Origin of the sequence: Streptomyces sp. NPDC056128 (genome assembly GCF_042263835.1) — a bacterium.
Classification (GTDB): domain Bacteria; phylum Actinomycetota; class Actinomycetes; order Streptomycetales; family Streptomycetaceae; genus Streptomyces.
In genome coordinates this window covers 1-56796 of sequence record NZ_JBHJVQ010000015.1, presented here as the reverse complement: position 1 = coordinate 56796, position 56796 = coordinate 1, and the positions used below count along the sequence as shown (strand labels likewise).

48 protein-coding genes and 1 pseudogene (1 of these 49 only partly in view) are annotated in these 56796 nt (G+C 73.4%); 22 read left to right on the top strand and 27 right to left on the bottom strand.

Annotated features, from left to right (window positions below):
• The 4 genes from ACFC1X_RS25170 to ACFC1X_RS25155 all read left to right on the top strand — a co-directional run.
• Positions 1–127, top strand: partial view of a nitroreductase/quinone reductase family protein gene (locus ACFC1X_RS25170; RefSeq protein WP_376357183.1) — the 3' portion only. Its footprint begins 296 nt before the window's first position; 127 of the gene's 423 nt are visible here — the last part of the coding sequence; its start codon lies off the left edge, out of view; its stop codon occupies positions 125–127.
• A 105-nt stretch (positions 128–232) separates the two neighbouring features.
• A complete protein-coding gene (locus ACFC1X_RS25165; RefSeq protein ID WP_376357181.1) occupies positions 233–3211 on the top strand; it encodes a BTAD domain-containing putative transcriptional regulator in 2979 nt (992 codons plus the stop codon).
• Positions 3212–3410: 199 nt separating this feature from the next.
• Entirely contained in the window at positions 3411–3596 is a 186-nt protein-coding gene (locus tag ACFC1X_RS25160; protein WP_376357179.1) for a hypothetical protein, read from the top strand.
• A 111-nt stretch (positions 3597–3707) separates the two neighbouring features.
• On the top strand, positions 3708–4445 hold the full coding sequence (locus tag ACFC1X_RS25155; protein ID WP_376357177.1) for a class I SAM-dependent DNA methyltransferase: 738 nt from the start codon (positions 3708–3710) through the stop codon (positions 4443–4445).
• Between the two features lie 19 nt (positions 4446–4464).
• Here ACFC1X_RS25155 and ACFC1X_RS25150 read toward each other — a convergent pair whose 3' ends face one another.
• Both ACFC1X_RS25150 and ACFC1X_RS25145 read right to left on the bottom strand, forming a co-directional pair.
• Positions 4465–6864: a serine/threonine-protein kinase gene (locus tag ACFC1X_RS25150; protein WP_376357176.1), complete on the bottom strand. Its 2400-nt coding sequence runs from the start codon at positions 6862–6864 to the stop codon at positions 4465–4467.
• Between the two features lie 192 nt (positions 6865–7056).
• Positions 7057–7803, bottom strand: coding sequence for a VOC family protein (locus ACFC1X_RS25145; RefSeq protein ID WP_376357174.1), 747 nt, complete (start codon positions 7801–7803; stop codon positions 7057–7059).
• 151 nt (positions 7804–7954) lie between these two features.
• Between ACFC1X_RS25145 and ACFC1X_RS25140 the strand changes: the two genes are divergently transcribed.
• The 3 genes from ACFC1X_RS25140 (at position 7955) to ACFC1X_RS25130 (ending at position 9976) form a co-directional block, all read left to right on the top strand.
• Positions 7955–8590 carry a TetR family transcriptional regulator gene (locus ACFC1X_RS25140; RefSeq protein WP_376357322.1) on the top strand — a complete coding sequence of 212 codons (636 nt, stop codon included), beginning with the start codon at positions 7955–7957 and terminating at the stop codon, positions 8588–8590.
• A gap of 295 nt (positions 8591–8885) precedes the next feature.
• The gene (locus tag ACFC1X_RS25135; protein WP_376357172.1) at positions 8886–9311 is read left to right on the top strand and encodes a pyridoxamine 5'-phosphate oxidase family protein; all 426 of its coding nucleotides are present in this window, start codon (positions 8886–8888) and stop codon (positions 9309–9311) included.
• Positions 9308–9976 (top strand): pyridoxal 5'-phosphate synthase, encoded by a 669-nt coding sequence (locus ACFC1X_RS25130; RefSeq protein WP_376357171.1) that lies wholly within the window; start codon positions 9308–9310, stop codon positions 9974–9976. Before ACFC1X_RS25135 ends, ACFC1X_RS25130 begins: the two co-directional genes overlap by 4 nt.
• 332 nt (positions 9977–10308) lie before the next feature.
• On the opposite strand, the gene ACFC1X_RS25125 is transcribed toward ACFC1X_RS25130, so the two are convergent.
• Complete coding sequence (locus tag ACFC1X_RS25125; RefSeq protein WP_376357170.1) at positions 10309–10920, bottom strand: GNAT family N-acetyltransferase; 612 nt, start codon at positions 10918–10920, stop codon at positions 10309–10311.
• A 99-nt stretch (positions 10921–11019) separates the two neighbouring features.
• Here ACFC1X_RS25125 and ACFC1X_RS25120 point away from each other — a divergent pair, with 99 nt between their 5' ends.
• The gene (locus ACFC1X_RS25120; RefSeq protein ID WP_376357168.1) at positions 11020–12219 is read left to right on the top strand and encodes a flavin-containing monooxygenase; all 1200 of its coding nucleotides are present in this window, start codon (positions 11020–11022) and stop codon (positions 12217–12219) included.
• On the opposite strand, the gene ACFC1X_RS25115 is transcribed toward ACFC1X_RS25120, so the two are convergent.
• Together ACFC1X_RS25115 and ACFC1X_RS25110 are read right to left on the bottom strand one after the other, a co-directional pair.
• The gene (locus tag ACFC1X_RS25115) at positions 12216–13106 is read right to left on the bottom strand and encodes a hypothetical protein (RefSeq protein ID WP_376357167.1); all 891 of its coding nucleotides are present in this window, start codon (positions 13104–13106) and stop codon (positions 12216–12218) included. The two genes, ACFC1X_RS25120 and ACFC1X_RS25115, sit on opposite strands and share 4 nt — an antisense overlap.
• A 20-nt stretch (positions 13107–13126) precedes the next feature.
• Positions 13127–14443: an MFS transporter gene (locus tag ACFC1X_RS25110; RefSeq protein WP_376357165.1), complete on the bottom strand. Its 1317-nt coding sequence runs from the start codon at positions 14441–14443 to the stop codon at positions 13127–13129.
• A gap of 71 nt (positions 14444–14514) precedes the next feature.
• On the opposite strand from ACFC1X_RS25110, the gene ACFC1X_RS25105 reads away from it, so the two are divergent.
• On the top strand, positions 14515–15522 hold the full coding sequence (locus ACFC1X_RS25105) for a GlxA family transcriptional regulator (RefSeq protein ID WP_376357163.1): 1008 nt from the start codon (positions 14515–14517) through the stop codon (positions 15520–15522).
• Between the two features lie 331 nt (positions 15523–15853).
• Here the strand turns inward: ACFC1X_RS25105 and ACFC1X_RS25100 are convergent, their stop codons facing one another.
• From ACFC1X_RS25100 to ACFC1X_RS25090, 3 genes are all read right to left on the bottom strand, one after another.
• Positions 15854–16357: an ATP-binding protein gene (locus tag ACFC1X_RS25100; protein WP_376357320.1), complete on the bottom strand. Its 504-nt coding sequence runs from the start codon at positions 16355–16357 to the stop codon at positions 15854–15856.
• A gap of 475 nt (positions 16358–16832) precedes the next feature.
• Positions 16833–17345: an EF-hand domain-containing protein gene (locus tag ACFC1X_RS25095; RefSeq protein WP_376357161.1), complete on the bottom strand. Its 513-nt coding sequence runs from the start codon at positions 17343–17345 to the stop codon at positions 16833–16835.
• Between the two features lie 112 nt (positions 17346–17457).
• The gene (locus tag ACFC1X_RS25090) at positions 17458–17838 is read right to left on the bottom strand and encodes an STAS domain-containing protein (protein WP_122619774.1); all 381 of its coding nucleotides are present in this window, start codon (positions 17836–17838) and stop codon (positions 17458–17460) included.
• Between the two features lie 344 nt (positions 17839–18182).
• Here ACFC1X_RS25090 and ACFC1X_RS25085 point away from each other — a divergent pair, with 344 nt between their 5' ends.
• On the top strand, positions 18183–18776 hold the full coding sequence (locus ACFC1X_RS25085) for a sigma-70 family RNA polymerase sigma factor (RefSeq protein WP_376357159.1): 594 nt from the start codon (positions 18183–18185) through the stop codon (positions 18774–18776).
• Positions 18773–20116, top strand: a complete 1344-nt coding sequence (locus tag ACFC1X_RS25080) for a zf-HC2 domain-containing protein (protein WP_376357157.1) — start codon at positions 18773–18775, stop codon at positions 20114–20116. Before ACFC1X_RS25085 ends, ACFC1X_RS25080 begins: the two co-directional genes overlap by 4 nt.
• A gap of 122 nt (positions 20117–20238) precedes the next feature.
• On the opposite strand, the gene ACFC1X_RS25075 is transcribed toward ACFC1X_RS25080, so the two are convergent.
• A complete protein-coding gene (locus ACFC1X_RS25075; RefSeq protein ID WP_376357155.1) occupies positions 20239–22011 on the bottom strand; it encodes a putative Ig domain-containing protein in 1773 nt (590 codons plus the stop codon).
• 284 nt (positions 22012–22295) lie between these two features.
• Here ACFC1X_RS25075 and ACFC1X_RS25070 point away from each other — a divergent pair, with 284 nt between their 5' ends.
• Positions 22296–25130 carry a LuxR C-terminal-related transcriptional regulator gene (locus tag ACFC1X_RS25070; RefSeq protein WP_376357153.1) on the top strand — a complete coding sequence of 945 codons (2835 nt, stop codon included), beginning with the start codon at positions 22296–22298 and terminating at the stop codon, positions 25128–25130.
• A 41-nt stretch (positions 25131–25171) separates the two neighbouring features.
• Entirely contained in the window at positions 25172–26068 is an 897-nt protein-coding gene (locus ACFC1X_RS25065; protein ID WP_376357318.1) for a glutaminase, read from the top strand.
• A gap of 8 nt (positions 26069–26076) precedes the next feature.
• Here ACFC1X_RS25065 and purU read toward each other — a convergent pair whose 3' ends face one another.
• Together purU and ACFC1X_RS25055 are read right to left on the bottom strand one after the other, a co-directional pair.
• The gene (purU, locus tag ACFC1X_RS25060) at positions 26077–26970 is read right to left on the bottom strand and encodes a formyltetrahydrofolate deformylase (RefSeq protein ID WP_234957146.1); all 894 of its coding nucleotides are present in this window, start codon (positions 26968–26970) and stop codon (positions 26077–26079) included.
• Positions 26971–27052: 82 nt separating this feature from the next.
• On the bottom strand, positions 27053–27553 hold the full coding sequence (locus ACFC1X_RS25055) for a hypothetical protein (protein ID WP_234957145.1): 501 nt from the start codon (positions 27551–27553) through the stop codon (positions 27053–27055).
• Between the two features lie 117 nt (positions 27554–27670).
• Between ACFC1X_RS25055 and ACFC1X_RS25050 the strand changes: the two genes are divergently transcribed.
• Positions 27671–28987 (top strand): ABC transporter substrate-binding protein, encoded by a 1317-nt coding sequence (locus ACFC1X_RS25050; RefSeq protein ID WP_376357150.1) that lies wholly within the window; start codon positions 27671–27673, stop codon positions 28985–28987.
• Between the two features lie 30 nt (positions 28988–29017).
• Here the strand turns inward: ACFC1X_RS25050 and ACFC1X_RS25045 are convergent, their stop codons facing one another.
• Together ACFC1X_RS25045 and ACFC1X_RS25040 are read right to left on the bottom strand one after the other, a co-directional pair.
• A complete protein-coding gene (locus ACFC1X_RS25045; protein WP_376357148.1) occupies positions 29018–30766 on the bottom strand; it encodes a hypothetical protein in 1749 nt (582 codons plus the stop codon).
• Between the two features lie 201 nt (positions 30767–30967).
• Positions 30968–32353, bottom strand: a complete 1386-nt coding sequence (locus tag ACFC1X_RS25040; protein ID WP_376357146.1) for a transcriptional regulator — start codon at positions 32351–32353, stop codon at positions 30968–30970.
• 312 nt (positions 32354–32665) lie between these two features.
• Between ACFC1X_RS25040 and ACFC1X_RS25035 the strand changes: the two genes are divergently transcribed.
• The 3 genes from ACFC1X_RS25035 (at position 32666) to ACFC1X_RS25025 (ending at position 35862) form a co-directional block, all read left to right on the top strand.
• Positions 32666–33319, top strand: coding sequence for a bifunctional DNA primase/polymerase (locus ACFC1X_RS25035; protein ID WP_376357144.1), 654 nt, complete (start codon positions 32666–32668; stop codon positions 33317–33319).
• Positions 33320–33448: 129 nt separating this feature from the next.
• Entirely contained in the window at positions 33449–34225 is a 777-nt protein-coding gene (locus tag ACFC1X_RS25030) for an ABC transporter ATP-binding protein (protein WP_376357143.1), read from the top strand.
• On the top strand, positions 34222–35862 hold the full coding sequence (locus ACFC1X_RS25025; protein WP_376357141.1) for a transporter: 1641 nt from the start codon (positions 34222–34224) through the stop codon (positions 35860–35862). The genes ACFC1X_RS25030 and ACFC1X_RS25025 overlap by 4 nt, the downstream gene beginning before the upstream one ends.
• A gap of 22 nt (positions 35863–35884) precedes the next feature.
• On the opposite strand, the gene ACFC1X_RS25020 is transcribed toward ACFC1X_RS25025, so the two are convergent.
• Together ACFC1X_RS25020 and ACFC1X_RS25015 are read right to left on the bottom strand one after the other, a co-directional pair.
• Complete coding sequence (locus tag ACFC1X_RS25020) at positions 35885–36754, bottom strand: alpha/beta fold hydrolase (RefSeq protein WP_376357139.1); 870 nt, start codon at positions 36752–36754, stop codon at positions 35885–35887.
• Between the two features lie 481 nt (positions 36755–37235).
• Entirely contained in the window at positions 37236–37928 is a 693-nt protein-coding gene (locus ACFC1X_RS25015; RefSeq protein ID WP_376357137.1) for a metal-dependent transcriptional regulator, read from the bottom strand.
• Positions 37929–38128: 200 nt separating this feature from the next.
• Between ACFC1X_RS25015 and ACFC1X_RS25010 the strand changes: the two genes are divergently transcribed.
• Positions 38129–38884 (top strand): SIS domain-containing protein, encoded by a 756-nt coding sequence (locus ACFC1X_RS25010; protein ID WP_376357135.1) that lies wholly within the window; start codon positions 38129–38131, stop codon positions 38882–38884.
• Between the two features lie 22 nt (positions 38885–38906).
• On the opposite strand, the gene ACFC1X_RS25005 is transcribed toward ACFC1X_RS25010, so the two are convergent.
• The 3 genes from ACFC1X_RS25005 to ACFC1X_RS24995 all read right to left on the bottom strand — a co-directional run bounded on the left by ACFC1X_RS25005 (position 38907) and on the right by ACFC1X_RS24995 (position 42760).
• Entirely contained in the window at positions 38907–40367 is a 1461-nt protein-coding gene (locus tag ACFC1X_RS25005) for a PAS domain-containing protein (RefSeq protein WP_376357133.1), read from the bottom strand.
• Between the two features lie 94 nt (positions 40368–40461).
• Entirely contained in the window at positions 40462–41328 is an 867-nt protein-coding gene (locus tag ACFC1X_RS25000; RefSeq protein WP_376357132.1) for a GNAT family N-acetyltransferase, read from the bottom strand.
• Between the two features lie 331 nt (positions 41329–41659).
• A complete protein-coding gene (locus ACFC1X_RS24995) occupies positions 41660–42760 on the bottom strand; it encodes a citrate synthase 2 (RefSeq protein ID WP_376357130.1) in 1101 nt (366 codons plus the stop codon).
• A gap of 241 nt (positions 42761–43001) precedes the next feature.
• Between ACFC1X_RS24995 and pdxH the strand changes: the two genes are divergently transcribed.
• Positions 43002–43679: a pyridoxamine 5'-phosphate oxidase gene (gene pdxH, locus ACFC1X_RS24990; RefSeq protein WP_376357128.1), complete on the top strand. Its 678-nt coding sequence runs from the start codon at positions 43002–43004 to the stop codon at positions 43677–43679.
• A 9-nt stretch (positions 43680–43688) separates the two neighbouring features.
• Here the strand turns inward: pdxH and ACFC1X_RS24985 are convergent, their stop codons facing one another.
• From ACFC1X_RS24985 to ACFC1X_RS24945, 9 genes are read right to left on the bottom strand one after another with little or no spacing between them, the layout of a single operon-like run.
• A complete protein-coding gene (locus tag ACFC1X_RS24985) occupies positions 43689–44249 on the bottom strand; it encodes a hypothetical protein (RefSeq protein ID WP_376357126.1) in 561 nt (186 codons plus the stop codon).
• A gap of 1 nt (position 44250) precedes the next feature.
• Complete coding sequence (locus ACFC1X_RS24980; protein WP_376357124.1) at positions 44251–44877, bottom strand: TetR/AcrR family transcriptional regulator; 627 nt, start codon at positions 44875–44877, stop codon at positions 44251–44253.
• Positions 44865–45599, bottom strand: coding sequence for an enoyl-CoA hydratase family protein (locus ACFC1X_RS24975; protein ID WP_376357122.1), 735 nt, complete (start codon positions 45597–45599; stop codon positions 44865–44867). Before ACFC1X_RS24975 ends, ACFC1X_RS24980 begins: the two co-directional genes overlap by 13 nt.
• Entirely contained in the window at positions 45596–47164 is a 1569-nt protein-coding gene (locus tag ACFC1X_RS24970) for a 4-coumarate--CoA ligase family protein (RefSeq protein ID WP_376357120.1), read from the bottom strand. Before ACFC1X_RS24970 ends, ACFC1X_RS24975 begins: the two co-directional genes overlap by 4 nt.
• Positions 47165–47202: 38 nt before the next feature.
• The gene (locus ACFC1X_RS24965; RefSeq protein ID WP_376357119.1) at positions 47203–48342 is read right to left on the bottom strand and encodes an acyl-CoA dehydrogenase family protein; all 1140 of its coding nucleotides are present in this window, start codon (positions 48340–48342) and stop codon (positions 47203–47205) included.
• Positions 48343–48400: 58 nt separating this feature from the next.
• Positions 48401–50245: a biotin carboxylase N-terminal domain-containing protein gene (locus tag ACFC1X_RS24960; RefSeq protein ID WP_376357117.1), complete on the bottom strand. Its 1845-nt coding sequence runs from the start codon at positions 50243–50245 to the stop codon at positions 48401–48403.
• Between the two features lie 44 nt (positions 50246–50289).
• Positions 50290–51897 carry an acyl-CoA carboxylase subunit beta gene (locus ACFC1X_RS24955; protein ID WP_376357115.1) on the bottom strand — a complete coding sequence of 536 codons (1608 nt, stop codon included), beginning with the start codon at positions 51895–51897 and terminating at the stop codon, positions 50290–50292.
• 31 nt (positions 51898–51928) lie between these two features.
• The gene (locus ACFC1X_RS24950) at positions 51929–53599 is read right to left on the bottom strand and encodes an acyclic terpene utilization AtuA family protein (protein ID WP_376357113.1); all 1671 of its coding nucleotides are present in this window, start codon (positions 53597–53599) and stop codon (positions 51929–51931) included.
• A complete protein-coding gene (locus ACFC1X_RS24945; RefSeq protein ID WP_376357111.1) occupies positions 53596–54399 on the bottom strand; it encodes a TIGR03084 family metal-binding protein in 804 nt (267 codons plus the stop codon). Before ACFC1X_RS24945 ends, ACFC1X_RS24950 begins: the two co-directional genes overlap by 4 nt.
• Before the next feature lie 100 nt (positions 54400–54499).
• Between ACFC1X_RS24945 and ACFC1X_RS24940 the strand changes: the two are divergent.
• The 3 genes and pseudogenes from ACFC1X_RS24940 to ACFC1X_RS24930 form a co-directional block, all read left to right on the top strand.
• Positions 54500–54628, top strand: a pseudogene (locus tag ACFC1X_RS24940) (oxidoreductase); the annotation flags it as partial.
• Between the two features lie 91 nt (positions 54629–54719).
• On the top strand, positions 54720–55424 hold the full coding sequence (locus ACFC1X_RS24935; protein WP_376357109.1) for a tRNA-dependent cyclodipeptide synthase: 705 nt from the start codon (positions 54720–54722) through the stop codon (positions 55422–55424).
• Positions 55421–56611 carry a cytochrome P450 gene (locus tag ACFC1X_RS24930; protein WP_376357107.1) on the top strand — a complete coding sequence of 397 codons (1191 nt, stop codon included), beginning with the start codon at positions 55421–55423 and terminating at the stop codon, positions 56609–56611. The genes ACFC1X_RS24935 and ACFC1X_RS24930 overlap by 4 nt, the downstream gene beginning before the upstream one ends.
• The last annotated feature ends 185 nt before the right edge of the window (positions 56612–56796 follow it).

Genomic DNA, 56796 nt, shown 5'->3' with positions numbered 1-56796 from the left:
CCTCCCCGACGACGACCCACTCGCCCGCCTGCGCCGCCTCCCCCGCCTCAACAGCCTGGCGGTACGGGCGATGGGGGTGGGGACGGGGCTGCTGACGGTGCGGGTGGAGCTGGAGGGGGAGGGGTAAGGGAGCAGGTGAGAACCTTGTGATCGGCGTCTCCCACGGCTGACGTGGTCGGCATGAACAAGGCAAACTGGCCTGGTTGCTCAGGATGTCTAGGGGGACGACGGCATGGACGGTGGACCGCGGGTTCCGGAGCAGCGGCGTCCTGGAATCCCGGCGGAACCGGACGGGTCGGCCGCGCTCCGGTTCGGCGTGCTCGGACCGGTGCGGGCCTGGCGGGGCGAGGGGGCGCTGGCCACCGGCTCCCCGCAGCAGCGCGCGCTGCTGGCCGCGCTGCTGCTCCGCGAGGGCCGCACGGCGACGGCGGGCGAGCTGATCGACGCCCTGTGGGGCGAGGAACCGCCGTCGCAGGCGCTGGCGGCGGTGCGGACGTACGCGTCCCGGCTGCGGAAGATCCTGGACCCCGGGGTCCTGGTCAGCGAGTCCGGCGGGTACGCCGTGCGGGGTCTCGCCGACGGCGCGCTGGACCTCGCGGCGGCCCAGGACCTGGCCACCGGCGCCGAGAAGGCGCGGACCGCGGGGGACCTGTGCCACGCCCGTGACGCCCTGCGCCGCGCGCTGGCGCTGTGGGACGGCGAGGTGCTGGCGGGCGTTCCGGGCCCCTACGCGGAGGCGCAGCGCGTCCGGCTGGAGGAGTGGCGGCTGCAACTCCTCGAGACCTGCCTGGACATGGACCTGGAGCAGGGCTGCCACGCGGAGGCGGTCTCGGAGCTGACGGCGCTCACGGCGGAGCACCCCCTGCGGGAACGCCTGCGCGAGCTGCTGATGCTGGCCCTGTACCGCAGCGGTCGCCAGGCGGAGGCCCTCGCGGTCTACGCGGACACCCGGCGTCTACTCGCCGACGAACTCGGCGTCGACCCCCGCCCCGGCCTCCAGGAGCTCCAGCAGCGCATCCTCCAGGCCGACCCGGGCCTCGCCGAACCCTCGGCACCGGCCGCGGAGACCATCCCGTCCCCCGTGCGTCCGGCACAACTCCCGGCCACCGTGGTCGACTTCACAGGGCGGGCCTCCTTCGTGCGCGAGCTGAGCGACGTACTGTCCTCCGCGTCCGGGGACGGAAGCGGGAACTCCGGCCGCGTCATGGCGGTCTCCGCGCTGGCGGGCATCGGCGGAGTCGGCAAGACCACCCTCGCCGTGCACGTCGCCCACCAGGCGCGGGCCGCCTTCCCGGACGGGCAGCTGTACGTCGACCTCCAGGGCGCGGGCGCGCGGGCGGCGGAGCCGGAGACGGTGCTGGGCTCGTTCCTCCGCGCCCTCGGTACGGCCGACTCGGCCATCCCGGACTCCCTGGAGGAGCGCGCCGCCCTCTACCGCTCCGTCCTGGACGGGCGCCGCGTCCTCGTCCTCCTCGACAACGCCCGTGACGCCGCGCAGGTACGGCCCCTGCTGCCCGGCACGGAGGGCTGCGCGGCGCTGGTGACGGCGCGGGTGCGGATGGTGGATCTCGCCGGGGCGCAGCTGGTCGACCTGGACGTGATGTCCCCGGAGGAGGCGCTGGCCCTCTTCACGAAGATCGTCGGCGAGGAGCGGGTGGCCTCGGAGCGGGAGGCGGCGCTGGACGTGGTCGGCGCGTGCGGCTTCCTGCCGCTGGCGATCCGCATCGCGGCGTCCCGGCTCGCGGCCCGCCGCACCTGGACGGTCTCGGTCCTCGCGGCGAAGCTGGCGGACGAGCGTCGCCGGCTGGACGAACTCCAGGCCGGTGACCTGGCCGTCAAGGCCACCTTCGAGCTGGGCTACGGCCAGCTGGAGCGCGCCCAGGCCCGCGCCTTCCGCCTCCTCGGCCTGGCCGACGGCCCGGACATCTCCCTGGCGGCCGCGGCGGCGGTCCTTGACCTACCCGTGGAGGACACGGAGGACCTCCTGGAGTCCCTGGTCGACACGTCCCTCCTGGAATCGGCGGCCCCGGGCCGCTACCGCTTCCACGACCTGGTCCGCCTCTACGCGCGTGCCTGCGCGGAACGGGACGAGCATCCGCCGAGCGAGCGGGGGGCGGCGTTGTCGCGGTTGCTGGACTTCTATCTGGCGACCGCGGCGGGCGTCTACGCGATCGAGCGGCCCGGGGACCGGCTGGTGGACCACTTGGAGGTGACCAAGTATCCCGGCCTTCGCTTCGCCGACGGTCCGGCGGCGTTGGACTGGCTGTACACGGAGTCGTCTGCCTTGCTGGCGTGTGTACGCCAGGCCGCCGGGACGGAGAGGCTGCGCCGTGCCGTCGATCTCCTGTGGGCCGCGCGGGATCTGGCGGAGTCGGGGGCCAACTCCCGGCAGTACGAGGCGACGGCCGTGGCCATGCGCGAAGCGACGCAGGCGGTGGGTGACACCCGCGCGGAGGGCAGGGCACGCATCGCGCTCACCGGGTTCCTGCTGGTGTCCGGCCGCATCCAGCAGGCCTCGGAAGAGGCGCGTCTCGCCATGGAGCGGGCAACTGCCGCGGCGGACCCCACGGCCGCGAGCTGGGCCGCGCAGGACTGCGGTCTCACCGCCCTGCATCAACACCGGTACTCCGACGGCAAGGTGTTCTTCGACCAAGCCATCAAGGGATTCCGGGCCGCCGGTAATGGCCTGTGCGAGGCGACCGCCCTGTGCAATCTCTCGCGTGCCTACATGGGGATGGGCAACACCTCCAAGGCCATCGAGTTCGCGCAGAACGGCCTTGCCGTGCACGTCCAGGTCGGCAGCACGATGCGTCTGGCCAACGGTCATTACGCCCTGGGCGTCGCCTTCGTGACAGCCGGCCGTCACATCGACGCTCTCGCGCAGTTCTCGCAGGCCCTGACCATCTTCGTGGACCACAGGCAGCGGCTGTGGGCGGGCACCACCCACTTCAGGATCGCCGAGACCCACCTGTCGGCCCACCGCCCCGGTCCGGCCGCGCAGCACGCCGAACAGGCCCTGGCCCTTGGCTGCATCGGCGGTGACCAGATGCGCGGCAACGTTCTGAAACTCCTGGGGCATTCCCTGAGCGGTCTCGGAGAGGTGGACCGGGGAAAGGCGTGCTGGCGCGAGGCGCTCAACCTCTACGAGGCCAACGGTTCTCCGGAGGCAGACGCCGTACGAGCGCTGCTGAAGCCCGCGACAGCGGCCTGAGGCGGGTAACAGGGCCGTTCAGCATTCGTTTATCGCCCTCCGTCACGCTCGTTCCTGTCACGCCGTCGCGTCGGGGGGCAGACGGGTGACCAGCGAGCCGACGGGTTAGTGTGCGGCTCCGAACGCCCGTCCGGTGGCCCTCGGGGGAGCTACCGGACGGGCTTTCCTCACTCGTTCAACTTCGCAGAGGAGCAAGCACATGAGCGACAAGAAGGAAGAAGCGGTCGCCACTCCGCAGGACAACAACATGCCCGCGCCGCCGGCCTCGGACGAGACCGTCACCACGCAGGACAACAACATGCCCGCGCCGCCGGCCAAGGACGCCATCAAGACGATGGACAACAACATGCCCACCCCGCCCGCCCTGGACCGGGACGGCAAGTAGACCTTCTTCCCGCACGGGGGGATCGGCCGCGGCGGCGCGGAGGGGAGCCGCCGCGGTCGTGGTCGTAAATGCGTCGACAGGGCGCGCCGCGACCCGGCAGAGTGGCCGCCCGTGACGAGCAGTGAGCTGTGGACCCGTGCGACCGCCGACCGCTACGACGCCGAGGAGGCCGAGAACTCCTCGGCCGCCGTCCTCGGACCGACTCTCGACTTTCTCGCCGGGCTCGCCGGAGACGGCCGGGCCCTCGAATTCGCCATCGGAACCGGCCGCGTGGGCGTCCCGCTCAGGGAACGCGGCGTACCGGTCACGGGCATCGAACTGTCCGAGCACATGGCCGCCGTACTGCGGCGCAAGACCGACGAGGACACCCTCCCGGTGACCATCGGGGACATGGCGAAGACCGTCGTCCCCGGCGAGTTCGCCCTGGTCTACCTCGTCTACAACACGATCACGAACCTGCTCACCCAGGACGAGCAGGTCGAGTGCTTCCGCAACGCCGCACGCCATCTGCGCCCCGGCGGCCGGTTCGTCATCGAGCTGGGCGTGCCGCCGCTGCGGCGCCTGCCGCCCGGTCAGGTCGCGGTGCCGTTCGACGTGTCCGACCGGCACCTCGGTATCGACACCTTCGACCTGGTCGAGCAGATCCTCGTCTCGAACCACTTCACCCGCGACGACGCCGGCCAGTACCGCCGCGACAACTCCCGGCACCGGTACGCCTGGCCGGCCGAGCTGGACCTGATGGCCCGGCTGGCCGGCCTGGAGCTGGAGCGCCGCGTCGCGGACTGGGACGGGTCGCCGTTCACCCAGGACTCCGACAAGCACGTCTCCGTCTGGCGCAAGCCGGCCTGAGCGGACCAGTGCCCCGGGCTCAGGTGGTCCGGGCCGTCCCCGTGCCCTTCTCCGCGTCGAGGGCGTACACGCAGCGGTCCTTGCTGCAGGCGTAGACGATGCCGTCGCGGACGACCGGGGAGCCGGTGATCTCGCCGCCGGTCGCGAGCTTCCAGCGGAGGCGGCCGTCGTCGGCCTTGAGCGTGTACAGCAGGTGGTCCGTGGAGCCGAAGTGGATGCGGCCCTCGGCGACCGCGGGGGCGCCCACGATGTCGCCGCCCGCCTGGAAGCGCCACTTGGGAGTGCCGGTGACCGCGTCCAGGGTGTAGAGGCCCTTGCCGCTGCCCACGTGGACGTGGCCCGCGGCGACCAGGACCGGGTCGGTCGAGGAGCGGGCCTCCGTCGCGATGCGCCAGCGGTCGCGGCCGTCGGTGGCGTCGAGGGCGTACACCGTGCCGAGGTAGTCGGCGAGGTAGACGCCGCCGCCGGTCACCGCGGGGCCGGGTACGAAGGCGGGCGGGGCGAGGAAGACCGCGGGCGCCTCGAAGTGCCAGCGGACGTGGCCGGAGGCGACCTCCAGGGCGAGGACCCGGGTGCCGGCCGCGACGTAGACGTATCCGTCGGGTGCCTGGGTGACGCGGACGGGGACGCCGCCGCAGGAGGCCGCGTCGCCGATGGGGTACGACCATCTCTCGTCGCCGGTGCGCGCGTCCAGGGCGCGCAGCCGGGCGTCCTGCCAGACGTACACCGTGCCGTCGTGGAGGGCGGCGCCGGCCTCCGGGGACTCGAAGTCGGTCTGGGCGCCGGTGATCTCCCAGAGCTTCTGGCCGCCGGAGGTCTCCCACCCCTGGACGCCGCCGCCGCGGGTGGCGGTGACGACGGTGCCGCGCTCGGCCTGGAGGGAGTACACCCAGGCGTCGGTCTGGACGCGCCAGAGGTCGCCGCCCTCGCGGGCGTCGAGGGCGAACAGGGTCGGGCCGTCGGAGGCGTGGATACGGCCGTCCGCGACCGCCATCGACCAGGCGACGTCCCGGGTCTTGAAGCGGCGGCGTCCGGTGGCCACGTCCAGGGCGTGCACCTCGAAGGAGGTGACGTAGACGAGGTCCTCGGCGACGCGGGGGGTGCCCCAGACGTCGTTGGACATGCGGAAGCGCCAGGGGCGCCAGCCGGCCGGTGACGCCTCGGGCGGCGCGGTGGGCGCGGGCGGGGCGGCGGGCAGCGCCGGGTCGGCGCCGTTGACGCCGGGGCGCACCCGGGACCAGGAGGCGGTGAGGGCGGACTCCGGCGGGGGTGCCGCGACGGCGGCGGCGCGCATGTCGGCGACGCGCGGGCCGGGCCCGATGGGCACCGCCCCGCCGGCCAGCCGGACCGGTCCGGCGTCGGGCGCGCCGACGGGCGCGGGGACGGACGGTCCGCGCGAGGGCGGCGCCGGTACGACGGGGTCGTGTGCGGGCGGCGGCGGCAGCTGGGGCGCCGGTACGGCCGGGCGGGCGCCGGACGGGCCCGGGCCGCGTCCGCCGGAGGGGGCGGGCCTGACGGCGGGGCGGCCACCCCGGCGGCCCTCGATCAGGCTGACCGCACGCTCGGGCAGCCACGCCGACGCCGTACCGCTGTCGTCGGAGCCGGAGCCGAAGAGGTGCGGGGCGAGCTGGGCCTGGAGGTCGGCGGGGTTGGGGCGGCCGGTGGCCTCCATCTGCATACAGGACTCGATGAGCGGACGCAGCTCGTCCGGGAGTCCTTCGAGGTCGGGGCCCTCGCGCAGCAGCATGAAGACGGTCTCGACCGGGTTGGCCCCGTGGAAGGGCGGGTGCCCGGTGGCGGCGAAGACCAGCATCGAGCCGAGCGAGAACACGTCGCTGGCGCCGGTGACGCTGCGGGAGTCCTTCGCCTGCTCCGGGGACATGTAGGCGGGGGTGCCGACGGCGACGTTCGTCATGGTCAGACGGGTGTTCGAGACGCCGGACGCGATGCCGAAGTCGATCACGCGGGGGCCGTCCTCGACGACGAGGACGTTGGAGGGCTTGAGGTCGCGGTGGACCAGGCCCGCGCCGTGGATCGACTGGAGCGCCTCCGCGACGCCCGCCGCCAGCCAGCGCACCGCCTGGGCCGGGAGCGGCCCGCACTCGTTCACTATCTCCTCGAGGGAGGGCGCGGGGACGTACGCCGTGGCCAGCCACGGCACCGCGGCGCGCGGGTCGGCGTCGACCACGGCCGCCGTGTAGAAGCCCGAGACCGCGCGGGCCGCCTCCACCTCGCGCGTGAAGCGGACGCGGAACAGCTGGTCCTCCGCCAGTTCCGTGCGCACCGTCTTGATCGCCACGCGCCGCCCGGACGCCGAGCGCGCGAGAAAGACCAGCCCCATGCCGCCGGCCCCGAGCCGGCCCAGCACCTCGAACGGCCCGATCCGCCGCGGATCGTGCTGCATCAGCTGATCCACCACTTGCCTGCCACCTCCCCGTACGGGCCGCGCCACCCACTTATGTACGCGACCGAAGTGCAGCGTCTCACCACCGCACCTGCGTGGCGCCACGCACCCTGATTCTTCCTGTCCGAGGCGCTGGTGGCGAACCTGGGGACAATCGGGGTGTCTCGTCATATCCCGGGCGCCTGGACTCCGCTGCCCGGCGCCGGTTCAGCGCTGGAGCAGCGCGAACGACGCCCCCTGGCCGTCCGAGACCACCGCCGCCCTCCCGTACGACGTCTCGAAGGGCGGGACCCGCACCCGGCCGCCGAGCCGGGCCACCGTCCCGAGGGCGGCCTCGACGTCCCGGACCAGGAAGTGGACGAGGAAGTGCGGCGGCATCTCGGCGGGGAAGACGCCGGAGACCGGGGCGCGGCCGAAGTCGGGGTCGGCGTCCGGGCCGAAGAGGGCGTCGCGGAACAGGTCGCCGTAGAAGGCGTTCGCGGCGTCGGTGTCGCGGGCGTACAGCTCGGCCCAGGCGAAGGTGCCGGGCTCGTGCCGGCGCCCGAAGCCGGGGTGGCCGTCCGGCTCCCAGAGCGCGAAGACGGCGCCCTCGGGATCGGCGGCGAGGGCGCTGGTCCCCAGGTCGCCGACCTCGTGGGGCGGGGTGACGACCTGACCCCCGGCCGCCCGGATCCGTTGGGCGAGCGCGCGGGCGTCCGGGGTGTGGAAGTACACGGTCCACACGGTGGGCATCCGCCCGTCCGTCTTGCGGACAAGACCGGCGACCGGCTCACCGTCCAGGGACGCCCGCAGGGACTCCGTCATCTCCTCGAAGGTCCAGCCGAACAGCTCGCCGTAGAAGCGTCTGCCCGCCTCGACGTCGGAGAGCTGTGCCTCCACCCAGCAGGGCGTGCCCTCCGGGCGGTCGGACGGACGGGCGGTCGCCCTCTTCTCGGATGCCCCGTTTTCAGCCATGCCGTCAACGTAGCCGCGTCGCCCGCGCCGCGCAGACCGGCGCACCAGCATCTCCCGGCCCAAAGGGCCTCTCGGGCCCTCGCACCCCATTTGCAGTCGGCCGAATCGCGCTCGGATCGCCCGTCGGTAAGCTGACGGCATGACAGGACAAGTGCGTACCGTCGACGGCCGCGTGGCCGGTCGACGTGGGCAGGCGACCCGGCAGAAACTGCTCGACTGCCTCAGCGAAATGCTCAGCTCCTCCCCCTATCGCGATGTCAAAGTCATCGATGTCGCCCGCAAGGCCGGCACCTCGCCCGCGACCTTCTACCAGTACTTCCCGGACGTCGAGGGCGCCGTGCTGGAGATCGCCGAGACCATGGCCGCCGAGAGCGCGTCGCTGGCCGGGCTGACGGCGGGCCGTTCGTGGGTCGGCAAGGCCGGCTGGCACACGGCGCAGGAACTCGTCGACGGTTTCATGGAGTTCTGGCGGAAGAACGACGCGATTCTCCGCGTGGTCGATCTCGGTGCGGCCGAAGGGGATAAACGTTTCTCCAAGATCCGTATGAAGATCCTCAACTCGGTGAACTCCTCCCTCGCGGACTCCGTCGCCGACCTCCAGGCCAAGGGCAAGGTCGACAAGGACGTGAACCCGGCGGCGATCGCGGGTTCCCTGGTCGTGATGCTCGCGGCCGTCGCCTCCCACCAGAAGGGTTTCTCCTCCTGGGGCGTCAAGCAGGCGGAACTCAAGCCGAATCTGGCCCTGTTGATGTACCTGGGCGTCACCGGCAAGAAGCCCACGAAGTAGTACGCCGGGCCGTACGCCAGGCACCACGCCCGTCAGCTCCACCGCCCCACCGCTGTATCGCTCCACCGCTCTACCGCTCCACCACTTCGCCGCGCCTCCGGCACCACCTCACCAGCCCCGCCCGCCGACCGCCCGCCCGAACTCGGCGACCGTGTCCCGCGCCCCCCCGGCCGCACCGACACGACGAAACACGCCTCGAAGTTCGGCCCCGCGACGGCCAGGATCGGGGAACAGCCTTGCACCCGGCCGGTGTTGTGCTCAGCACCGACGCCCGTACCCGCTGGAGGAGACCACGATGGCCCTGACCCGCGAAGAGCGTGAGAAGTTCCTGGCCGAACCGCACATCGCCGCGCTCGCGGTCGACGCGGAAGCCGGCCGCGCTCCGCTGACCGTGCCGATCTGGTACCAGTACGAACCCGGCGGCGACGTGTGGATCATGACCGGGCTCGACAGCCGCAAGAACCAGCGGATCCGCGCCGCGGGCCGGTTCTCGCTGATGGTCGACCGGCTGGAGCCCACCATCCGGTACGTCTCCGTGGAGGGCCCGGTCGTCGACACGGTCCCCGCCACCGAGGAGAAGCTGCGGGAGCTCTCCGCCCGCTACCTCCCCGCCGAGAAGGTCGACGGGTACGTCGCCTTCGCCACGGCGAACCACGGCGAGCAGGTCATCGTGCGGATGCGGCCCGAGCGCTGGGTCTCCTCCGACCTCGGCTCGGTGTGAAGAGCGTCCACGAGCTGCTGAGGTCGCTGCGGGTGTGGGACCCCGCGGTCACCGAGCTGCCGCCCTTCGACCCCTCCGGCGCCCCCGGCGACCCGGTGGACCTGTTCACGCGCTGGTTCGCGGAGGCGGTGGCCGCCGGCCAGACCGAGCCGCACACCGTGTCGCTGGCGACGGCCGACGCCGACGGGCTGCCCGACGTACGCATCGTGATGCTGCACGGCGCGGACGCGGGCGGCTGGTCCTTCGCCACGCACGCCGACAGCCGCAAGGGCCGCCAGCTGGCCGGGCGCCCGTATGCCGCGCTCGCCTTCTACTGGCCGGTGCTGGGCCGCCAGGTGCGGGTGCGCGGCCCGGTCGCCGCGGCTCCGGCCGAGGAGGCGATGGCCGACCTGCACGCGCGGTCGACGGGCGCGCTGGCCGCGGCCCTCACCGGCAGGCAGAGCGCGGAGCTGGACTCGCCGGACGAACTGACCCGCGCCTCGGAGGCGGCCTGGCAGCGCGCCGCCCGCGAACCGACGGCACCCGCCCCGACCTGGACCCTGTACCGCCTTCGCCCGCACGAGGTGGAGTTCTTCCAGGGCGAGCCCCACAGACGCCACGTCCGCCTCGCCTACCGGCGGACGGAGAACGAAGCCGGCTGGCAGCAGCGGCTGCTGTGGCCGTGAGCGGCGGGCGCCGGGCGGGCCGTGGGCACGGGACGCCGGGGCGGCAATAGGCACGGGACGCCGGACCGGCCGTAGGCACGGAACGCCGGACCGGCCGTAGGCACGGAACACCGGACCGGCCGCAGGCACGGGGCGCCACCGGCACGGGGCGCCGGGGCTCCATGGGCGCAAGGCGCCCCGGCGGCTGCGGGCGCGGAACACCCGAGCCTCCCCTGGCACGAGACGCCCGGCCGCCCCGGGTGCCCGGGCACAAGATGCCAAAGCCCTCCACGGGCACGCCCCGGGTACCGGTCCCACGGGGGCGGCGCGCGGTCCGGCGCGTCCGGCGCTCGTCAGCGTGACGGCGGTGCCGACGGTTCCGTGTCCGTGGCGAGGCGGGCGTGGAGGTGTACGTCGCGGAAGCGGTCGTGGCGGCCGGTCTGGAACATGGCCTCGCGCAGCGTGCCCTCGCCGGGGTAGCCGCACTTCTCCGCGATGCGGCAGGAGGCGTCGTGGCCGACCGCGTGGCCCAGTTCCAGGCGGTGCAGGCCGAGTTCCGCGAAGGCCCAGCGCGAGGCGAGCAGCAGGGCGCGGCCGGCGACGCCCCGGCCGCGGGCCTCGGGGAGCACCCAGTAGCCGACCCGGGCCACCTTCATCGGCCGGCTGATCTCGTTGACGCCCATGTGCCCCAGCGTCGCCCCGCTCTCCGCGTCCGTGACGCGGAAGGACACCGATCTGCCGTCGGCCTCGTCCCGAGCCCGGCCGCGCAGCGACTCGCGGGCCCCCGCGAGGTCGGTCCACAGCTTGAGCGGGGTGTTCCAGCGCTGGAACTCGGGGTCCAGGCAGCCGCGCAGCCACGCCTCCGCGTCGGCGTCCGAGCCGGGGTCCCAGGAGCGCAGGCGCAGACCGTGTCCGCGGGGTTCGGTCGGGGAGGGGTCGAGGGCGTGCGTACGTGTGTGGGCCATCCGGCCATTGAAGCGGACCCGCGCCGGTCGTGACCGATCCGCAACCGATTCCGGTCTTGACCGAGACCCATCAACCCGGAGCGCGATTACGCTCGCCGCATGGCCGACTCCACAGCGTCCGCTGAACCGCAGCCCGCACACCCCGCGGACCGCCCCGTGTACGTCATAGGCGCGGGTCCCGGCGGCCTCGCCGTCGCCCAGGCGCTGCGCGCCCGCGGCCTGCGGGCGGTGGTCCTGGAGCGCGCCGACCACGTCGGCGACTCGTGGCGGCGCCACTACGACCGGCTGCGGCTGCACACCACGCGGCGGCTGTCCGCGCTGCCCGGCCTCGCGATGCCGCGCCGGTTCGGGCGGTGGGTGTCCCGGGACGACGTGGTGCGGTATCTGGAGAAGTACGTCGAGTACCACCAGCTGGAGATCGTCACCGGCGTGGAGGTCTTCCGCGTCGAGCGCGCGTCCGGCGGCGGCTGGCTGCTGCACGCCTCCGGGGGACGCGAGCTGACCGGGTCCGCGGTCGTGGTCGCCACCGGGTTCAACCACACCCCGCGCGTGCCGGACTGGCCCGGCCGGGACACGTACACCGGAGAGTTCCGGCACGCCGCCGAGTACCGCGACGCGGCCCCGTACGCGGGCCGGGACGTCCTGGTCGTCGGCGTCGGCAACACCGGTGCCGAGATCGCCGTGGACCTGGTGGAGGGCGGCGCCGCCCGGGTCCGGCTCGCCGTGCGCACGGCGCCGCACATCGTCCGCCGCTCGACCGCCGGGTGGGCGGCCCAGTACACCGGCGTCCTGTGCCGGCGGCTGCCGGTCGCGCTGGTGGACCGGCTGGCCCGGCCGCTGGCCCGGATCAGCGTGCCCGACCTGTCGGCGCAGGGGCTGCCGCGTCCCGGCACCGGGCTCTACAGCCGGGTGGCCGAGGGTGCCATCCCGGTGCAGGACGTGGGTCTGATCGACGCGGTGCGCGGCGGCCGGGTGGAGGTCGTCGCCGCGGTGGACGGCTTCGAGGACGGCAAGATCCTCCTGGCCGACGGCACCCGCCTCGCCCCGGACGCGGTGATCGCCGCCACGGGGTATCGGCGGGGCCTGGAGGGGCTGGTCGGGGACCTCGGCGTCCTCGACGGCCGCGGCAGACCGGTCGCGCGCGGCGGCAGCACCCCGCCCGACGCCCCCGGCCTGTACTTCACCGGCTTCACCAACCCCATCAGCGGCATGCTCCGCGAGCTGGCGATCGACGCGGAGCGGATCGCCAAGGCGGTCACGAAGCGCGAGGCGGTGCGGGTGTCCCGCCTGCCCGGCTAGTCCCTGCTGAGGATGCGCAGGTCACCGGCGTCCGGGTCGCCGAACAGGACGAACAGTTCGGGGCTCCGCTCGGTGCCGCCGATCGTCCAGTACGTCTCCTGGCCGCACTCGCCGTCGGGGCGCACGAGGACGCCGTCGCGATCGCTGTCCTGCAACTGGCTGTCCTGTTCGAACGTCCACGTGCCGGTCCCGTCGCACAGGGAGAAGTCCCCCTCCTCGTCGACGTCGTTGTGGGCCGGTACGCGGGTCAACTCGGCCCGGCCGCCCGGCGCCAGCCGCAACACGTCCCCGTCCTCGCCCCGCCACTCCCCGGCGAGCCGCGCGGCGGACAGCTGAGGGGGTTCGTAGTCGTCGGCCAAGGAGGCGGCCGCCACTCCGCACACCACGAAGAGGACGAAGCTCGCGCCCGCGGATCGGAGCCAGACGCCCCCTCCTCCCCACGGTCGTCCGCGCAGGGAGTGGAGGACCAGCACCGGCAGGACACCGACCCCGGCGAACCACGGGAGGGTGTCGGTGACCGGCCATCCCCACAGCAGGAGCCCCAGCGCCGACCAGCCGGCGCCGATCAGTACGGACCCGGCCAGGTGCCAGGCCCACTCGGGGCCCGGAGAGGTGCGGGGCCGCAGGCGGGCCAGGGCCGCGGCGGGTGCGATCTGTACGGCCGCGTGGAGGAGGCCGACGAACGGCAGGATCAGCGGCACGCAGCAGATGCCCAGGTAGCCGCCGCCCCCGTAGTCGTAGTCGTCCCGGCCCGCCTGCGTGGCGAACCACCACGCCAGCCACACCAGTGGCACCTGCCCCGCGCACAGCGCGATCGCCCGGTTCCACTCCTCGTTCGGCCGGGCCGGCCGGCGTTCGCCGGCCTTCCCCGTTCTCCCCCACCCCATGCCCGCACCCTACGACCCGCTCAGACCCCCGATGCCACCGCGGTCGGCCGGCGCCGGATCACCAGCGCCATCAGGGCCGCCGCCGCGCACAGCGCGCCCGAGGCGTACCAGACCACGTCGTAGGAGCCGAAGGTGTCGCGGGCCACGCCGCCGAGGAAGGCGACGAGGGCGGCGCCCACCTGGTGGGAGGCCAGCACCCAGCCGAAGACGATCGCGCTGTCCTCGCCGTAGTGCTCGCGGCACAGGGCGAGGGTGGGCGGGACGGTGGCGACCCAGTCGAGGCCGTAGAAGACGATGAAGAAGATCATCGGGGGGTGGACGGTGGGCGCCAGCAGGATCGGGAGGAAGAGGAGGGAGACGCCGCGCAGGGCGTAGTACACGGCGAGCAGACGGCGCGGTTCGAAGCGGTCGGTGAACCAGCCGGAGGCGATCGTGCCGGCCACGTCGAACACGCCGATGACCGCGAGCAGCGAGGCGGCGGCCGTCAGCGGCATGCCGTGGTCGTGCGCGGCGGGCACGAAGTGGGTCTGGATCAGGCCGTTGGTGGAGGCGCCGCAGATCGCGAAGGTCCCGGCGAGGAGCCAGAAGGGGCCGGTGCGGACGGCGGAGAAGAGGACGGTGAGCGCACGGCGCGCGGCCCCGCGGACGGGCGGCGGCTTGGGTACGAACTCCTCGGCGCCGTACGGCTTCTGCCCGACGTCGGCCGGGTGGTCGTGCAGGAGGAGCCAGACGAAGGGGATGACGGCGAGCGCGGCGAGGGCGACGGTGACGGCCGCCGGGCGCCAGTCGTACGTCTCGACGATCCAGGACAGCAGCGGCAGGAAGATCAGCTGTCCGGAGGCGGAGGCGGCGGTGAGGACGCCGGTGACCAGGCCGCGCCGCTCGGTGAACCAGCGGTTGGTGACGGTGGCGGCGAAGGCCAGGGCCATGGAGCCGGAGCCGAGACCGACCAGCAGGCCCCAGCAGAGGATGAGCTGCCAGGCGGAGTCCATCCACACCGTCAGCCCGGAGCCCAGCGCGATCACGGCGAGGGCGACGGCGACCACCCGCCGGATGCCGAAGCGGTCCATGAGCGCGGCGGCGAAGGGCGCGGTGAGCCCGTAGAGCGCGAGGTTGACGGAGACGGCGGCGCCGATCGTGCCGCGCGACCAGCCGAAGTCCTCGTGCAGCGGGTCGATGAGGATGCCGGGGAGGGAACGGAAGGCGGCGGCACCGATGATCGTCACGAACGTGACCGCGGCGACCCACCAGGCACGGTGGATGCGCGGGCGGCGGCGCGGCCCGGCGGGCTTCGGCCGGTGTACGGGTGCTGCGGCGGCGTCGGTTGTCTGGGTCACGTCATTGAGCTTCGGGCAGCGGTACCGTCCGAACGAGTGGCCCGAAGGTCAGTGTTCGCTAGGATCGGGCCATGACGCCCGACAGCCCGCCCCGCCCGCACCGTGTCGTCGTCCTGGCCCTGGACGGCCTGCTCCCGTTCGAGCTGGGCATCGCGCAGCGCATCTTCGGCCTCGCCCGCGACGAGCGGAAGCGCCCGCTGTACGAGGTGGTGACCTGCTCGGTCCGGCCGCCGGGCCCGGTCGAGACGGACGCCGACTTCGCGATCCTGGTCGAGAACGGCCCCGAGGCGCTGGCCACCGCCGACACCGTCGTCGTCCCCGCCTCCTACGAACTGGGCCCGGTCTACGACGACGGGGTGCTGACCGGTGAACTGGCCGCCGCGCTGGAGCTGATCCGGCCCGGCACCCGGCTCGTCGCGATCTGCACGGGCGGGTTCGTGCTGGCCGCCGCCGGGTATCTGGACGGCCGTCCGGCGACCACGCACTGGTCCTCCGCCGAGCACTTCCAGCGGCTGTTCCCGCAGATCAGGGTGGACGCCGACGTGCTGTTCGTCGACGACGGCGACGTGCTGACCTCGGCCGGGGTCGCGGCCGGCATCGACCTGTGCGTGCACATCGTGCGCCGGGACCACGGCACGGCGGTCGCCAACGAGGTGGCCCGCCGCACCGTCGTACCGCCGCACCGGGACGGCGGGCAGGCGCAGTACATCGAGCGGCCGGTGCCCGATCCGCAGCAGTCCTCCACGACCGGAGCCCGCGCCTGGGCGCTCGGCCGCCTCGGCGAGCCGATCCAACTGCGGGACATGGCCGCCCAGGAGTCGATGTCGGTACGCACCTTCACGCGCCGCTTCCGCGAGGAGGTCGGCGTCAGTCCGGGCCAGTGGCTCACCCGGCAGCGGGTGGAACGGGCCCGGCACCTGCTGGAGTCCAGCACCCTCTCCGTCGACCAGGTGGCCCGGGACTCGGGGTTCGGCACGGCCCAGTCGATGCGGCAGCACCTCCAGGCGGCACTGGGGGTCACGCCGACCGGGTACCGGAGGACCTTCCGGACGGAGTTGTCCACAGCCTGTGGAGAATGAGCGGCGCCCGCGGGAGGGGGGTACGGAGATGTGTCGGCCGGCGGCGCGGCGCTGTCGCCCCGAGCACGGCATCGCGCGCCACCACCCGACTCCGGCGCTCCCGCCCGGCTCCCGTCGCCCCCGGGGGAACCGCCGCCGAATCACGACCCACACTCGCCGAGGGCCCCGTCACCGGGCCCTCGTCGTCCCCTCGCGGCGAATCGTTGTCTACAAGCGTGAGGAAACGGTCACGATCCGTCAACCAGCAAGGGCCGTTTCATCCCTTGCGCCCACGTTCGTCGGGGCCGCGCACGGAAGCACGCCCGGCGCACTGCCGCGTCACCGCCGGCGGCTACACGACCTCGTAGGCGTACCCCTCGTACCCCTCGTACGCCACCGCGCCGCCGCCGCTCCCGCACGCCGGTGCGGCCTCCTCGCGTTCGGCGCAGCGGTCCAGTTCGCACCAGATGCGCTTGCCGGTGCCCTCCCGGCTCCAGCCCCAGCGGTCGGCGAGCCCGTCGACGAGGGCGAGGCCCCGGCCGCCCGTCGCCTCGTCGTCCACACAACGGGGCACCGGGGCAAGGTCGCTGGCGTCGTCCACCTCGAGACGGACGGTGGTCTCCTCGGGTTTGCCCGGCTCCCCCGGCTCCCCGGGCGCGGCCTCCGGCAGCACCAGCCGCAGCACGGCCGAACGGCCCGTGTGCACCACGGCGTTGGTGACCAGCTCGGAGACGAGCAGGACCAGCGTCTCGGCGAGTGACTCGTCGGCCCGTATCGCCGACCCGGCGAGCCGTGAGCGCGCCCACCGCCGGGCACGTCCCACTTCCGAGGGGTCGGGCCGGACCTCCAGCTGCACTTGAAGCATCTGCACCGCTCACACCATCCGAACCGGCGGACACAAAGGCTCGCGCCTCACGTGGGCCACGATCGTAGCCATTCTCAGCATGGCCAGATCAACGGCCGGGGACGGGATCACGGACCGTGATTCCGTTGTGGGACAGCATGGTTGACGTACAGTCACCCCAACAAGCGCTTCGGGCATATTCCAGCGCGAAGGAGTACCCGTGCGGCATACTGTGCGACGCGCATTCCGGGGAGTCGAACAGGCGGCGGCCGACGGCCTTTCCGCCCTGCGGGGCAAGGCGCGCACCGCCGGTTCCGGAGCCGCCCCTGGGGCTGCTCCGGCACGGCTGGCGCTCGCGACCACTCGCATCCCACACAAGGTACCGGAGCGTGGCACCGACTCCGGGCCGTGACGGGTGACACGGTGGACACAACCCGGTATCAACGCTCAGTGACACCGCTCTGCCACGATCCGCGACATCCGCTGCTTACTCGGGCACGGTGAAGTACTGCGCGAAGGCCGGGACGATCTCCGCCTCGCCCACCTTGTCGTCGCCGTCCGCGTCGAGACCGCCGGCGACCTCACGCGCGGTGTCCTCGGGCACGCCGAGGGCGGTGAGCAGGCGCGCGGTCTCCGCGACGGTGGCGGATCCGTCGCCGTCCGCGTCGGCGACGTACAGCGCGGCGTGCAGGAAGGGGCGGGCGATCTCGGCGAACCGCTCCGGCCTGTCCCGCAGGCGCTTGACCGCCCCGGTGACGAATTCCTCGCGGGTGATGCGCTGGTCGCCGTCCCGGTCGGCGATGCCCGCGAGCCCCTGCCAGAGGGCCTCCGCGCCGCCGTAGAGGGCCTGCCCCTTGTCGGACCGGGCCGCGACGTCGAACTCGGCGAGCAGCGCCTTGGCCGCCCCGCTGAAGTCAGAACGGTCGATGTAGCCGTTGCCGTCCTGGTCGAAGATGCTGAACCGCGCGGCGATCCTGCGTTCGTACTCGCTGTTGACCATGGTTGTTCCGGCCGCCTCACGTCGGTGTCGGGTGCGTCTCGCCCGGAGCGTACGACGCCGGGCGCCGCCGCGGGCGCGACTTACGCGGACAGGGGGTTACGCGGACATGGGGTTACGCGGACAGGGGCCGCGGCTCGTCCCCGGTCGCCGAGGCGAGGTCGGGGTGGCAGTCGAAGAGCCGGCGTACTCCCAGCGCGCCGAGGACGCGGTTGACGTGGGAGCCGTCGGCGGCTCCCTGGGCCGGCAGTATCAGGCGCAGCCGGCCCTGGCAGGAGCGGATGAGCCGCCGGGAGGCGATGAGCACCCCGACGCCGCTGGAGTCGCAGAACAGGACCTCGGAAAGGTCCAGGACAAGGCTGTGCCGCCCCTCGGCGACCTCGTCGTGCACGCGCTGCCGCAGCACCGGTGACGTCACCAGATCCAGTTCGCCCGACACCTGGAGCACGGCCCACTGGCCCTGCTCGCCGCCGGTCACATTGAACGTCACCACCATGCCCTTCATTCGCCGGATCGTCTGGATTCACCCGAAACGGAAGCCATGCCTTCGCTTCTTGGCCGCGCGCCTGCCCAGCGGCCGTTCCCGCAAACACCTGACCGGAAACGAGGCCCGATCAGAGTCGGCTTGTTTCCGACTGTTTCGATCCTGTTCGATCTCTTTCGATCTTTCTCGATCGGATCTGGTCGCACAGTCGAGGGTAGTAGAACCCCTTACCACCCGTAGCGGGCCGGGGGCGCACATTGCCACAAAGGGGCGTGCGCTGTCGGACGTGCCGACTACATTCGGGGAGAGAACGGCCGCAGGCTGGACGGCGGAGGGAAGAGGGGGTGGAGGGCCGCATGGCGAAGAGGGACGTACCGATGCGCTGGGACCGCAAGATGCAGCAGCGACTCGCCCGCGGCGAGGCCGCCGCCCTGGGCGAGCTGTACGACCGGTTCGCCTCGCTCGTGCACGGTCTGGCGCACCGCGTGCTCGACGACGAGCGCGCCGCCGACCGCATCACACGCGACGTCTTCGCCCACGTCTGGGAGCACCCCGACGCCTACGACCCCCGGCAGGGGCCGCTGCGCACCTGGGTGGCCACCCTCACCCACCGTTTCGCCGTCCAGCGGCTGCGTGCCACCGAGACGGCCGCCCTCGCCCGCGGGGGCCCGGGCACCGCCGAGGAGCTGGAGCTCAAGGTGCGCCACGCCTCGGTCGCCGCCCGCGCCGACTACATCGTCCAGTCCATGCCGGCCCCGCTGCGCGCCGCCCTGGAGCTGGCCTACTTCCAGCGCCGCGACTACCGCCAGACCGCCGCCGACCTCGGCGTCACGGAGGACGAGGCCCGCCGCCGCCTGCGCCTGGGCCTCCAGCTCCTGTCCACCGCCCGCGACGCGGCCACCGCCCCGCAGTCACCCGGCGCTCCGCCGGGATACGGGGGTGCGGCATGACGGCCCACGACGAGAACGACGAGAACGACGAGGACACCGCCGCGGGCGTGTCCGGCGGTCCCGGCGGCTCCGGCGACCTCGGCGTCCCCGGTGGTGCTAGCGGGATCGGTGGGACCGGGGTGCCCGGTGGTTCCGGTGGTTCCGGTGAGGGGGACGGCGGTGGGCCGCGGATACCGTTGCCCCGGGTTTCCGTCGAGGACGGCGGCCGGGCGCTGCCCGATGTGGTGCCGGCCGTGCTGGAGCATCACGTGCTGACGTCGCTGCTCGGGGCGTGGGCCCTGGCCGCCTGCTCGCCCGAGGAGGCGGCGGCCGTCGAGGAGCACATCGGGGACTGCGCCGCCTGCGCCGACGAGGCCCTGCGGCTGCGCGAGGCCGTCACGCTGCTCCAGCGCCCGGAGAGCCTCGACCTGGACCCCGCCCTGCGCACCCGCGTCCTGGACGGCTGCCTGGAGCGGCGCCCGCCGCGCATCCCGGTGCCCGAGTGGGCCACCCCGTACGACGCCGAGACCGCACGGCTGGACGCGCTGCTCCAGGACATCGGGGACGCCGACTGGCACACGCCGGTCCGGCTGCGCTGGTTCGAGGCCGACGGCCCCGCGAGCCGCCGCACCACCGTCGCCGGGGTCCTCGCCCACCTGCTGACGGTGGACGGCACGGTCGCCGTCACCCTGGGCCTCGCCGACCCGATGGGCGACGTCACCGCGCCCAGCAGCGCGCCGGCCGCCCGCACCGAGGCGTACTGGCGGGCCTCGCACTACCCGCCCACCCGCCTGGTGCGAGCGCCCTGGCGGGAGCAGAGCCACGGCATCGTGCGGACCGTGTCGTTCACCGGGGACGCGGGCGGGATGCCGGTCTCGTACGGCGACTTCGAGCTGCCCCTGCGGGACGCGATGCTGGACCGGGCGTTCGAGTGCTGGGTCCACGCGGAGGACATCGCCGAGGCGGTGGACTATCCGTACGAGCCGCCCGCCGCGCGCCATCTCAACCGCATGATCGACCTCGCGGCGCGGATGCTGCCGGGTGCGCTGGCGGCCCGGCGCCGGGCCGGTCTGGCCACGCCCGGCGTCCGCCCGCACCTGGTGCCCGCCGGGGAGCCCGGACGCAGCCTGCGGCTGGAGATCGAGGGCTCGGGCGGCGGTGAGTGGTTCATCCCGCTCGACTCCCCCGGCGCGGTGGGCTCCGCCGATCACGAGGTGGCCCATGTCGCCCTGGACGGTGTGGAGTTCTGCCGGCTGGCGGCGGGCCATGTGCCTCCGGCGGATGCGGCGGCTGGGCAGTTGGGGGATCGGGAGGCGATCAGGGACGTGCTGTTCGCTGCGGCTAGCTTGAGCAGGATGTAGGGGTGGGTTGCCGGTTCGTTGGCGGGTGCGGGTGCGTGGGTGGTTGCTCGCGCCGTTCCCCGCGCCCCTTTGGGTGCGCTCAGTGAACGCGTCTTCAGGGGCGCGGGGACGTCGGTGCGACTTCAGAACCAGACGGTGAAGGTGACCGTCACCGACGCCTGCTTTCCGGTCGCGTCCGTGAGCTTCAGGGTCGCGTTGTGGAAGCCCCAGCCGGTCGGGGTGCCGGAGATGACGCCCGTGTCCGGGGCGTTTCTCAGGCCGGCCGGGAGGCCCGTCGCGGTGAAGGTGTACGGGGCGGTGCCGCCGGTCGCCCGCAGGGGCAGGCTGACCGGGCGGCCGGCGTAGACGTCCTGGTCGCCGGGGTCGGCCAGTTCGGGGGTGCCGGTGCCCGGGGTGGTCACCGTCCACGTGAAGCCGGTGGAGCCCTTCCTGCCCGCCGAGTCGGTCGCCGTGACGGTGACGCCGCTGGTGCCAGCCGTGGTCGGGGTGCCCGAGACGGTGCCGGTGGCCGACGCGATGGACAGGCCCGCGGGCAGACCGGTGGCCGACCAGGTGTAGGGGGCGGTGCCGCCCTCGGCGCCGTTGCGCAGTTCGACCGGGGTGCCGGTGACACTGTTCTGGGCCGAGACCGCGGCCACGGTCACCTCACCGGGCTGCGGGGTGGCGGTGACCAGGGACGCGTCGAAGCGGGTGAGGGCCTCGTTCACCGGCTGGAAGATCGTGTACTTCTCACCGCTCCCGCTGGAACAGGTCGCGCTGCCGCCGCCCGAGTGCAGGCCGACCGCCTTCCCGCCGGTCGCGGCGACGTACGCGCCGCCGGAGTCCCCGCCGGCCGAGCAGGCGTCGGAGTACGACAGGCCGTCGATGACGACGTTGCCGTAGTCCACGCTCTGGTTGACCCTGGTCACCTCGCCGCACCGCAGGCCGGTGGTCTGCCCGGAGTGGCAGATGGCGGTGCCGACGACGGCCTCGGCCGAGCCGGTGACGGTTATGTCGCCCTTGCCCCACCCGGCGACCTTCGGGGAGAGGGCCCAGCCGGACTGGTCGACGTCCACGATGCCCATGTCGCCCTCGCGGGCGTTGACGCTGCCGGTGCCGCCCTTGTTCGACGTGCCCACCCGGGACCCGTCCTTGCCGTACGCGGGCTGGTTCACGTCGTTGGTGCAGTGCCCGGCGGTCAGGTACGCCTTGCCGCCGTTCTCACGGGTGACGGCGAAGCCGATCGAGCACGGGCTCTCACTGCCCGGCACCCACTTCTCGCCGCCCGTCACGTCGCCGCCCTGCTGGCGGGGCGCGTCGTGGGACTCGACCACCCGCACCAGGTCGCCCAGACCGGCCAGCCGCTCGCGCAACGCGGCGGTCCCGGCGGTGGAACGGGACGGGTCCACGGTGACCTCGACCCGGTTGGCGCGTACGTCGGGCCCCCAGGACAGCAGCCCCGGAACACCCCGCGCCCATCGGTCGACGGTGCGTGCGGTGCCCGCCAACTCGGCGCGGGAGTGGCGGACTTCGTGCGGCACCGCGCCCGACCGGCGGACGGCGGCGGCGTCGCCCGCGGAGGTGACGGCGGCGTGCAGGCGGCCGTCGGCCGCGTCGAACCACATCCCGGCGACACGGTCGCCGACCGAGCCGCGGACGGCGGTGGCGACGCCGGCCGCCCGCGTCTCCTGCGCGAGTCGCGCGTCGACGCCGTCGGAGGAGAGCCCGAGGTCGCGTTGCATCGCCGCCCGGAGGTCTGCGGAGGCGCCGGGAGGGGCCGCGGGGCCGGTGGGGTCGGGTCCGGCGGCCAGGGCAGGTGTCTGCACGCAGGCCAGGCCGGCCAGGAGGGCCGCGGCGACGAGCCCGGCCGGCACGGCGCGGTTGACGTTGGGGTTGGGGGTGGGGCCAGCACGCATGGGGGGAGGGTCCTTTCGGGAGCGTGAGGCCGCCGGGGACCGGTCGTCACCGGCGGGCTGGTGCGTCCCGGGAGGACGTGCGGGGAGAGGTGCTGCGGGTCGCTGCCCGGGACGGCCCACAGCGTCACCGCCCCGAGCCGCGGGCGGTATCCGGGAAGACCCTTGCCTCGCACGGTGCGCATAGCGGACGGCGGATGGCGTCCTGTCAGGGAGATCCCTTGCACTGCTCCCGTCCCGCACAGCGGCGTTGTCCGCTGCCGTACGGAGGTTCTACCGTGCCCGGTGTGAAGGGATCGACGGGCGTCGGCATCGCGGAGCACCTGGCCGGGGACAGGTGGGCCGCGCTGGTCCGCACCGCCCTCGGACTGCTCGAACGCCACGGTCGGCTGGCCGTGGCCGGTCCTTGGGGCGCGGGCAAGAGCACGCTGCTGGACGCCCTTTCGGCCCATGCCCCGACCCTGACCCCGACCCCGGACTTCCCGGGCGGGCGGCGGCTCCTGCGCGTCCACGCCCAGGAGGGCGACGAGGACGTCCCATACGGGGCACTGGCGCAGCTGCTCGGCCCGGGCGATGCCCGGTTCCCCGTCACGGCCTGGGCCGCCGGCGACCGGCTCCCGGCCCGCCTCGCCCTGGCGGAACTGCTGTCCGGCGGAGGGCCGGTGCTGCTGCTCGTCGACGGCGCCCAGTGGGTGGATCCGGCGAGCGCGGACGTACTCGGCCACTGCGCCCGCACCCTGCCCGCGGAGCGGCTGGCCGTCGTCGCCGCCGAACGCACCGCGGGCCACCCGGCGACCGCGGCCCGGCTGCTCGGCGACCATCCGCCCGTCGTCCGCGTACCCGAGGCCGACCTCGGCGAGACCGCCGCGGCCCTGCACCGGCTCGGGCTGCCCGCCCGCTGGGCGGCGCCGGTGCACCGGTACTGCGGAGGCCACCGGGCCCTGCTCGGCACCTGCTACCGGGCGCTCGCCGAGGCCGCGGGCCTCCCCGGCACCGCCGCCGACCGCGCCGCGCCCGCCCCGGACACGGCCCACGGCCGGGCCGACCGAGCCGGCCTCCCCGGGCGGCCCCGGCAGGTCCGCGACCTGGCCACCGCCTGGCTGGCCACCGTCCCGGCGGGCGTCCGGGCCACCCTCCAGGCCGCCGCGCTGGCCCGGCACCCGGACGCCGACGTGCTGCGCCAGGCCGGTCTGCCCGACGCCGAGGACCACCTCGGACACGCCGCACGCGCCGGCCTGCTCACCCCCGGAAGGGACGCGCCGGACGCCGCTCCCGTACGGGCCCGGTTCGCCGCCGAAGCCCTCGCCGAGGCCGCCGCGGCCACCGCGAGCGCCGCGGAGCGCCGCCGGATCCACGCGGCGCTCGCCGACGCCGTACGCGACCCGGTCGAGCGCGCCCGGCACCGGGCCCTCGCCCGCGACACGGCCGACCAGGCGACCGCCGAGGACACCGCCCGGGCCGCGGCGCTCGCCCGGCAGAGCGGAGAACGCCCGCTCGCCGCCGAGCTGATGATGCTGGCCGCCCGGCTCACCCCGGCCGACCGGCCGGAGCTCCGGCTGAACCGGCTCGCCGACGCCGTGGCGGACGCGGCCGCCGCCGGCGACGTGAACCTGGCCCGGCAGGCCGCCGACCGGATGGCCGAGGACCGCGGCAGCCCCGCCCAACAGGTGCGCGCCCTGCTGGCCGTGGCCGACGCCCACGGCCAGGACCTCGCCGAGACGGAGCCCCTGCTCGCCGCCGCCCGCCGCACCGCCGCCGGGGATCCGGCCCTCCTCGCCGCCGTCGAACTGCGCACCGCCGTCCAGGTCAACATCGGCGGCCCGGACCCGGCCCTCGCCCTGCGCCACGCAGACGCCGCCACCGAACTCGCCAGGGCCGGCGGCGACCTGCCCCTGGAGGCCGCCGCCCTGACCATGACCGCCCGGATGGAGCGCGTCCTGGGCCGCCTCGACGCGGCGCCCGCGACCCTCGCGGCGGCGCTGGCGCTGGGCGTGCCGCCGCCGAGGATCGGCATCCGCAACAGCCCCGAGTACCTCGCGGCCCGGCACGCCGTGTTCGACGGCCGCCTCGCCCGGGCCCGCCAGGCGCTGATCGCCCTGCTCCCGGCCGCGCAGGCCGCCGGGGAGGCCGAGGACCTGGTCGACATCTGGCGCAGCCTCGCCGAGGTCGACACCGGGCTCGGCTCCTGCGCCCGTGCCCTGGACTGGTCGGACCGCGCGGTCCGCCTCACCGCCTCCGCCGGACTGTCCCCGGGGCCCGCCTGGTACTCCGCCGCCCTGGCCCACAGCTGCGGCGGAACCTTTCCGCAGGCCCTGCGGTACGCGGCCCAGGGAGTGCATGCGTCCCGGCAGGAGCACGACACCCTGCACACCACACGGAGCCTGTGGATCCTCGGCGCCGTCCACCTGCACACCGGCCGGGTCGAGCAGGCCGCGGACGTCCTGGCCGAAGTCGCCGAACTGGAGGCCCGTACCGGGGCCGCCGACCCCGCCGTCCTGCGCTGGCAGGGCGATGCCGTCGAGGCGTTCGCCGCCGCCGGCCGGACCGAACGCGCCCGCGCCCTGCTGGACCGCATGCAGGACACCGTCGGCCCGCACACCGGACACGCGGTGCTCCGCGCGTCGCTGACCAGGGCGCGCGCACTCTGCCATCAGCTGGACGGCGACACGGAGGACGCGATGGAGCTGCTGGGCGACGCCGCCCGCGGATTCGCCCGGCTCGGTCTGCGCGTCGAGGAGGGCCGTACCCACCTGGCCCGCGGCCGGATCGAGCGCCGCCGCCGACGCGCCGCCGCGGCCCGCACCGCCTGGGAATCGGCCCGGGCCCGGTTCGAGACGGCGGAGGCGCACCCCTGGACGGAACTCACCGACGACCACCTCTCCCACCTCGCGGGTCACCCGCCCACCGCGCACGGCACGCCACGCCCACCGGGCACAGCACCGGAACTGACCACGAGCGAGAGGCGCCTGGCCGCGCTGGTCCGGGCGGGCGCCACCAACCAGCAGGCGGCCCAGCAGATGTTCGTCTCGGTCAAGACCGTCGAGACGACGCTCAGCCGCATCTACCGCAAACTGGGCGTCCGGTCCCGCACCCAGCTCACCGCCGCGCTGACGGACCGGTGATCCCGCTGACCGCCCGGACCCACGAGGGCCGCTTCGCGACCGTGCTGGACGACATCGCCCTGCGGACGGCGGAGCTGCGGGACCGCGGCAGACCGGCCGCGTACATCCCCCTGCTCGCCGAGGCCGATCCGCGGCACTTCGGGATGGCCGTGGCCGAGGTGGACGGCCCGGTCTACGGCGTCGGCGACTGGCGGCGGCCCTTCTCGACGCAGTCCCTCACCAAGGTCTTCAGTCTGGCCCTGGCCCTGTCACTGGAGGGCGAGAGCCTGTGGCGCGGGGTCGGACGCGAGCCGTCGGGCAACCCGTTCAACTCCCTGGTGCAGTTGGAGTACGAGGACGGCATCCCCCGCAACCCCTTCATCAACGCCGGTGCCCTGGTCGTCACCGACCGCCTCCAGCAGCTGACCGGGAACGCCGCGGAACGCGTCCGGGACCTGCTGCGCACCGAGAGCGGCAACCCGGCCGTCGACTTCGTCCCCGAGGTCGCCGCCTGCGAGGAGGCGCACGGCGACCGCAACGCCGCGCTGGCGCACTTCATCTCCTCCTACGGAAACCTCACCACCCGGGTTCCCGAGCTGCTCACCGCGTACTTCCGGCAGTGCTCCATCGCCGCGTCCTGCGCGGATCTCGCCCTGGGCGCCGGCTTCCTCGCACAGCGCGGCGCCCGCCGCGACGGCTCGCCCTTCCTGACCCGCAGCCAGGCCAAGCAGGTCAACGCCGTCATGCTCACGTGCGGTACGTACGACGCGGCCGGCGAGTTCGCCTACCGGGTGGGGCTGCCGGGCAAGAGCGGTGTCGGCGGCGGGATCATCGCCATCGTGCCCGGCGTCTGCACCCTGTGCGTGTGGAGCCCCGGACTCGACCGGCACGGCAACTCCGTGGCGGGCATGGCGGCACTCGACCTGTTCACCACGCTCACCGGGCTCTCCGTCTTCTAGGCGAGCTTCTAGGCGAAGACGACCGTCCGGCGGCCGTTGAGGAGGATCCTGCGCTCCGCGTGCCACTTCACGGCCCGCGCCAGCGCCTGGCACTCCACGTCCCGGCCCACCGCGACCAGCTGGTCCGGCGTGACGTCGTGGCCGACCCGCTCGACCTCCTGCTCGATGATCGGCCCCTCGTCGAGGTCGGCCGTCACATAGTGCGCGGTCGCGCCGATCAGCTTCACGCCCCGCGCGTGCGCCTGGTGGTACGGCTTCGCGCCCTTGAAGCTCGGCAGGAAGGAGTGGTGGATGTTGATGATCCGGCCGCTGAGCTGCTTGCACAGGTCGTCGGAGAGGACCTGCATGTAGCGGGCCAGCACGACGAGTTCGACGTTCTCCTCGCGCACGATCTCCAGAACCCGGGCCTCGGCCTCCGCCTTGGTGTCCTTCGTCACGGGAATGTGGTGGAAGGGGATGTCATAGGACCCCACCAGCTCCGCGAAATCGGTGTGATTGGACACCACCGCCGCGATCTCCACCGGCAGCGCCCCGATCCGGGCCCGGAACAGCAGGTCGTTCAGGCAGTGCCCGAACCTGCTGACCATGAGCACGATGCGCATCTTCTCGTCGGCCCGGTTGATCTGCCAGTCCATGTGGAAGGCGTCGCCGATCGCCGTGAAGCTGGCGCGCAGCTTGTCCACGGTCACCGGGGCGTCGGCCGAGAAGTGGACCCGCATGAAGAACAGACCCGTGTCGTGGTCGCCGAACTGCTGGCTGTCCTCGATGTTGCAGCCGGTCATGAACAGGTAGCTCGACACGGCGTGCACGATGCCCTGCTTGTCGGGGCAGGACAGGGTGAGGACGTACTGGTCGGCCGGGACGGCGGCCGAGGGCACGGCGGCGGAGGACTGCTCGTTCATGCAGGACAGGGTCCCATATCCGGCCCACCGGCCCGAGCGCCGTCCCGCCAGGCGGACCGCCCCCGGACCGCCCCGGACCGCCTCAGACCGCCCGCGTCATGATCTGCAGCAGCTCCAGCGAGCGCGGCTCGGTCTCCGGGTCCTCGCCGTCACTGGCGGCCAGCCGCACGTGCGCGTCGCGCGCGGCCCGCACCGCCTCCGGCCAGTCCGGGTGGTCGAGGTAGGCGTTCACCGCCGCGTCCGGTCCCACCTGGTGCATGATCCGCAGGACCCGCAGCACGGCGGTGTCCACCAGCGCCGCCTCCTGGGAGTCGCGGAAGACCGTGCCGACGTACTTCTCGGCGGACCAGTGGTCCAGCCAGGTGTCCTCGACCAGCCGGTACACCGCGTCGGTGACGTCGCCGTAGCCGTCGATCCCGGCCAGCCAGACGTCCCGCTGGAAGGCGGGCGCGGAGAGCATGTGCAGCGCGGAGCGCACCTGACTGCGCCAGCGCCACCACGGCATGTCGTTGAGTGGCATGCCGCCCATGGTGGAGGAGCGACGGCCGCGACGGGAAGACTTCTCCGAACCTTGCACGGTCATCGATCGTACGTTCCTCTTCACGGGCGCCCCACCGGCCCCCGCAATTCACCTCCGCGTCACCACGCGTTGACCGCAGGTCACTTCCAGGTTAGCCGCGTGACGGAATCGTGCGGGTACATGACCGGCAGGCGACCCATCCGCAGCGCACACCCCGGCGGCCTCCGCCGCCGCTTCCGGGCCACCCGCACCGGCGTCCTGTCCGCGGGCGCGCTGGTGGCGTGCGCGTCGTTGGCCGCCGGCTGCGGGGTCGTCCCCGGTGCCACGGGGGGCTCCGGGGACGACCCGATCACGGTGATGACCTGGGCGCCGCAGGACACCGGCGCGACCAACAAACCCGGCATGCCCGCCCTCGCCCAGGCCTACGCCCGCTGGATCAACGACCGGGGCGGCCTCGACGGCCGCAAGCTCAACGTGCTGACCTGCAACGACCACAACGACAGCGTGACCGCCGCGAAGTGCGCGCGCCGCGCCGTCAAGGAGAACGTGGTCGCCGTCGTCGGCTCCTACAGCCAGCACGCCGACTCCTTCTTCCCCGTGCTTGAGGGCGCCGGCATCCCGTACATCGGCGGCTACGGCATCACGAACACGGAGTTCACCAGTCCACTGTCGTACCCGGTCAACGGAGGACAGCCCGCGCTGCTGGCCGGCCTCGGCAGCGCGCTGGCCGACGCCTGCGGGCCGGTCACGCTGGTGCGCCCCGACACGATCGCCGGCGACCAGCTGCCGGTGCTGCTCGACTCGGGCCTGACCTCGGGCGGGCACGAGCGGGCCCAGGACCAGCGGGCGGCGGAGGACGCCACGGAGTACGACGGCCAGTCCCAGCGGGCGCTGGAGCGGACGGCCACCGGCTCCGCGGACCCGGGATGCGTGGTGCCCGTCCTCGGAGACCGCACCGGCACCTTCATGGACTCCTTCCGCCGGGCCCGCGAGGACCACCCCGAGGTACGCACCGCGACCGTGCTCGGCAGCGTCGACCAGAGCACGATCAACGCGAGCGGCGGGCCGTCCGGGCCCTACGAGGGGGCGTACGTCACCGGCTGGTACCCGTCGGTGAGCGACCCCGCCTGGAGCGGGATGAAGAAGGTGATCAAGGAGGAGGCGTTCGGCGACAACGACGTCGACGCGGCGGACGCCGGGGTGCAGACCACCTGGATCGCGTACACCGTGCTCAGCGAGATCGTCGAGTCGCTCGGCGACGGCGAGGTGAGCGCCAACTCCGTCCGGCGCGCCCTCGACGGCGGGCTGAAGGTCGGCACGGGCGGGCTCACGCCGTCCCTCCAGTGGACCTTCGCCGACAAACTGGCCTCCGTCGGCTTCCCGCGCCTGGTCAACGCCGAGGTCACCCTCCAGGTCGTGCGGGAGGGCCGCCTGGTCTCGGCCCGCCAGGGGGCCGTGGACACCACCCGCGTCCTGCAGAACGCCGACGTGACCTGAGCGGGCCGGGGGTCCGGCCCGCCCGCCGGGTCACAGCTGGGTCGGTCCGCGCTCCGTCAGGCCGTACTGCTTGGCGATCTTGTTCCACAGCGCCGCGGCCTTGGCCTTCTCCTTGCTCGCCGTGCCGCTGTCCCGGTTCCCGGCCTGCGTGTGGCTGGTGGTGCGGGCCGTGCCCTTCTTGCAGCCCTTCTTGCCGGCCGTCTGGTCGGCCCAGGCCGCGTAGTGGTTGTCGGCGGACGCCGAGGCCTGCCACGCCTTGTTGAGGGCGGTGGTCAGCTCGGTGTGCCCGGGCAGCTTGTCCACGGACAGCTTGGAGAGGCTCTCGACCAGTCCGGCGCGCTGCTTGGCGGCCTCGCGCAGGTCCTTGGCCGCCTTGGGCAGGTTGTCGCAGGACTTCACGTCGCCGACGGCGTTGATCACGGTGGTCCGGCCGGTGCCGCTCTCGGCGAGCAGCTTGTCCAGCTCCACGGCCTGCTGCCGGACCGGGTCGGCGGAGGCCGGGGCGGAGGCCGACGCGGACTCGGAGGCCGGGGCGGTGGCGGAGACCGGCTGGTTCTCGGTCTTCTCGTCGTCGCCTCCCCCGCCGGCCATCATCGCGCCGGCGCCGACCCCGACGACGGCGATGGCCACGCCGACGGCCGCGATGAGCGGCAGCCGTGAGCCGCCACGGCCGCCACCGTCGTTGCCGCGCCGCCTGCCACCGCCACCGCCGCCGCCCGGGCCCTGGGGGGCGTACATCGACTGGCCGGCGGCGTGGTGCGGCTGCGGCTCGTCGAAGCGGGGCATCTGCTGCGTGGCGGAGGCCGGGCCGTCGGCGCCCGGGGCGCTGCGGAAGAGGTTGTCGAACTCGGCGGGCGGCTGCCGGCCCTCGTCACCGCCGGGCGCGGCGCCGTAGGGGGCACCGGCGGGGCCGCCGGGCACGGGCGCGATGTACTGCGTGGCCTGGGCGTCGGGGTGGGCGGCGGGAGCGGGCTGGTGTCCGGCCGCGGGCTGCGCGGGGTACTGCGGTGCGCGGCCGAGGAACTGCGTCGACTCGGCCTGCGACTGCGTGGGTCTCTCCGGCGGCAGCGCCCCCGGCCCCACGGGCGGTATGTGCGGTATGTACTGCGTGGCGCCCTCGTCGGCGGATGCGGCGACCGGCGGTATGAACTGGGTCGCGCCCTCGTCGGCGGGCGGCAGCGGCGGGAACGCCTGGCCCTGGTGGGGCTGCGGCTGCGGCTGCGGTTCGGGCTGCTGGTGGGCCTGCGGCTGCGCGTACGGCGGCTGTGCGCCGTAGGACCGGTCGCCGTAGGACTGATTCCCGTAGGACTGGTCGCCGTAGGACTGCTCGCCGTAGGACCGGCCGTCGGCCGGTGTGCCGTACGCCGGGGGCTGCGCGCCCTCCGGGGGCAGCGGGCCGGGGCCGGCGCCGGTCGGGGGCGGCAGGGCCCCGTGCGCCTGCGGCTGCGCCGGTCCGGGCTGTGCGGGCGGCCAGGCGTGCGGCTCCGAGGGCTGCGCGGGCGGCTGGGGGGCCTGCTGCTCCGGGGTGCCCCAGGGCTGGGCGTCGGGCGGGGTGGACCAGCCCTGGCCGGAGTGCGGGCTCTGCTGCTCGGGGCCCCAGGGGCGGTCCCACGCCTGGCCGCCGGGTGGCGCCGAGGCGGGCACGGGTCCGCCGGCCGACGGGCCGACGGAGCCGCCGGTCATGCCGGGCAGCAAGGGCTCGCCACCGTCCGAGGGCAGCACGATGCCTTCGTGCGCTTGCCGCGCCGAGGGCTCCTCGCCCTGTCCACTCTGCGTCACCGGGACTCCTACGAATGGGGGACCTTCGGAATCGTCGGCTCACGCTACCGGGTCCCCCGAGCCCACTGCCACGCCGCATGGGGCGTCAACTCTTTCCCTGTGACGGCAGTAACAAAACCGGGCCGCGGCACGCTGTTCATGTTCCTTCGCGATCACCACGCCGTTGTTTCACGCGTGTTCACGCGTCCGCGGCCCGTCCGTTCACGCGGCGGCCTGCAGATCCAGCCGCGCCCCGAACTCCCTGACCACGGCTTCCTCCCGGTAGGGCTCCAACCGCGCCTGGAAGTCCTCCAGGTACTCGGCGCCCCGGTTGGAGCGCAGCGTCTCCAGGATCTCCACGGCCTTCGTCGCCGTGTTGCAGGCCTGTTCGATCTCGCGCTGCTGCACCTGCGCCGTGGCCAAGAGCACATGGCCGATGGCCCGCCTGCGCGCCCGCGACTCGGGGTGGCCGTCCAGGGACTGCCGCGCGTACCGCGCCGCCGCGTCGGCCTGGCCGAGATCCCGGTGACAGTGCGCCAACTCGTCGGCCAGGTACGCCTCGTCGAAGTGCCTGATCCACACCGGGTCGTCGCCGGACGCCGGATCGGCCGCCTCCATCGCGCCGACCGCCCGCCCGGCCGCCTCGTGGGCCGACCGTACGTCGCCCAGGAGCGCGTGCCCGCGGGCCTCGGCGGCGTGGAACATCGACTCCGCGCGGGGCGTCACCCGGCCGCGCGCGCCCTCCTGCGCCGCCCGCGCCAACTGCGCGATCTCACGCGGGTTTCCGAGCTGCGCGGCCAGGTGGCTCATGGACGCGGCCAGCACGTAGCCGCCGTAGCCGCGGTCGCCGGCCGCCTGGGCGAGCCGCAGCGACTGGATGTAGTACCGCTGGGCGAGGCCCGGCTGGCCGGTGTCGACGGCCATGTATCCGGCCAGCTCGGTCAACCGGGCGACAGTGGCGAACAGTTCGCGCCCGACCGCCTCCCGGTAGGAGCCCGCCAGCAGCCCGGAGACCACGCTGTTCAGGTAGTGCACGAGCACCGGCCGGACGTGTCCGCTGCCGTACTGGTGGTCCAGGTCCACCAGCGCCTGCGTCATCGCCCGCACGGCCGCCACGTCGGACTGCCCCACCCGCGGCCCGGCCGAGCGCGACACCTGCGAGTCGGGGGCGGAAATCAGCCAGTCCCGGCTGGGTTCTACGAGCGCGGAGGCGGCGACGGACGAACCGGACAGGAAGTCCCGGCGCCCCACGTCGCTGCGCCACAGCTCGCAGACCTGCTCGATGGCTCCCAGTACCGTCGGCGAGAACTGGAGGCCGACGCCGGACGCGAGGTTCTTGCCGTTGGCCATGCCGATCTCGTCGATCGTGACCGTGCGGCCGAGCTTGCGGCCGAGCGCCTCGGCGATGATCGCCGGTGCCCGGCCCCGCGGTTGCTGTCCGCGCAGCCAGCGGGCCACCGAGGTCTTGTCGTAGCGCAGGTCGAGACCGTGCTCGACCCCGCACACGTTGACCCGGCGGGCGAGGCCCGCGTTCGAGCAGCCCGCTTCCTGAATGAGCGCCTGCAGTCGTTCGTTCGGCTGCCGCGCGACGAGAGGCCTTGCGGCCATGGCGTAACCCCCATGCGGTCTCTTGCGGTCTCGATGCTGTCCCGGCGGATCGTGGGACGGAACGGATCCGGCCGTGAAGATCAATGCCCAGTCGATGTGCCGACAATGCGAGACTTGCGAAGCTTGCAATGCTTACGAGGATTGCCGGGGTAACGGACGGTGCCGGCCCCAGACGTGGCTACCCAGCTCCCGCGGCGAATCCTCCTGCGCGCCCCCACGTATGCGCCCATGCGCCCCGGATGCGGAATCGATGCTCCTCCCCCGCGCACTCGACCCCCGTAACCCGGGGTGAACACGGGAGTTGTGTTCCACGTGGAAGAGACCATCCAGGGCACCGAAGCCGCCCAGATCCCGCAGCAGCGCGGCACATCGCTGCTGGAGACCGCCGTTCGCTACGCCGAGGAGCGCCACTGGGACGTGTTTCCCGGTACCTGGCTGGTGGCCGCCGACGGGGTGCAGCACTGCTCCTGCGCGGACCCGGCGTGCGCCGCCCCGGGGGCGCACCCGGCGCGCGAGGACTGGGCGGCGCAGGCGACGGGCAGCGCGACCGTGGCCCGCCGGATGTGGCAGAAGCAGCCGACGGCGTCGATCCTGCTGCCCACGGGGCGGACGTTCGACGCGGTCGACGTGCCGGAGACGGCGGGGTTCCTGGCGCTGGCCCGGATGGAGCGGATGGAGCTGACGCTCGGGCCGGTGACGCTGACGCCGGACCGGCGGATGCGGTTCTTTGTTCTTCCGGGTGCGGGGGTGAAGGTGCCGGACCTTGTGCGGCGGTTGGGGTGGGCGCCCCGGGTTCTTGATCTGGGGGTGCTCGGGGAGGGGGCGTATGTGGCTGCGCCGCCTACGCGGGTGGGGACGTGGGGGGCGGTGCAGTGGGCCTGCCGGCCGACGCATGCGAATCGGTGGTTGCCGGATGTGGAGGAGTTGGTGTCGCCGTTGGCGTATGCGTGCGGGCGGGATCGTTAGGGGCGCCTGTTCGTCTGCCGGGTTGCTGTGATCTGGCGGCTGACGGCTCGTCGTGGTTGATCGCGCAGTTCCCCGCGCCCCTTTCGGGGCGCTCATCCCCCGTAGGGTTCGAAGCCGACGGAGGGAGTTGTGGTGAGTGACAGTGCTGTGCGGGTGCGGGGGCTCTGGAAGCGGTTTGGGCAGCAGGTTGCCGTGGGTGGGATCGATCTGGAGTTGCCCGCGGGGAAGTTCATCGGGCTGGTCGGGCCGAACGGGGCCGGGAAGACCACCACTCTCTCCATGGTGACCGGGCTGCTGCGGCCCGATCAGGGGTCGGTCGAGGTGGTCGGGCACGACGTGTGGCGCGATCCGGTCGAGGTCAAGGCCCGGATCGGGGTGCTGCCCGAGGGGCTGCGGCTGTTCGAACGGCTGTCGGGGCGGGAACTGCTCGGCTACACCGGCCGGTTGCGCGGACTCCCCGGCGACGAGGTCGACAAGCGGGCCACGCAGTTGCTGGACGTGCTCGACCTGACCGGCGCCCAGCACAAGCTGGTCGTCGACTACTCGACCGGCATGCGGAAGAAGATCGGGCTCGCCGCAGCCCTGCTGCACAACCCGGAAGTGCTCTTCCTGGACGAGCCGTTCGAGGGCGTCGACCCGGTCTCCGCGCAGACCATCCGGGGCGTCCTGGAGCGCTACACCGCCTCCGGCGCCACCGTCGTCTTCTCCTCCCACGTGATGGAGCTGGTGGAGTCGCTGTGCGACTGGGTGGCCGTCATGGCCGCCGGCCGTATCCGCGCCACCGGCACGCTCGCCGAGGTGCGCGGCGAGGCGGCCTCGTTGCAGCAGGCGTTCCTCGAACTCGTCGGCGCCGGGGGCCGGGACGCCGGTTCCGACCTGGACTGGCTGGGCGGCGGGTCCCGATGAACACGGAGACCCCGCTCGTCACGCCCGGCACGTCCGCTCCGCCGGCCGCGCCCGCCTCCGTCACCGCCGTCTTCGTGCGGCTGAAACTGTCCCTGCTGCGCAACGGACTGCGGCAGTCCGGCGGACGGCGGGCCGCGTACATCGCGTCGGCCGTCGTCGTCCTGCTCTTCGCCGCGCTCCAGCTGATCGGCCTGATCGCGCTGCGCGGGCACGCGCACGTGGAGTCGCTGGTCGTCCTGCTGGCGGCCGTACTGGGGCTGGGCTGGGCGGTGATGCCGCTGTTCTTCCCGGGCGGCGACGAGACCCTCGACCCGACCCGGCTGGTGATGCTGCCGCTGCGGCCCCGACCGCTGGTCCGGGCCCTGCTCACGTCGTCGCTGGTGGGCATCGGGCCGCTGTTCACGCTGTGCATGTTCGCCGGGTCCGTGGCCGCGGTCGCGCACGGCGGGGCGGCGTACGCCGTCGGCGTCGTGGCGGCGGTGCTCGCGCTGCTGGTGTGCGTGACCCTGGCGCGGGCCGTCGCCGCGGCCAACGTACGGCTGCTGACCAGCCGCAAGGGGCGCGACCTGGCGGTGCTGAGCGGCCTGGTCGTCGCCGTCGGCGCGCAGCTCGTCAACTTCGGCGCGCAGCGGCTGGGTTCCTCCGGGCTCGAACAGCTCGACCCGGCGGCCGACGTGCTGCGCTGGGTGCCGCCCGCGTCGGCGATCGGCGCGATGGACGCGGCGAGCGACGGCGCGTACGGCACCGCCCTCGCCCAGCTCGCGCTGACCGCGGCGGCCCTGGTGCTGCTGCTGTGGGTGTGGGCGCGCCATCTGACGCGGCTGATGACCACGCCGGACGGCTCCACGCTCCAGAGCGACACCCGGCCGGTGCGCGAGCGCGGCTCGTCGGGGCTCGCCCGGCTGCTGCCCGCGGGCCGCACCGGTACGACGATGGAGCGCACGCTGCGTTACGTGTGGCGCGACCCCAAGACCAAGGCGGCCTGGGTGACCTCGCTGGCCATCGGCCTGATCGTGCCGGTGTTCAACGCCTGGCAGGGCACCGGCTCGGTGTATTTCGCCTGCTTCGCCGCGGGGATGCTCGGCATCCAGATGTACAACCAGTTCGGACAGGACACGTCCGCGTTCTGGATGGTCGCGATGACGATCTCGTCGACCCGGGACGCCTACGTCGAGCTGCGGGCCCGCGCGCTGGCGCTGCTGCTGATCACCCTGCCGTACGCCACCCTCGTGACCGTCCTGACCACGGCGATGCTCGACGACTGGCCCGCCCTGCCCGAGACGCTGGGGCTGTCCTTCGCGCTGCTCGGCGCGATGCTGGCGACCGGCGCGTGGACGTCGGCGCGCTTCCCGTACTCCATCCCGCAGGAGGGGTACAAGAACGTCGCCCCCGGTCAGATCGGGCTGGCCTGGATCTCGATCTTCGGCGGCATGGTGGGCGCGGCCCTGCTGTGCGCGCCCGTGATCGCGCTGACCATCTGGCTGAACGTGAGCGAGGGCGCCGCGGACCTCGGTTGGCTGCTGCTGCCGGTGGGGACGGTGTACGGCGGAGCGCTGACTCTGCTCGGGCTGCGGCTGGCGGCACCGCGCACGGCGGAGCGGCTGCCGGAGATCCTCACGGCGGTCAGCAAGGGGTGACGGTCCCGCGGGGGGGCGGAGGTCAGCTCAGCCTGAGCGTGTCCAGGAACGGCTCGATGGCCGCCCGCCACGCCTCCGGCTGGTCGTAGTGGACGAGGTGGCCGGCGTCGGCGACCTCCGCGTACTGGCCGCCGGGCAGCACGCGGACCATCTCCTGGGCCTCGGCGCGGCCCAGCTCGCCGTCGAGGCCGCGCACCACGAGGGTCGGGCAGCGCACCTGCGCCAGCTCCTCCCAGTGGGCGTCGTAGACCCAGGTCTCGCGGGTCCTGAGCATCTGCTGCGGTTCGAAGACGGGGCGCCAGCCGTCCGGGGACTCGGCCATCACCTCGGCGTAGAACTCGCCGCGGGCCTGGTTGGGCCGCTCCACCCACGGGTCGTCCTCGCCGAACCACTTGCGGACGTCGGCGAGCGTGGCGAAGGGGACCGGCCAGGCGCGGAACCACTCGGTCCAGGTGTGCTGCGAGGCCGTGCCGAGGGCGGAGGCCCGCATGTCGCAGATGATCAGGCCGCGGACCAGGTCGGGGCGTTTGGCGGCGAGCTGCCAGGCGGTCAGCGCGCCCATGGCGTGGCCGATCAGGACGGCCGGGCCGAGGCCGAGCTGCTCCAGGGCGGCCTCGACGTCGTCGACGTAGGCCTCCCGGGTGTAGGAGCCGTGCGGGGGCTTGTCGCTGCGGCCGTGACCGCGCTGGTCGAGGGCGACGGCCCGGTGGCGGGCGGAGAGCCAGCGGGCCGTGGGGGCCCAGTGCGAGGCGCGGCCCATCAGGCCGTGCAGTAAGAGCACGCCGGGCTGGTCACCTGTGCCGTGCGTCCCGTTGGTCTTGGGAGGGTCGCCGAACTCCCAAGCCGCGAGGCGTACGCCGCCCGCGCCGGTTACGTCGATGCGCCGCGCCATTGGTCCTGGCACCCCCAAGCTCCGCTCGGAACCGTGTCCTGCCTGCCGTGCCTTGCTGTACCTGTCCGCAGAGTATCGAATGCCTATTCGAAAGAGGCGTCTTGCCCAGCAACACCCCTCATTCGAGTGACACCCCGCGGGGATTGATCGCCGCTGCTCAGGGGAGATCTTCAACGGGAGGCGGGCCGCTCGGGGAAAACGGTCCGTGGGGATTGACCCTGAGAGCTCGGGGCTCCGGGTCAGCACAGGGGAGGACAGGCCCCGGCGCCACACGGCGCCGGGGCCCTCTCCGTCTCTCCGGCACGTCCCGCCCCCTCCCCGACCGGGCGACATCGCTGTCACGCGCGGCCAAGAACCCCCTACGTCATATGCCTCACGGCACAGCCTCGCACGCGAAGCGTCCGGGCGCTGCGATTCGGCGCACTGGAACGCGAAACGACGGGATCCGTGCGCCCGCGCACTCCCCCCGCGCCCGGCGGGCTCAGCGCTTGGCGACGAACACGTGGGAGGCGGTGTCCGCCTCCAGCTCGGCGGCCTCGCCACCACTGCCCACCAGCACACCACCCGCCGACTCGGTCACGCTCACCACCGAACCGGGCTGCACACCCGCCCGGCGCAGCGTGTACATCAGCTGCGCGTCCGTCTGGATCGGCTCACCGATACGGCGCACGACGACCGTCTTGCCCTCCATCCCCGGGTCGAGGTCGGCCAGCGAGACCATGCCCTCGTCCAGGAACGGATCGGCGCCGTCCGCCTCGCCCAGCTCCTCCAGGCCCGGGATCGGGTTCCCGTACGGCGACTCGGTCGGGTGGCGCAGCAGCTCCAGCACGCGCCGCTCGACGGCCTCGCTCATCACGTGCTCCCAGCGACACGCCTCGGCGTGCACCTGCTCCCACTCCAGGCCGATCACGTCGACGAGCAGGCACTCGGCGAGCCGGTGCTTGCGCATCACGCGCGTCGCCAGCCGCCGGCCCTCGTCGGTCAGCTCCAGATGCCGGTCGGCCGCCACGGACACCAGACCGTCGCGCTCCATCCGCGCCACCGTCTGACTGACCGTCGGACCGCTCTGATCGAGCCGCTCGGCGATCCGGGCGCGCATCGGGACCACACCTTCCTCCTCCAGCTCCAGGATGGTGCGGAGGTACATCTCCGTGGTGTCGATCAGTCCGGACATACGTGCCCCTTGATGAGATTGCCGGAGGCCGCGGCCACCGGCGCGTGCGCTGGCCCTGCATTCAATTCTGACGCATACCACTGACAACCGTGCCTCGCGGTGCGAAGCCGGGCCCGCGCGGCCCCGCCACGCCGTATTGACACCGCACTGGTCCAGACCGCACCGTGATCCGCGACACAGGCACACCGAAGGGGTCCCGCATGAGCGACCGCAAGCCGGCCGGGCAGTTCCTCGACGCGGCGATCGACCTCCTGCGACGCGTCCGCGACGAGGAGGCGGACAGCGTCGAGGCGGCCGGCACGCTCCTCGCCGACACCGTCCAGCACGGCGGCCGGCTCTTCGCCTTCGGCGCCGGTCACTCCTCCCTCGCCGCCCAGGACGTCGTCTACCGCGCCGGCGGACTCGCCCTGATGAACCTGCTCACCGTGCCCGGCGTCGTCGGCGTCGACGTGATGCCGGCCACGCTCGGCTCCGCCCTGGAACGCGTCGACGGCCTCGCCAGTGCCGTACTGGACTCCTCCCCGCTCCGCGAGGGCGACGCCCTGGTGATCGTCTCCCTGTCCGGCCGCAACGCCCTGCCCGTCGAGATGGCCATGAACGCCCGCGCCCTCGGCGTCCGCACCATCGGCGTGACCTCGGTGGCGTACGCGTCCGAGACGACCTCCCGGCACAGCTCCGGCACCTTCCTCAAGGACCACTGCGACATCGTGCTCGACTCCAAGATCGCCGTCGGGGACGCGGAACTCACCCTCGACACCGTCCCGGCGCCCTTCGCACCCGCCTCCACGGTCGTCACCAGCGCCCTCATGCAGGCCATGATGGCCACGGCGGCCGGCGCCCTCGCCGACCGCGGCATCGAACCGCCGCTGCTGCGCTCGGGCAACGTGGACGGCGGCCACGACTGGAACGGGCGCGTCCTCGACCAGTACCGGGACCGGATCTTCTACCGGCGCTGAGCCGGCCCGCGCGGGCACCCCGCTACCGCTTCTCCACCGCACCGGCCAGATCCAGCGCGGACGCGATCCGGACGGCCACGTCCTCCGCGTACATCGCGTCGGACCGCTCGAAGGCGCTCCGCCCCGCGCCCCGCAGGAACGTCACCACGCCCAGCGTCCGGCCCCGGCTGCGCAGCACCGCGCACAGGCCGTGCACCGTGTCCGCCGGCCACTGCCGGGCCACCGCCCAGTCCCGCACCTTCTCGGGCGGCAGCGCCCGCGCACCGGCGCTCGCCCGCACCGAGCCCGCCCGCTCCACACAGCTCACGGCCGGATGCCCCTCGCCGTAGCGCACCGGCATCCCGGCCGTCCCCGACGGCAGGCTCGGACCCGGCGCACCGGACGGGGTGGCCGCCACCCGCACCAGCCGGACCGGCACCGCCGCGTCGGTGTCCACGGCCCCGCCCGCCAGCCGGTCGATCAGCGCGTGATCGGCGAAACCGGCGAGCGCGAAGTCCAGGTGGACCACCGCCGCCTCCGCCGCGTCCTCGCACTCCGCCGCCGTCCGCGCCGCCCGGTGCAGCTGATTGGCCCGGAACCGCAGCAGCGCCGCCTCCTGCTCGGCCTGCTTGGCCTCGGTGATGTCCTGGAACAGCCAGCCCACGCCCAGCGGCACCGGCTCCTCCGCCAGCGGCGACGCCAGCCGCACGAACCCGCTGCGCCAGCACCGGCGCCGCTCCCCCTCCGGCGTCCGCAGCCCCACCCACACCTCGGCGGGTCCGGGCGGCGCGCCCTCCGCCAGGACGTGCGTCAGCGCGTTCTCCAGATCCTCCACGCCCTGGACGAGCAGATCGCCGAGCGGCCGCCCCAGCACCGAGGTGCGCCCGGCACCCAGCGCGCGTGCCGCGTGCGCGTTGACCACGGCGGGGCGCAGATCCGCGTCCACCAGGACGACACCCCAGCTCGCGTCCTCCAGCAGCGCCTCGCTCAGCGCGATGGACCGCTCCAGATCGATCTGCGCGTGCACCTCGCTGAACGCGCAGTACACCCCCGCGGGCTTCCCGTCGGCGCCGCGCACCGCCGCCGACTGGGTGCGCACCAGCACCCGCCCGCCGTCCTTGGTCAGCAGCGCGAACTCGTGCACCTGCCGCCCCGGCGCCCGCATCGCGGACAGCAGCCGGTCCTCCACCTCACCGGCGTCCGCGCTGCGCACGGCCCATCCGGCGAAGCCCTGCCGCCCCACGGCCTCGGCCGCGCTCCAGCCCAGGATCCGCTCCGCCTCGCGGTTCCAGTGGGTGACCACGCCGTCCGCGTCGAAGGCGCACAGGGCCGCGTCCATCCCGTCGAGGAGCGCGGCCAACAGGTCCGCGCCGTCCCGCTCGGGCTGCTCCGGCTCGTCCGGCCCCAGCTCGTCGGTGGTCCCACTACGCCGGGAAGCACTCACCTGGACCCCCTGCAGGCTGCGTCCGCCGTACGGTACGTCGGTTCGCTCACTGGCCTTCATTCAACTCGAACGTGATGCAGCACACACCGAGTTCCCGCAAGATTGCAGAAATCGTTGTACTGCGGAAACTCGGCATACGCCCCCGTCATGACGGTCATGACGCGGGGTCGGCGAGTCTCAGATCGACCCACTCGTCGCGCTCGCCGTCGAGGACGTACCGCTCCCGTTCCACGAACCCACGCCCCGCGGCGAACCGCAACCCGTCGGCGTTCGCCGCCAGCACCACGGTCTCCACCGCCCGCGCGCCGAGCCCCCGCGCGTGCGCGAGACCCGCCTCGTAGAGCGCGGTACCGATGCCGCGCCCCCGGAACGCGGGCAGCACCCGCGCGATCACGGTCGCCACCCGCCCCTCGCCCCCGGGCGGACGCACCGTGGAGCAGCCGACGAGCGTGTCCCCGAGGTAGGCGTTCTCCAGCCGGTACCGCCGCGCGCGCTCGCGCGCCTCGTCCGGGGTCATCGCGGCGGGCGGCACGATCTCGTTGTGGACGTACCGCCACTCCTGGACCATCGCGTCCCCGTCGACGGCCGCGATCCGCAGCCCGGCGCCGGGACCGACCGGCGCGCGCCGCGCGTCCACCTCGATCTCGATCCGCATCCGGTCGTCCGCGAGCCCGCACACCATCATCGTCGCGGCCGGCCGCACCTCCCCGAACGCCTCCCTCAGCACGGGCCAGCACGGCTCGAAGTCCTCCCGCGCGGGCAGCAGGTACCGCACCCGCACCACGTCCGCGAACGTGCACCCCGCCTCGGCCAGCGCCGCCCCGACGTTCCGCAGACACTGCCCCGCCTGCTCCACCACGTCCTCGGAGATGGTCATCGCCGCGTAGTCGAACCCGGTCGTCCCGGACACGTGCACCCGGTCCCCGTCGACGACGGCCCGCGCGTACCCGATCCGCTCCTCGAACACCGAACCACTGCCTATCGCCCGCCTCACCGACGGCTCCCCCTGTCGCTTCGTCATGGGCGGAACGGTAGGTGACCAGCGAAGACGCGTCCATGGGTGATCGACAGGGAATCGACTCGAAAAACCGATTGATCGAGGCGCCACTCGTTCCTAGTGTGGGCCCCACACCGAAAGGAGGTGATCCGGAGAATGTATGACAACCGGACGCGTGAGGTGGCTGCGGGCTAGCGGCCCGTCACCACATCCTGTGCGGTGCCGGACCAGCGTGTGCGAGATACACGCAGCCGGCCAAACCATCGCAGTCACCCGACCCGCGAGTCGCCGGTACGTCCGGCCGGCTCCTCCGCTGGAGGAACCAGACTCGCGGGTCGCTGCGTTTTCGGGGCGGTCAGGTCGTGAGGGTGTCGGAGCCTTCGATGGTGTGCGGGTCGCGGGGGCCCGGGCCGACGTAGCGGGCGGAGGGGCGGACCAGGCGGCCGGTGCGCTTCTGTTCGAGGATGTGGGCGGACCAGCCGGCCGTGCGGGCGCAGGTGAACATCGAGGTGAACATGTGGGCCGGGACCTCGGCGAAGTCCAGCATGATGGCGGCCCAGAACTCGACGTTGGTGGCCAGGACGCGGTCGGGGCGGCGGGCGTGGAGTTCGGCGAGGGCGGCCTTCTCCAGGGCCTCGGCGACCTCGTAGCGCGGGGCGCCCAGTTCGCGGGCGGTGCGGCGCAGGACGCGGGCGCGGGGGTCCTCGGCGCGGTAGACGCGGTGGCCGAAGCCCATGAGGCGTTCGCCCGCGTCGAGGGTCTTCTTGACGTACGCCTCGGCGTCGCCGGTGCGCTCGATCTCCTCGATCATGCCGAGGACGCGGGAGGGGGCGCCGCCGTGCAGCGGGCCCGACATGGCCCCCACGGCGCCGGAGAGGGCGGCGGCCACGTCGGCGCCGGTGGAGGCGATGACGCGGGCGGTGAAGGTGGAGGCGTTCATGCCGTGCTCGGCGGCGGAGGTCCAGTAGGCGTCGACGGCGGCGACGTGCTTGGGGTCGGGCTCGCCGCGCCAGCGGATCATGAAGCGTTCGACGACGGACTGGGCCTTGTCGATCTCGCGCTGCGGGACCATGGGCAGGCCCTGGCCGCGGGCCGACTGGGCGACGTAGGAGAGGGCCATCACGGCGGCGCGGGCGAGGTCGGCGCGGGCCTGCTCGGCGTCGATGTCCAGGAGGGGTTTGAGGCCCCAGACCGGCGCGAGCATGGCGAGCGCGGACTGGACGTCCACGCGGATGTCGCCGGAGTGGACCGGGATGGGGAAGGGCTCGGCGGGCGGCAGGCCGGGGTTGAAGGCGCCGTCGACGAGCAGGCCCCAGACGTTCCCGTAGGACACGTGCCCGACCAGGTCCTCGATGTCGACGCCGCGGTAGCGGAGGGCGCCGCCCTCCTTGTCGGGTTCGGCGATCTCCGTCTCGAACGCGACGACTCCCTCTAGCCCGGGTACGAAGTCGGACATCAGGCGGCTCCTCGTGACGTAGATGTGTGGTGACCGACCCGTCGGCTTCATCGGGTCCACCGGATCCACGGTCGCGCGCACGACTCGCGGTCCTCGTTCTGCGGTCACCCCTGTGATGGCCCCGTACGGCCGTTCGTCCAACCGCGCCGGGACCAGCACGATATCTCCGAGTGTCAACCGCGGGGAGGGGTTGCGGCACTCAGTGCCAGTCAGTGACGAAGGACACCGCGGATACGGCAGGATGGCCGGTGTGACCGACCGCGATGCCGTCCCCTTCGATCTCGCCTCGATGCGCAAGCAGTACCGGGCCGAGGGGCTTGCCGAGTCCGAGCTGGCCGCCGGCCCCGTCGAGCAGTTCGCGCGCTGGTTCAAGCAGGCCGCCATGGAGGGCGGCCTGTTCGAGCCGAACGCGATGGTCGTCTCCACCGCCGACGCCGAGGGGCGGCCCAGCTCCCGCACGGTGCTGCTGAAGCACTTCGACGAGCAGGGCTTCGTCTTCTACACCAACTACGGCTCCCGCAAGGGCCGCGAGCTGGGCTCGAACCCGTACGTCTCGCTGCTGTTCCCCTGGCATCCGATGGCCCGGCAGGTGATCGTGACGGGGGTGGCGCGGCGTACCGGGCGGGACGAGACCGCCGCGTACTTCCGGACCCGGCCGCACGGCTCCCAGCTGGGGGCCTGGGCCAGCGCGCAGTCGTCGGTGGTGGCGGGCCGGGACGAGCTGGACGCCGCGTACGCCGGGCTGGCGGAGCGCTACCCGCGGGGCGAGCAGGTGCCGGTGCCGCCGCACTGGGGCGGCTTCCGAGTGGCACCGCGGGAGGTCGAGTTCTGGCAGGGGCGGGAGAACCGGCTGCACGACCGGCTGCGGTACGTGGCCGAGGCGGACGGGAGCTGGCGGGTGGAGCGGCTCAGTCCGTGACCGGCCGGCCTAGAGCTTGCCCCAGACGTACGCCGTGCGGTGGCCGTCCAGGAGGGCGGTGACGCGGGCGCGGAAGGCGTCGGTGAGGTCGGGCCAGTTCCAGAACTCGAAGCCGAGGTGGCCGAGGGCGAGTGGTGCCTCGTCCCAGGTCCAGTGCTGGACGGGGGCGGCCGTGGCGCAGGCCGGGCAGTGGACCGCCGCCGCGCCCGTCTCGTGCCAGGTCCGCATGGCGGTGTCGAAGCGCTGCCACTGCGGGCCGTCGTCCAGCGCGGTGGGGATGCCGCAGTGCGGGCACAGGGCCGCGCCGGGCAGGTCGGCGCCGCTGGTGAAGCCGGTGCGCCGGGTGTGGACGGCGAGTCCGTCCGAGGGCGCGAAGTCCCAGTCGTCGGTCACCGCGCGCTCCCAGTGCGGGCCGGGCGGGTGGCCCAGGGGCTGCCCGGGGACGCAGGGGGTGCGCTCGGCGAGGACGACGCCCTCCGCGACGAGCAGGTCCAGCACGCGCCGGGCCAGCGGTTCGGCGTCGCTCGCGTCGGCGTCGAGGTCGACGACGACCTGGAACCGGTCCCCCATGTCAGTCCAGTTCCTCGGCCAGCAGCCGGGCCCACTGGTCGACCACCCGTTCCCGCCGGGCCCGGTCGTCGGTGAGGAGGTTGGCGAGGCCCAGGCCGCGGGCCATGTCGAGGAGGCCCTGGACGGTTTCCCGGACGCCGGGGCGGGTCTCGTCGGCGCCGAGGAGGTCGACGGCTGTGCGGTGGCTCTCGCGGCCGACGCGGGCCTCCAGCTCGGTGACCCGGCCGCGCAGCTGCTCCTCGTTGGAGGCGGCCACCCACAGGTGGAGGGCGGCGCGGAAGAGCGGGCCGGTGTAGAGGTCGACCAGCGCGGCGACCACGGCCCGGCGGTCGCCGGCCGCCGCGCCTTCGGGGAAGAGGGCGCGCAGCGCGAGGGAGCGTTCCTCGGCGACGTACTCCACGGCCGCGGTGAAGAGGTCCTCGCGGGTCGGGAAGTGGTGCTGGGCGGCGCCGCGGGAGACGCCGGCGTGTTCGGCGACGACGGAGACCGTGGAGCCCGCCCAGCCGCGTTCGGCGAGGCAGGCCACGGCGGCTTCCAGGAGGCGCTGCCGGGTGGCCCGGCTGCGGTCCTGCTTGGGCACGCGCTCCGTGCGGTCGGCCGTGTTCGCAGCGCCGCTCACACCACCCATTCGGGATCCCGTCGTTCGAGGAAGGCCGTCATCCCCTCGCGGGCCTGCGGGGAGGCGAACAGCCGGGCCGAGAGCGCGGTCAGGTCGGCCGCGTCCCGGTCGAAGGCCTCCAGCACCCTAGCCGTGAGCAGCCGCTTCGTCTCGGCCAGGCCCTGCGGTGAGGCACGGCGCACACCGTCGAGGACGGGCGCGAGTACGGCGTCCACGTCGTCGCCCGCCGCCGTGACCAGGCCGGTGCGGGCGGCCTCGGCGGCGTCGAAGCGCTCGCCGGTGAGGTAGTAGCGGGCGAGGGCGCGGGGGTCGGTGCGCGGCAGCAGGGTGAGGGAGATGACGGCGGGCGCCACGCCGATGCGGACCTCGGTGAAGGCGAACGTGGAGTCGTGGGAGGCCGCCGAGATGTCGCAGGCGGCGAGGAGGCCGAGGCCGCCCGCGCGGACGTGGCCGGTGACGCGGGCGACGACCGGTTTGGGCAGCTCGGCGATCTGCCGGAAGAGCCCGACCAGCGTGTCCGGGTCGGGCGGGTCGCGCAGGTCGGCGCCGGCGCTGAAGGTGGTGCCGGTGTGGGTGAGGACGACGGCGCGGACGCCGGGGTCCCGGCCCGCCTCGGTGAGGGCGGCGGCCAGGTCGCCGACGAGGGCGGCGGACAGGGCGTTGCGGTTGTGCGGGGAGTCGAGGGTGAGGGTCTCGACGCCGCGTTCGCGGGTGCGGCCGATCAGGGTCACTCGGTGCCTCGCAGTTCCCGGCGCAGGATCTTGCCGCTGGCGGCCCTGGGCACGGCGTCGATGAAGGTGACCCGGCGGACGCGCTTGTAGGGGGCGACGCGTTCGGCGACGTACATCATGATCTCGCCCTCCGAGAGGCCGGGTGCGGTGGGCTGGCGCACGACGTAGGCGTGCGGTACTTCGTTGCCGTCGTCGTTGTACGTGCCGATGACGGCGGTGTCGGCGACTCCGGGGTGGGTGAGCAGGAGGGCCTCCAGTTCGGCGGGGGCCACCTGGAAGCCCTTGTACTTGATCAGTTCCTTGACGCGGTCGACGACGAAGAGCCAGCCGTCGGAGTCGGCGTGTCCGACGTCGCCGGTGTGCAGCCAGCCGTCCTCGTCGATCATGGCGGCGGTGGCGTCGGGGCGGCCCAGGTAGCCCTTCATGATCTGGGGGCCGCGGATGAGGATCTCGCCGGACTCGCCGGGGGGAAGGTCCTTGCCGGGGTCGGTGAGGGAGACGATGCGCATCTCGGTCCCGGCGATCAGCTTGCCGACGCTGCCGGGCGGCGCGTCGGCCATGGCGTCCAGGGGGACGACGTGGGTGCCCGGGGAGAGTTCGGTCATTCCGTACGCCTGGCCGACGGGCGGCAGGCCGAGCCGCTGCGAGCAGGCGGCGGCGAGCTGGGCGTCCAGGGGGGCGGCGGCGCTGACGATGTACTTGAGGGACGAGAGGTCGTAGTCGGCGACCAGGGGGTGCTTCGCGAGGGCCAGGACGATCGGCGGGGCGACGTACAGGCCGGTGATGCGGTGGTTCTGGATGGCGGCGAGGAACTGCTCCAGGTCGAAGCGGGGCAGTACGACGACGGTGGCGCCGAGCCGCAGCGGGGCGTTCATCAGGGCGGTGAGGCCGTAGATGTGGAAGAAGGGCAGTACGGCGAGGACGCGGTCGCCGGGGGCGGCCGGCATCAGCGGTTCGAGCTGGGCGAGGTTGGTGGCGATCTGGCGGTGGGTGAGCATCACGCCCTTGGGGGTGCCGGTGGTGCCGGAGGAGTACGGCAGCGCGGCGACGTCCTCGGCGGGGTCGATCGCGATCCGGGGTTCGGGGGCGGTCGAGGCCAGCATGTCGATGAGGGAGCGGTGGCCGGGCGCGCTGTCGCACACCAGGATCTCCTGGACGCCGCCCGCGAGTTCGGCGGCCCGGCGGGCGGTGTCGAGGAGCGGTGAGACGGTGACGATCCAGCGGGCCCGCGAGTCGCTCAGCTGCTTGGCGAACTCGTCCGCCGTGGCGAGCGGGTGCACGGTGGTGACCGAGGCGCCCGCGCGGGTGGCGGCGTAGAAGGCGAGCGGGAAGGCGACGGTGTTGGGGCTGTGCAGGGCGAGGACGTCGCCCTTGCGCACCCCGGCCTCGGCGAGGGCGGCGGCGACGCGCCGGTGGAACCGGTCCACCTGCTCGTACGTGAGGGTGGTGCCGTCGGTGCCGTCGATCAGCGCCGGCGCGTCCCCGAAGGCGGCGGCCCGGCCGAGCACGGCCTCGTGGATGGGCAGGTCGACGGGTGGGACGTCGGCGTACTGGCTGCGGAACACGGTTCCTCCAAGGCGGGCTGGTACGACTTGGGCGTTCCCTAGTACGACTTGGGCAGGCCCAGGGTCTGGTGGGAGACGTAGTTGAGAATCATCTCCCTGCTCACCGGGGCGATACGGGCGACTCGCGCCGCCGTGATCAGCGAGGCAAGCCCGAACTCGCGCGTGAGGCCGTTGCCGCCGAGGGTGTGCACGGCCTGGTCGACGGCCTTCACGCAGGCCTCCCCGGCCGCGTACTTGGCCATGTTGGCGGCCTCGCCCGCGCCCATGTCGTCACCGGCGTCGTAGAGGTGCGCGGCCTTCTGCATCATCAGGCGGGAGAGTTCGAGGTCGATGTGCGCCTGGGCGAGGGGGTGGGCGATGGCCTGGTGGGCGCCGATGGGCGTCTTCCAGACGGTGCGTTCGCGGGCGTACTCGAGGGCGCGGGTGAGCGCATAGCGGCCGATGCCGATGCCGAAGGCCGCCGTCATGATGCGCTCGGGGTTGAGGCCGGCGAAGAGCTGGAGGAGGCCGGCGTCCTCGTCGCCGACGAGCGCGTCGGCGGGCAGTCGTACGTCGTCGAGGGTCAGCTCGAACTGCTTCTCGGTGGCGTGCAGTTCCATGTCGAGCTGCCGGCGCTCGAAGCCGGGGGTGTCGCGGGGGACGATGAACAGGCAGGGCTTGAGCTTGCCGGTGCGGGCGTCCTCGGTGCGGCCCACGATCAGGGTGGCGTCGGCGATGTCGACGCCGCTGATGAAGACCTTGCGGCCGGTGAGGAGCCAGTCGCCGGTGGCGCCGTCGCGGCGGGCGGTGGTGGTGATGCGGTGGCTGTTGGAGCCGGCGTCGGGTTCGGTGATGCCGAAGGCCATGAGGCGGGTGCCGTCGGCTATGCCGGGGAGCCAGGTCTGTTTCTGTTCGTCGGTGCCGAAGCGGGCGATGATGTTGCCGCAGATGGCCGGGGAGACGACCAGCATCAGGAGCGGGCATCCTGCGGCGCCCAGCTCTTCGAGGACGATGGAGAGTTCGGTGATGCCGGCGCCGCCGCCTCCGTAGGCCTCGGGGAGGTTGACGCCGAGGTAGCCGAGTTTGCCGGCCTCGGCCCAGAGGGCGTCTCGGTCGTGGGTGCGGCCGTGGCGGGTGCCGAGGGTGGCTACGGCGGCTCGGAGTGACTTGTGCTCGTCGGATTCGAGGAGGGTGGTCATCACTGTGCTCCTTCGGGTGCGAGTGCGTCGTGGCTGGTCGCGCAGTTCCCCGCGCCCCTTAGGTTTCTTCCACCACCGCCAGTAGAGAGCCCACCGTGACCTGTTGCCCGGGTACGGCATGCAGGTGCGTCAGCGTGCCCTTGGTCGGGGCCGTGATGCGGTGTTCCATCTTCATTGCCTCCAGCCAGAGGAGGGGTTGGCCCGCCTCTACGGCGGAGCCCTCCGTCAGGCCCTCCGCGACGCGGACGACCGTGCCGGGCATGGGGGCCAGGAGGGAGCCGGGGGCGTGCTGGGTGGTGGGGTCGGGGAAGCGGGGCGGGACGGTGAGGGCGGTGGTGTTGACGTGGACGCGGTCGCCGTAGCGGGCGACCTCGTAGCGGCGTCGTACGCCGTCGGTCTCGAGGACGACCAGGCGGGCGTCGGCGTGTACGACGCGTACGCCGTCCGCCGTGAGGCCGGTACGGGTGTGGTGGTAGCGGACCTCGTGTTCCTCGCCCGCGAGGACGTACCGCTTGACCTGGGGCTGCGAGGGCAGGTTGCGCCAGCCGCCGAAGCGGCCCGGGTGGGCGCTCGCGTCGGCGAGGGCGGCGGCGAGCGGGGCGAGGGGGTCGGGGGCGGACTCGGTGAGGGCGGCCAGGTGGCGGTCGTAGAAGCCGGTGTCCATGCGGGCGGAGGTGAACTCCTCGTGGCGCAGGGAGCGGACGAGGAGGTCGCGGTTGGTGACCGGGCCGTGGACGGCCGCCCGTTCCAGCGCGCCGGCGAGGCGGCGGACGGCCTCCGCGCGGGTGGGGGCGTGGGCGACGGCCTTGGCGAGCATCGGGTCGTAGTGGACGCCGATGTCGTCGCCGTCGGTGTAGCCGGTGTCCAGGCGGATGCCGTCGGGCACGGTGAGGCGGTGCAGGCGGCCGGTCTGCGGGGCCCAGCCGTGCGCGGGGTCCTCGGCGTACAGGCGGGCCTCGACGGCGTGGCCACGCGCGCGTGGGGGGTCGCTTTCGAGGGCGTGTCCTTCGGCGATCCGGAGTTGGAGGGCGACGAGGTCGACGCCGAAGACCGCCTCCGTGACGGGGTGTTCGACCTGGAGGCGGGTGTTCATCTCCAGGAAGTGCGCTTTACCGTCGGCGACGAGGAACTCGACCGTTCCGGCGCCGACGTAGTCGACGGCGCGGGCGGCGCGTACGGCCAGGGTGTGCAGTTCGCGCTCCAGGTCCTCGGTGAGGCCCGGTGCCGGGGCCTCCTCGATCACCTTCTGGTGGCGGCGCTGGAGGGAGCAGTCGCGGGTGCCGAGCGCCCAGACCGTGCCGTGGGTGTCGGCGAGGATCTGCACCTCGACGTGGCGGCCGTTCTCGACATACGGCTCGACGAAGACCTCGCCGTCGCCGAAGGCGCTCGCCGCCTCCGCGCGGGCGGCGGTCAGTTCGGCATCGAGGTCGGCGAGGCGCCGGACGACGCGCATGCCGCGTCCGCCGCCGCCCGCTGCCGCCTTGACCAGCACGGGCAGGTCGGCCTCGGTGACCTCGCCCAGGGGGGCGATGCCCATCAGTTCCTTGGCGCGGGTCTTGGACGCCATCGCCTCGATGGCCTCCGGCGGCGGCCCGATCCAGGTCAGCCCGGCGTCGAGGACGGCGCGGGCGAAGCCGGCGTTCTCCGAGAGGAAGCCGTAGCCGGGGTGGACGGCGTCGGCGCCGGCGGCGAGCGCGGCCTTCACGATCAGGTCGCCGCGCAGGTACGTGTCGGCGGAGGCGGCGCCCGGCAGGCGTACGGCCGCGTCGGCCACGCGCGCGTGGAGGGCGTTCTCGTCGGCGTCCGAGTGCACGGCGACGGTCCGGATTCCGGACTCGCGGCAGGTGCGGAAGATCCGGCAGGCGATCTCGCCGCGGTTGGCGACGAGGACGGTACCGATCACGGTGTTTCCCTCGCTTGTCACAGTGGTGGCCACAGTGGGTTCCCTCACATCCGGAAGACGCCGAAGCCGCCGCGCGCGCCCTCGTAGGGGGCGGTGTGGAGGGCGGACAGGCACAGGCCGAGGACGGTGCGGGTGTCGCGCGGGTCGATGACGCCGTCGTCGTAGAGCCGCCCGGAGAGGAACTTGGGCAGCGACTCGGACTCGATCTGCTGCTCCACCATGGCGCGCAGCGCGGCGTCGCCCTCGTCGTCGTACGGCTGCCCCTTCGCGGCGGCCGACTGGCGGGCGACGATGGAGAGGACGCCGGCGAGCTGTTGCGGGCCCATGACGGCGGACTTGGCGCTGGGCCAGGCGAAGAGGAAGCGCGGGTCGTAGGCGCGGCCGCACATGCCGTAGTGGCCGGCGCCGTAGGACGCCCCCATGAGGACGGACAGGTGCGGGACGCGGGAGTTGGAGACCGCGTTGATCATCATGGCGCCGTGCTTGATGATGCCGCCCTGCTCGTACTCCCTGCCGACCATGTAGCCGGTGGTGTTGTGCAGGAAGAGGAGCGGGATGTCGCGCTGGTTGGCGAGCTGGATGAACTGGGCGGCCTTCTGGGACTCCTCGCTGAACAGCACCCCTTGGGCGTTGGCGAGGATGCCGACCGGGTAGCCGTGCAGGGCGGCCCAGCCGGTGGTCAGGCTGGTTCCGTACAGCGGCTTGAACTCGTCGAAGTCGGAGGCGTCGACGATCCGGGCGATGACCTCGCGCGGGTCGAAGGGGGCCTTGAGGTCGCCGGGGACGATGCCGAGGAGTTCCTCCGGGTCGTACTTGGGCGGCTCGGCCGGTGCCGGATCGGCGTACGCCTTGCGGTGGTTGAGGCGGGCGACGACGCGGCGGGCCTGGCGGAGGGCGTCGGGCTCGTCCAGGGCGAAGTGGTCGGCGAGGCCCGAGGTGCGGGCGTGCATCTCGGCGCCGCCCAGCGACTCGTCGTCGCTCTCCTCGCCGGTGGCCATCTTGACCAGGGGCGGCCCGCCGAGGAACACCTTGGCGCGCTCCTTGACCATGATGACGTGGTCGGACATGCCGGGGATGTAGGCGCCCCCGGCGGTCGAGTTGCCGAAGACGACGGCGATCGTCGGGATGCCGGCCGCCGACAGCCGCGTGAGGTCCCGGAAGATCGCGCCGCCGGGGATGAAGATCTCCTTCTGGGAGGGCAGGTCGGCGCCGCCGGACTCCACCAGGCTGATGCAGGGCAGCCGGTTGGCCAGCGCGATGTCGTTGGCGCGCAGCGCCTTCTTCAGCGACCAGGGGTTGCTGGCGCCGCCGCGCACGGTGGGGTCGTTGGCGGTGATCAGGCACTCGACGCCCTCGACGACGCCGATGCCGGTGACGAGCGAGGCGCCGACGGTGTATCCGGGGGCCTCGCTCCCCCAGGCGGCCAGCGGGGACAGCTCCAGGAACGGCGTGTCGGGGTCGAGGAGCAGCTCGATGCGCTCGCGGGCGAGGAGCTTGCCGCGCCCCCGGTGCCGGGCGACGTACTTCTCGCCGCCGCCCGCGAGCGCCTTGGCGTGTTCGGCGTCCAGGTCGGCGAGTTTCGCGAGCATGGCCTCGCGGTGGGCGCGGTGGTCGGGGGCGGCGGGGTCGAGGGCGGAGGCGAGGACGGTCACAGCGGAGCCTCCGAGAGGTACGGCGGGACGGTCACAGCAGGACCTCCGGGATGTCCAGGTGGCGGGCGCGCAGCCATTCGCCGAGCGCCTTGGCCTGCGGGTCGAAGCGGTGCTGGGCGGCGACGCCCTCGCCGAGGATGCCCTCGACGACGAAGTTGAGGGCGCGCAGGTTGGGCAGCGGGTGCCGGGTGACGGGCAGGTCGCGGGCCTCGGGGAGCAGCTCCCGGAAGCGGTCGGTGGTGAGTTCGTGCGCGAGCCAGCGCCAGGCGTCGTCGGTGCGCGCCCAGACGCCGACGTTGGCGTTCCCGCCCTTGTCGCCGCTGCGGGCGCCGGCGACGAGGCCGAGGGGGGCGCTGCGGGTGGGGCCCGGGGGGAGCGGCTGCGGCAGGGGCGGTTGCGGTACGTCCGTCAGTACGGCGGTGTCCTGGGCGCCCGGCACGGGGACCCGGCGCCCGTCGTGGAGGACGGCCACGTGGTCCACGGTGTCCTGGGGGACGTGGGTGGCCTCGAAGACCCCGTAGGGCGCGCCCTTTCCGGGTGGCGCCAGCACATGGAAGCCGGGGTAGCTGGCGAGGGCCAGTTCGACGGCGGCGCCGCTCAACGCCCGCCCCACGACCTGCTGGTCGGCGTCGCGGACGACGAGCCGCAGCAGGGCGCTGGCGCTCTCCTCGGTCGGCGCGTCGGGCCGGTCGGTGCGGACCAGGTCCCAGCGGACGTCGGCGGCCTTGCCGAGCGCGGGTTCCAACTGCGCCCGCACCAGCGCGGCCTTGGCCTCGATGTCGAGGCCGGTGAGCACGAAGGTGACCTCGTTGCGGAAGCCGCCGAGGCGGTTGAGGCCGACCTTGAGGGTGGGCGGCGGCGCCTCGCCCCGCACGCCGTCGACGCGGACGCGGTCGGGGCCGTCCTGGGTGAGCCGTACGGTGTCCAGCCGGGCGGTGACGTCGGGTCCCGCGTACCGGGCGGCGCCCGTCTCGTACAGCAGTTGGGCGGTGACCGTGCCGGTGTCGACGAAGCCGCCGGTGCCGTCGTGCTTGGTGATGACCGAGGTGCCGTCGGCGTGGATCTCGACGAGGGGGAAGCCGGGCCGCCGTACGTCGCCGTCCCGGAAGAACGCGTAGTTGCCGCCGGTCGTCTGCGCCCCGCACTCCAGCAGGTGCCCGGCGACGACCGCGCCCGCGAGCCGGTCGTACTCCGTGGGCGCCCAGCCGAAGTGCGCGGCGGCGGGCCCGGTGACGAGGGCGGCGTCGGTGACGCGTCCGGTGACGACGACGTCGGCGCCGTTGCGCAGGCACTCCGCGATGCCGAAGCCGCCGAGGTAGGCGTGCGCGGCCAGGGTTCCCGGGTGGGCGGCGGTGAGGTCGTCGCCCTCGACGTGCGCGACCCGTACGGGGATGCCGAGGCGGTCGGCGAGGGTGCGTACGGCGTCGGCGAGTCCGGCGGGATTGAGTCCGCCGGCGTTGCTGACGATCTTGACGCCCCGGTCGTGGGCGAGTCCGAGGCACTCCTCCAGTTGCCGCAGGAAGGTGCGGGCGTACCCGGCGTCCGGGTCCTTGAGCCGGTCGCGGCCCAGGATGAGCATGGTCAGTTCGGCGAGGTAGTCGCCGGTGAGGACGTCGAGGGGGCCGTCGGTGAGCATCTCGCGCATGGCGTCGAAGCGGTCGCCGTAGAAGCCGGAGGCGTTGCCGACGCGCACCACGCTCACCGTGCCGCCCCCTTCGTCCCCTTGGGCTTCCGCCCGGCTCCCGGTGGTCCGGCGAAGGCCTGGGCGATGTCCAGCCAGCGGTCGGCGTCCGGGCCCTCGGCGGTGAGGGCGAGGTCGGCGCGGTGGGCGCGCTGGGTGGCGAGCAGGCAGAAGTCGAGCGCGGGACCGGTGACGCGCTGCGGGGCGTCCTCGGGGCCGTACGCCCATACGTCGCCGCCCGGGCCGGTGAGTTCGACGCGGAACTGCCCGTCGGGCGGGGTCAGTCCGTGGGCGGCGTAGGCGAAGTCCCGGGCGCGGACGCCGATGCGGGCGACGTGCCGGAGGCGGTCGGTGGGCGGGCGCACGACGCCGATCGCGTCCGCGATGTCCAGGCCGTGCGCCCAGGTCTCCATCAGGCGGGCGGTGGCCATGGAGGCGACGGCCATCGGCGGCCCGTACCAGGGGAACCGGGCGCCGGGAGCCGCCCGGCGCAGCGCCTCCTCGAGGGCGGTCCGGCCCTCCCGCCAGGCGGCCAGCAGCCCGTCCGGATCCTGCCGGGCGCCCTCTTCGGCACCGTCGTCGACGTACCGGTCGGGCGCGGCGAGGGCCTGCTCCACCAGACCCCGGAAGCCGTCCTCGTCGGTGACGGCGAGCAGGGCGGCGCGGTCGGTCCAGGCCAGGTGCGCGACCTGGTGCGCGACCGTCCAGCCGGGCGCCGGACTGGCGATCCGCCACTCCCCCGGACCCAACCGGGCCACCAGCGCGTCGAGTTCCTCACTCTCCTCGCGCAGATCGTCGATCACGGGCGTCGGGTCGGACACGATCGCTCCCCTCGGGCACGGTGGTGTGCGGCGCGGTGTGGGGGGGAGCATGGCAGGGGCATCAAAAACAATCAAGCATGCTTGCATCAACTTACGTTGACAGCTGGACATCGGCGGCATCACCACCGCCCGGGGGCAGGAGCACTTCGCCCTGCTCTTCATGGGCATCGCGGGCGCAGTTCAACCATCCACGGATTCCGCAGAGTTACTGGCCGGTCATGGTGTGTGACGGGAACGCTTTCGGCTAGGTTCTTCACGGAGTCGCCACACCGGGGGCACGGTGCCCCACTGGGACTAGTGACTCCAGAGGGATCATCCCTTTGACGACCATCACGACTGACGTATTCGCCGTGCGGCCGTACACCTCCCATTGCCGGGTCATCGAGCAAGAGGCTCACCACGCCGTGATCGGCGTGTCCCCGGGCAACGGTTTCTTCACCGCCGACACGGTCACCGGCCTGGCGCACTGGGCGGCCGAACGCTTCGCCCGGGTCGACATCGTCTATACCGATCTGTATGTCGCCGACATGTACGAGGCGTTGGGCTACGCGCCGGACGACGCCCGCCGCAAGGCGGTCAAGAATCTGCGCGGAGTGCGTGCCAAGGTCGCGGCCGCGGCCCTGGACGCCGATCCGGACGGTGCCCGGGTGCGGGCGCAGCCGGTGTCCGCGCTGACCGGGCGGCCGGAGTACCGGCGCCTGAGCCATTGGCTGGAGACGCTCATGGCCGACGACCCCGTCCTGCGGATGACGGTCACCGATCTGGTGGATCGTTTCCTCAAGGACAAGGTCACCGGGCGGGAGAGCACCCACCGGCAACGGGAGGTGTGCACCCGCTACATCCTTGCCGAGTTGCCGCTGTTCATCGATTCCCCGGCGATCTTCGACGTCGCCTCGTCGCTCAACTGCTACCACCAGGTACTGCCGTTGGCGGACCTGCTCTACGGGCCGGGACACGGGCTGCGGGCATCCCGCAACCAGGGCCACGGCATCATCTCGCCCACCCGCACGGAGGCCGACCGGTGACCACCGCGACCGACCAGGATCTGCTCGGCTTCCCCTTCTCCCCCCAGGGTGACCGCCTCCCGGACGAGGTACCGGTCCTGCTGCGGGAGCGCCCGGTCACCCGGGTGCGCACCATCGCCGGCGACGAGGCGTGGCTGGTGTCCTCGCACGCCCTGTGCAGGCAGGTGCTGGAGGACGACCGCTTCAGCCTCAAGGAGACGTCCGCCCCGGGAGTGCCGCGCCAGTACGCGCTGACGATCCCGCCCGAGGTCGTCAACAACATGGGCAACATCACCGGGGCCGGACTGCGCAGGGCGGTGATGCGCGCGATCAACCCCAAGACGCACGCCGCCTGGATGGAGGAGTACGCCGGGGAACTGACCGACCGGTTGCTGGCCCAGGGGGCACCGGCCGACCTGCGCCGGGACTTCGCGGTGCCGTACTCCACCGGCCTGCACTGCCGTCTGCTGGGCATCCCCCTCCAGGACGCCGACCGCCTATACCGCAGCCTGCACGTCGCCTTCATGAACAGCCCGCGGCCGATCCCCGCCGCCGCGCTCAACTGGGACCGCGACATCGCCTACATGAAGGACCGCCTGGACGACCCGGACACCACCGGGCTGATGGGTGAGCTGGCCGCGCTGCGCGGAACCCCCGACTACGCCCACGTGTCCGACGAGATGTTCGCGACCGTGGGGGTCACGATGTTCGGCGCCGGGGTGATCTCGGTCATGGGCGCCCTGACCATGATGTGCACGACGCTACTGGTCAACCCGGAGATCCGGGACCGGCTGGCCGCCGACTCCGGCCTGGTCCCCGCCGCGGTCGACGAGTTGCTGCGCGTCAATCTGTCCATCGCCGACGGGCTGCCCCGTATCGCCCTGGACGACGTACGGCTCGGTGACGTCACGGTGGCCAGGGGCGAGCTGGTCCTGGTCCTGGTCGAGGCCGCCAACCACGACCCCGCCCAGTACGACGACCCGCACACCATCCGGCTGGACCGGCAGAACGCGGGCACGCATCTGTCCTTCGGCGGCGGGGCGCACTACTGCCCGGCCACCGCGCTGGGCAAGAAGCACGCCGAGATCGCGATCCGGGCCCTGCTGGGCCGCATGCCCCGCCTGGACCTGGCCGTCCCGGTCGGGCAACTGGTGTGGCGGACCGGGTTCATGAAGCGGATACCGGAGCGGCTGCCGGTTCGCTGGTAGGAGCCCCTTTCACCGCCGCCGAGCCCCAGGAGGTCTCCCACCTCGGGGCTCGGCGGACGAGTCGGCGGTTCACGGCCGGTGTGGACGACCTCCTAGTGATCTGGTTCGGAGATGCGTGAGCAGTAGCGGCAGATGCGGTCGAGGATCTGGTCGGCGGTCTTGGTCCACTTGAAAGGCCGGGCATC

Excerpts from the sequence above, each read along its gene's own strand:
- ACFC1X_RS25105 (WP_376357163.1), top strand. The coding sequence starts at position 14,515 with ATGACGCCCGACAGCCCGCCCCGCCCGCACCGTGTCGTCGTCCTGGCC.
- ACFC1X_RS25165 (WP_376357181.1), top strand. The coding sequence starts at position 233 with ATGGACGGTGGACCGCGGGTTCCGGAGCAGCGGCGTCCTGGAATCCCG.
- ACFC1X_RS24985 (WP_376357126.1), bottom strand. The coding sequence starts at position 44,249 with ATGGGGGACCGGTTCCAGGTCGTCGTCGACCTCGACGCCGACGCGAGC.
- ACFC1X_RS25010 (WP_376357135.1), top strand. The coding sequence starts at position 38,129 with ATGAGCGACCGCAAGCCGGCCGGGCAGTTCCTCGACGCGGCGATCGAC.
- ACFC1X_RS25120 (WP_376357168.1), top strand. The coding sequence starts at position 11,020 with ATGGCCGACTCCACAGCGTCCGCTGAACCGCAGCCCGCACACCCCGCG.
- ACFC1X_RS25055 (WP_234957145.1), bottom strand. The coding sequence starts at position 27,553 with ATGACCGTGCAAGGTTCGGAGAAGTCTTCCCGTCGCGGCCGTCGCTCC.
- ACFC1X_RS25160 (WP_376357179.1), top strand. The coding sequence starts at position 3,411 with ATGAGCGACAAGAAGGAAGAAGCGGTCGCCACTCCGCAGGACAACAAC.
- ACFC1X_RS25075 (WP_376357155.1), bottom strand. The coding sequence starts at position 22,011 with ATGCGTGCTGGCCCCACCCCCAACCCCAACGTCAACCGCGCCGTGCCG.
- ACFC1X_RS25015 (WP_376357137.1), bottom strand. The coding sequence starts at position 37,928 with ATGTCCGGACTGATCGACACCACGGAGATGTACCTCCGCACCATCCTG.
- ACFC1X_RS24965 (WP_376357119.1), bottom strand. The coding sequence starts at position 48,342 with ATGACCACCCTCCTCGAATCCGACGAGCACAAGTCACTCCGAGCCGCC.
- ACFC1X_RS24980 (WP_376357124.1), bottom strand. The coding sequence starts at position 44,877 with ATGGGTGGTGTGAGCGGCGCTGCGAACACGGCCGACCGCACGGAGCGC.
- purU (WP_234957146.1), bottom strand. The coding sequence starts at position 26,970 with ATGAACGAGCAGTCCTCCGCCGCCGTGCCCTCGGCCGCCGTCCCGGCC.
- ACFC1X_RS25025 (WP_376357141.1), top strand. The coding sequence starts at position 34,222 with ATGAACACGGAGACCCCGCTCGTCACGCCCGGCACGTCCGCTCCGCCG.
- ACFC1X_RS25085 (WP_376357159.1), top strand. The coding sequence starts at position 18,183 with ATGGCGAAGAGGGACGTACCGATGCGCTGGGACCGCAAGATGCAGCAG.
- ACFC1X_RS25115 (WP_376357167.1), bottom strand. The coding sequence starts at position 13,106 with ATGGGGTGGGGGAGAACGGGGAAGGCCGGCGAACGCCGGCCGGCCCGG.
- ACFC1X_RS25135 (WP_376357172.1), top strand. The coding sequence starts at position 8,886 with ATGGCCCTGACCCGCGAAGAGCGTGAGAAGTTCCTGGCCGAACCGCAC.
- ACFC1X_RS24995 (WP_376357130.1), bottom strand. The coding sequence starts at position 42,760 with ATGTCCGACTTCGTACCCGGGCTAGAGGGAGTCGTCGCGTTCGAGACG.
- ACFC1X_RS25080 (WP_376357157.1), top strand. The coding sequence starts at position 18,773 with ATGACGGCCCACGACGAGAACGACGAGAACGACGAGGACACCGCCGCG.
- pdxH (WP_376357128.1), top strand. The coding sequence starts at position 43,002 with ATGGCCGGTGTGACCGACCGCGATGCCGTCCCCTTCGATCTCGCCTCG.
- ACFC1X_RS25125 (WP_376357170.1), bottom strand. The coding sequence starts at position 10,920 with ATGGCCCACACACGTACGCACGCCCTCGACCCCTCCCCGACCGAACCC.
- ACFC1X_RS25090 (WP_122619774.1), bottom strand. The coding sequence starts at position 17,838 with ATGGTGGTGACGTTCAATGTGACCGGCGGCGAGCAGGGCCAGTGGGCC.
- ACFC1X_RS25145 (WP_376357174.1), bottom strand. The coding sequence starts at position 7,803 with ATGGCTGAAAACGGGGCATCCGAGAAGAGGGCGACCGCCCGTCCGTCC.
- ACFC1X_RS25020 (WP_376357139.1), bottom strand. The coding sequence starts at position 36,754 with ATGGCGCGGCGCATCGACGTAACCGGCGCGGGCGGCGTACGCCTCGCG.
- ACFC1X_RS25000 (WP_376357132.1), bottom strand. The coding sequence starts at position 41,328 with ATGACGAAGCGACAGGGGGAGCCGTCGGTGAGGCGGGCGATAGGCAGT.
- ACFC1X_RS25095 (WP_376357161.1), bottom strand. The coding sequence starts at position 17,345 with ATGGTCAACAGCGAGTACGAACGCAGGATCGCCGCGCGGTTCAGCATC.
- ACFC1X_RS25005 (WP_376357133.1), bottom strand. The coding sequence starts at position 40,367 with ATGAAGGCCAGTGAGCGAACCGACGTACCGTACGGCGGACGCAGCCTG.
- ACFC1X_RS25040 (WP_376357146.1), bottom strand. The coding sequence starts at position 32,353 with ATGGCCGCAAGGCCTCTCGTCGCGCGGCAGCCGAACGAACGACTGCAG.
- ACFC1X_RS25050 (WP_376357150.1), top strand. The coding sequence starts at position 27,671 with ATGACCGGCAGGCGACCCATCCGCAGCGCACACCCCGGCGGCCTCCGC.